At 71.6% G+C, this 54,068-nt stretch carries 57 protein-coding genes and 1 pseudogene (2 of these 58 only partly in view); 29 read left to right on the forward strand and 29 right to left on the reverse strand.

Going from position 1 to position 54,068, the window contains the following annotated elements; genetic code table 11:
• On the reverse strand, positions 1-454 hold the 5' end (the start) of the coding sequence (locus tag ACWCPI_RS09815; RefSeq protein WP_451037624.1) for an FAD-dependent monooxygenase. It extends 770 nt beyond the left edge of the window; the window shows 454 of its 1,224 coding nt (coding positions 1-454); it begins with the start codon at positions 452-454; its stop codon lies beyond the left edge, outside the window.
• 341 nt (positions 455-795) lie between these two features.
• Between ACWCPI_RS09815 and melC1 the strand changes: the two genes are divergently transcribed.
• Together melC1 and melC2 are read left to right on the forward strand one after the other, a co-directional pair.
• Entirely contained in the window at positions 796-1,185 is a 390-nt protein-coding gene (gene melC1 / locus ACWCPI_RS09820; protein ID WP_451037914.1) for an apotyrosinase chaperone MelC1, read from the forward strand.
• A 48-nt stretch (positions 1,186-1,233) separates the two neighbouring features.
• Positions 1,234-2,058, forward strand: a complete 825-nt coding sequence (melC2, locus tag ACWCPI_RS09825) for a tyrosinase MelC2 (RefSeq protein ID WP_451037625.1) — start codon at positions 1,234-1,236, stop codon at positions 2,056-2,058.
• Positions 2,059-2,088: 30 nt separating this feature from the next.
• Here melC2 and ACWCPI_RS09830 read toward each other — a convergent pair whose 3' ends face one another.
• Positions 2,089-2,781: a ribonuclease H family protein gene (locus ACWCPI_RS09830; RefSeq protein ID WP_451037626.1), complete on the reverse strand. Its 693-nt coding sequence runs from the start codon at positions 2,779-2,781 to the stop codon at positions 2,089-2,091.
• Between the two features lie 30 nt (positions 2,782-2,811).
• On the reverse strand, positions 2,812-3,612 hold the full coding sequence (locus tag ACWCPI_RS09835) for a VOC family protein (protein WP_451037627.1): 801 nt from the start codon (positions 3,610-3,612) through the stop codon (positions 2,812-2,814).
• 149 nt (positions 3,613-3,761) lie between these two features.
• Here ACWCPI_RS09835 and ACWCPI_RS09840 point away from each other — a divergent pair, with 149 nt between their 5' ends.
• From ACWCPI_RS09840 to ACWCPI_RS09860, 5 genes are all read left to right on the forward strand, one after another.
• Positions 3,762-4,769: a zinc-binding alcohol dehydrogenase family protein gene (locus ACWCPI_RS09840; protein ID WP_451037915.1), complete on the forward strand. Its 1,008-nt coding sequence runs from the start codon at positions 3,762-3,764 to the stop codon at positions 4,767-4,769.
• A gap of 188 nt (positions 4,770-4,957) precedes the next feature.
• A complete protein-coding gene (locus tag ACWCPI_RS09845) occupies positions 4,958-6,400 on the forward strand; it encodes a family 2B encapsulin nanocompartment shell protein (RefSeq protein ID WP_451037628.1) in 1,443 nt (480 codons plus the stop codon).
• A gap of 16 nt (positions 6,401-6,416) precedes the next feature.
• Positions 6,417-7,463, forward strand: coding sequence for a family 2 encapsulin nanocompartment cargo protein terpene cyclase (locus ACWCPI_RS09850; RefSeq protein WP_451037629.1), 1,047 nt, complete (start codon positions 6,417-6,419; stop codon positions 7,461-7,463).
• Between the two features lie 50 nt (positions 7,464-7,513).
• Positions 7,514-8,392 (forward strand): geranyl diphosphate 2-C-methyltransferase, encoded by an 879-nt coding sequence (locus tag ACWCPI_RS09855; RefSeq protein WP_451037916.1) that lies wholly within the window; start codon positions 7,514-7,516, stop codon positions 8,390-8,392.
• Positions 8,393-8,513: 121 nt separating this feature from the next.
• A complete protein-coding gene (locus ACWCPI_RS09860; RefSeq protein ID WP_451037630.1) occupies positions 8,514-9,422 on the forward strand; it encodes an SGNH hydrolase domain-containing protein in 909 nt (302 codons plus the stop codon).
• A 25-nt stretch (positions 9,423-9,447) separates the two neighbouring features.
• On the opposite strand, the gene ACWCPI_RS09865 is transcribed toward ACWCPI_RS09860, so the two are convergent.
• Positions 9,448-9,930: a VOC family protein gene (locus ACWCPI_RS09865; protein WP_451037631.1), complete on the reverse strand. Its 483-nt coding sequence runs from the start codon at positions 9,928-9,930 to the stop codon at positions 9,448-9,450.
• Positions 9,931-10,053: 123 nt separating this feature from the next.
• On the opposite strand from ACWCPI_RS09865, the gene ACWCPI_RS09870 reads away from it, so the two are divergent.
• The 3 genes from ACWCPI_RS09870 to ACWCPI_RS09880 all read left to right on the forward strand — a co-directional run bounded on the left by ACWCPI_RS09870 (position 10,054) and on the right by ACWCPI_RS09880 (position 12,593).
• Positions 10,054-11,262 carry an epoxide hydrolase family protein gene (locus ACWCPI_RS09870; protein ID WP_451037632.1) on the forward strand — a complete coding sequence of 403 codons (1,209 nt, stop codon included), beginning with the start codon at positions 10,054-10,056 and terminating at the stop codon, positions 11,260-11,262.
• A gap of 87 nt (positions 11,263-11,349) precedes the next feature.
• Positions 11,350-11,991: an ATP-dependent Clp protease proteolytic subunit gene (locus tag ACWCPI_RS09875; protein WP_451037633.1), complete on the forward strand. Its 642-nt coding sequence runs from the start codon at positions 11,350-11,352 to the stop codon at positions 11,989-11,991.
• Positions 11,991-12,593, forward strand: coding sequence for a ClpP family protease (locus ACWCPI_RS09880; RefSeq protein ID WP_451037634.1), 603 nt, complete (start codon positions 11,991-11,993; stop codon positions 12,591-12,593). The genes ACWCPI_RS09875 and ACWCPI_RS09880 overlap by 1 nt, the downstream gene beginning before the upstream one ends.
• Before the next feature lie 14 nt (positions 12,594-12,607).
• Here the strand turns inward: ACWCPI_RS09880 and ACWCPI_RS09885 are convergent, their stop codons facing one another.
• The 3 genes from ACWCPI_RS09885 to ACWCPI_RS09895 all read right to left on the reverse strand — a co-directional run bounded on the left by ACWCPI_RS09885 (position 12,608) and on the right by ACWCPI_RS09895 (position 14,938).
• Entirely contained in the window at positions 12,608-13,090 is a 483-nt protein-coding gene (locus ACWCPI_RS09885; RefSeq protein ID WP_451037635.1) for a helix-turn-helix domain-containing protein, read from the reverse strand.
• Between the two features lie 93 nt (positions 13,091-13,183).
• Complete coding sequence (locus ACWCPI_RS09890; protein WP_451037636.1) at positions 13,184-13,639, reverse strand: ATP-binding protein; 456 nt, start codon at positions 13,637-13,639, stop codon at positions 13,184-13,186.
• A 99-nt stretch (positions 13,640-13,738) separates the two neighbouring features.
• Positions 13,739-14,938 carry a DUF6777 domain-containing protein gene (locus ACWCPI_RS09895; RefSeq protein WP_451037637.1) on the reverse strand — a complete coding sequence of 400 codons (1,200 nt, stop codon included), beginning with the start codon at positions 14,936-14,938 and terminating at the stop codon, positions 13,739-13,741.
• A gap of 232 nt (positions 14,939-15,170) precedes the next feature.
• Between ACWCPI_RS09895 and ACWCPI_RS09900 the strand changes: the two genes are divergently transcribed.
• Positions 15,171-16,451: a streptophobe family protein gene (locus tag ACWCPI_RS09900; RefSeq protein ID WP_451037917.1), complete on the forward strand. Its 1,281-nt coding sequence runs from the start codon at positions 15,171-15,173 to the stop codon at positions 16,449-16,451.
• Positions 16,452-16,462: 11 nt separating this feature from the next.
• Here ACWCPI_RS09900 and ACWCPI_RS09905 read toward each other — a convergent pair whose 3' ends face one another.
• From ACWCPI_RS09905 to ACWCPI_RS09920, 4 genes are all read right to left on the reverse strand, one after another.
• A complete protein-coding gene (locus tag ACWCPI_RS09905; protein ID WP_451037638.1) occupies positions 16,463-17,461 on the reverse strand; it encodes a serine/threonine-protein kinase in 999 nt (332 codons plus the stop codon).
• On the reverse strand, positions 17,451-18,020 hold the full coding sequence (locus tag ACWCPI_RS09910; RefSeq protein ID WP_451037639.1) for a hypothetical protein: 570 nt from the start codon (positions 18,018-18,020) through the stop codon (positions 17,451-17,453). The genes ACWCPI_RS09905 and ACWCPI_RS09910 overlap by 11 nt, the downstream gene beginning before the upstream one ends.
• A 10-nt stretch (positions 18,021-18,030) precedes the next feature.
• Positions 18,031-20,376: an FHA domain-containing protein gene (locus tag ACWCPI_RS09915; RefSeq protein WP_451037640.1), complete on the reverse strand. Its 2,346-nt coding sequence runs from the start codon at positions 20,374-20,376 to the stop codon at positions 18,031-18,033.
• A 71-nt stretch (positions 20,377-20,447) separates the two neighbouring features.
• On the reverse strand, positions 20,448-20,858 hold the full coding sequence (locus ACWCPI_RS09920; protein WP_451037641.1) for a hypothetical protein: 411 nt from the start codon (positions 20,856-20,858) through the stop codon (positions 20,448-20,450).
• 428 nt (positions 20,859-21,286) lie between these two features.
• Between ACWCPI_RS09920 and ACWCPI_RS09925 the strand changes: the two genes are divergently transcribed.
• Positions 21,287-21,574 carry a DUF1905 domain-containing protein gene (locus ACWCPI_RS09925; protein WP_451037642.1) on the forward strand — a complete coding sequence of 96 codons (288 nt, stop codon included), beginning with the start codon at positions 21,287-21,289 and terminating at the stop codon, positions 21,572-21,574.
• Here the strand turns inward: ACWCPI_RS09925 and mgrA are convergent.
• Positions 21,564-22,559 (reverse strand): L-glyceraldehyde 3-phosphate reductase, encoded by a 996-nt coding sequence (mgrA, locus tag ACWCPI_RS09930; RefSeq protein ID WP_451037643.1) that lies wholly within the window; start codon positions 22,557-22,559, stop codon positions 21,564-21,566. The two genes, ACWCPI_RS09925 and mgrA, sit on opposite strands and share 11 nt — an antisense overlap.
• A gap of 140 nt (positions 22,560-22,699) precedes the next feature.
• Here mgrA and ACWCPI_RS09935 point away from each other — a divergent pair, with 140 nt between their 5' ends.
• On the forward strand, positions 22,700-23,608 hold the full coding sequence (locus ACWCPI_RS09935; RefSeq protein WP_451037644.1) for a LysR family transcriptional regulator: 909 nt from the start codon (positions 22,700-22,702) through the stop codon (positions 23,606-23,608).
• A gap of 51 nt (positions 23,609-23,659) precedes the next feature.
• Entirely contained in the window at positions 23,660-24,169 is a 510-nt protein-coding gene (locus tag ACWCPI_RS09940; RefSeq protein ID WP_451037645.1) for a mycothiol transferase, read from the forward strand.
• Here ACWCPI_RS09940 and ACWCPI_RS09945 read toward each other — a convergent pair.
• Both ACWCPI_RS09945 and ACWCPI_RS09950 read right to left on the reverse strand, forming a co-directional pair.
• The gene (locus ACWCPI_RS09945; protein WP_451037646.1) at positions 24,157-25,221 is read right to left on the reverse strand and encodes an adenosine deaminase; all 1,065 of its coding nucleotides are present in this window, start codon (positions 25,219-25,221) and stop codon (positions 24,157-24,159) included. The two genes, ACWCPI_RS09940 and ACWCPI_RS09945, sit on opposite strands and share 13 nt — an antisense overlap.
• 46 nt (positions 25,222-25,267) lie before the next feature.
• On the reverse strand, positions 25,268-25,657 hold the full coding sequence (locus ACWCPI_RS09950; RefSeq protein WP_451037647.1) for a VOC family protein: 390 nt from the start codon (positions 25,655-25,657) through the stop codon (positions 25,268-25,270).
• 174 nt (positions 25,658-25,831) lie between these two features.
• Here ACWCPI_RS09950 and ACWCPI_RS09955 point away from each other — a divergent pair, with 174 nt between their 5' ends.
• Together ACWCPI_RS09955 and ACWCPI_RS09960 are read left to right on the forward strand one after the other, a co-directional pair.
• Entirely contained in the window at positions 25,832-26,290 is a 459-nt protein-coding gene (locus ACWCPI_RS09955; protein WP_451037648.1) for a pyridoxamine 5'-phosphate oxidase family protein, read from the forward strand.
• A 255-nt stretch (positions 26,291-26,545) separates the two neighbouring features.
• Positions 26,546-27,175, forward strand: a complete 630-nt coding sequence (locus tag ACWCPI_RS09960) for a DUF4352 domain-containing protein (protein WP_451037649.1) — start codon at positions 26,546-26,548, stop codon at positions 27,173-27,175.
• Between the two features lie 106 nt (positions 27,176-27,281).
• Here ACWCPI_RS09960 and ACWCPI_RS09965 read toward each other — a convergent pair whose 3' ends face one another.
• Positions 27,282-28,187 carry an aldo/keto reductase gene (locus ACWCPI_RS09965; protein WP_451037650.1) on the reverse strand — a complete coding sequence of 302 codons (906 nt, stop codon included), beginning with the start codon at positions 28,185-28,187 and terminating at the stop codon, positions 27,282-27,284.
• A gap of 123 nt (positions 28,188-28,310) precedes the next feature.
• Here ACWCPI_RS09965 and ACWCPI_RS09970 point away from each other — a divergent pair, with 123 nt between their 5' ends.
• Entirely contained in the window at positions 28,311-29,576 is a 1,266-nt protein-coding gene (locus ACWCPI_RS09970; RefSeq protein ID WP_451037651.1) for a cytochrome P450, read from the forward strand.
• 53 nt (positions 29,577-29,629) lie between these two features.
• Here the strand turns inward: ACWCPI_RS09970 and ACWCPI_RS09975 are convergent, their stop codons facing one another.
• On the reverse strand, positions 29,630-30,340 hold the full coding sequence (locus tag ACWCPI_RS09975) for a chitinase (protein ID WP_451037652.1): 711 nt from the start codon (positions 30,338-30,340) through the stop codon (positions 29,630-29,632).
• A 550-nt stretch (positions 30,341-30,890) separates the two neighbouring features.
• Here ACWCPI_RS09975 and ACWCPI_RS09980 point away from each other — a divergent pair.
• The 4 genes from ACWCPI_RS09980 to ACWCPI_RS09995 all read left to right on the forward strand — a co-directional run bounded on the left by ACWCPI_RS09980 (position 30,891) and on the right by ACWCPI_RS09995 (position 33,505).
• On the forward strand, positions 30,891-31,331 hold the full coding sequence (locus ACWCPI_RS09980) for an SPW repeat protein (protein WP_451037653.1): 441 nt from the start codon (positions 30,891-30,893) through the stop codon (positions 31,329-31,331).
• Positions 31,332-31,674: 343 nt separating this feature from the next.
• A complete protein-coding gene (locus ACWCPI_RS09985) occupies positions 31,675-32,283 on the forward strand; it encodes a hypothetical protein (protein WP_451037654.1) in 609 nt (202 codons plus the stop codon).
• 321 nt (positions 32,284-32,604) lie between these two features.
• Positions 32,605-33,171, forward strand: a complete 567-nt coding sequence (locus ACWCPI_RS09990; RefSeq protein WP_451037655.1) for an AAA family ATPase — start codon at positions 32,605-32,607, stop codon at positions 33,169-33,171.
• A 70-nt stretch (positions 33,172-33,241) separates the two neighbouring features.
• Positions 33,242-33,505, forward strand: coding sequence for a GlsB/YeaQ/YmgE family stress response membrane protein (locus ACWCPI_RS09995; RefSeq protein WP_451037656.1), 264 nt, complete (start codon positions 33,242-33,244; stop codon positions 33,503-33,505).
• Positions 33,506-33,524: 19 nt separating this feature from the next.
• Here the strand turns inward: ACWCPI_RS09995 and ACWCPI_RS10000 are convergent, their stop codons facing one another.
• Positions 33,525-34,463 (reverse strand): NAD-dependent epimerase/dehydratase family protein, encoded by a 939-nt coding sequence (locus ACWCPI_RS10000; protein WP_451037657.1) that lies wholly within the window; start codon positions 34,461-34,463, stop codon positions 33,525-33,527.
• A 72-nt stretch (positions 34,464-34,535) separates the two neighbouring features.
• Positions 34,536-35,312, reverse strand: a complete 777-nt coding sequence (locus ACWCPI_RS10005; protein WP_451037658.1) for a GNAT family N-acetyltransferase — start codon at positions 35,310-35,312, stop codon at positions 34,536-34,538.
• 96 nt (positions 35,313-35,408) lie between these two features.
• On the opposite strand from ACWCPI_RS10005, the gene ACWCPI_RS10010 reads away from it, so the two are divergent.
• On the forward strand, positions 35,409-35,963 hold the full coding sequence (locus tag ACWCPI_RS10010) for a nucleoside deaminase (protein WP_451037659.1): 555 nt from the start codon (positions 35,409-35,411) through the stop codon (positions 35,961-35,963).
• 34 nt (positions 35,964-35,997) lie between these two features.
• The gene (locus tag ACWCPI_RS10015) at positions 35,998-36,438 is read left to right on the forward strand and encodes a VOC family protein (protein WP_451037660.1); all 441 of its coding nucleotides are present in this window, start codon (positions 35,998-36,000) and stop codon (positions 36,436-36,438) included.
• Between the two features lie 38 nt (positions 36,439-36,476).
• Here the strand turns inward: ACWCPI_RS10015 and ACWCPI_RS10020 are convergent.
• The 3 genes and pseudogenes from ACWCPI_RS10020 to ACWCPI_RS10030 form a co-directional block, all read right to left on the reverse strand.
• Positions 36,477-36,637 (reverse strand): annotated as a pseudogene (locus ACWCPI_RS10020) (IS5/IS1182 family transposase); the annotation flags it as partial.
• A gap of 30 nt (positions 36,638-36,667) precedes the next feature.
• The gene (locus tag ACWCPI_RS10025) at positions 36,668-37,522 is read right to left on the reverse strand and encodes a GNAT family N-acetyltransferase (RefSeq protein ID WP_451037661.1); all 855 of its coding nucleotides are present in this window, start codon (positions 37,520-37,522) and stop codon (positions 36,668-36,670) included.
• Between the two features lie 208 nt (positions 37,523-37,730).
• On the reverse strand, positions 37,731-38,387 hold the full coding sequence (locus ACWCPI_RS10030) for a chaplin (protein WP_451037662.1): 657 nt from the start codon (positions 38,385-38,387) through the stop codon (positions 37,731-37,733).
• A 269-nt stretch (positions 38,388-38,656) separates the two neighbouring features.
• Between ACWCPI_RS10030 and ACWCPI_RS10035 the strand changes: the two genes are divergently transcribed.
• Together ACWCPI_RS10035 and ACWCPI_RS10040 are read left to right on the forward strand one after the other, a co-directional pair.
• Complete coding sequence (locus ACWCPI_RS10035) at positions 38,657-40,240, forward strand: alpha/beta hydrolase (RefSeq protein WP_451037663.1); 1,584 nt, start codon at positions 38,657-38,659, stop codon at positions 40,238-40,240.
• Between the two features lie 71 nt (positions 40,241-40,311).
• A complete protein-coding gene (locus ACWCPI_RS10040; RefSeq protein ID WP_451037664.1) occupies positions 40,312-41,409 on the forward strand; it encodes a baeRF3 domain-containing protein in 1,098 nt (365 codons plus the stop codon).
• A 33-nt stretch (positions 41,410-41,442) separates the two neighbouring features.
• Here ACWCPI_RS10040 and ACWCPI_RS10045 read toward each other — a convergent pair whose 3' ends face one another.
• Positions 41,443-41,856: an SsgA family sporulation/cell division regulator gene (locus ACWCPI_RS10045; protein ID WP_451037665.1), complete on the reverse strand. Its 414-nt coding sequence runs from the start codon at positions 41,854-41,856 to the stop codon at positions 41,443-41,445.
• A gap of 434 nt (positions 41,857-42,290) precedes the next feature.
• On the opposite strand from ACWCPI_RS10045, the gene ACWCPI_RS10050 reads away from it, so the two are divergent.
• Positions 42,291-43,721 (forward strand): PP2C family protein-serine/threonine phosphatase, encoded by a 1,431-nt coding sequence (locus tag ACWCPI_RS10050; RefSeq protein WP_451037666.1) that lies wholly within the window; start codon positions 42,291-42,293, stop codon positions 43,719-43,721.
• A gap of 150 nt (positions 43,722-43,871) precedes the next feature.
• On the opposite strand, the gene ACWCPI_RS10055 is transcribed toward ACWCPI_RS10050, so the two are convergent.
• Positions 43,872-45,368 (reverse strand): DNA-binding protein NsdB, encoded by a 1,497-nt coding sequence (locus tag ACWCPI_RS10055; RefSeq protein ID WP_451037667.1) that lies wholly within the window; start codon positions 45,366-45,368, stop codon positions 43,872-43,874.
• A 245-nt stretch (positions 45,369-45,613) separates the two neighbouring features.
• On the opposite strand from ACWCPI_RS10055, the gene ACWCPI_RS10060 reads away from it, so the two are divergent.
• Complete coding sequence (locus ACWCPI_RS10060; RefSeq protein ID WP_451037668.1) at positions 45,614-46,756, forward strand: aminoglycoside phosphotransferase family protein; 1,143 nt, start codon at positions 45,614-45,616, stop codon at positions 46,754-46,756.
• Positions 46,757-47,016: 260 nt separating this feature from the next.
• The gene (locus ACWCPI_RS10065; RefSeq protein WP_451037669.1) at positions 47,017-48,984 is read left to right on the forward strand and encodes an N-acetylmuramoyl-L-alanine amidase; all 1,968 of its coding nucleotides are present in this window, start codon (positions 47,017-47,019) and stop codon (positions 48,982-48,984) included.
• On the opposite strand, the gene ACWCPI_RS10070 is transcribed toward ACWCPI_RS10065, so the two are convergent.
• The gene (locus ACWCPI_RS10070; protein WP_451037918.1) at positions 48,909-49,439 is read right to left on the reverse strand and encodes a glycoside hydrolase N-terminal domain-containing protein; all 531 of its coding nucleotides are present in this window, start codon (positions 49,437-49,439) and stop codon (positions 48,909-48,911) included. The genes ACWCPI_RS10065 and ACWCPI_RS10070 overlap by 76 nt on opposite strands.
• Positions 49,440-49,655: 216 nt before the next feature.
• Positions 49,656-50,153 (reverse strand): hypothetical protein, encoded by a 498-nt coding sequence (locus tag ACWCPI_RS10075; protein WP_451037670.1) that lies wholly within the window; start codon positions 50,151-50,153, stop codon positions 49,656-49,658.
• 160 nt (positions 50,154-50,313) lie between these two features.
• Between ACWCPI_RS10075 and ACWCPI_RS10080 the strand changes: the two genes are divergently transcribed.
• A complete protein-coding gene (locus ACWCPI_RS10080; protein ID WP_451037671.1) occupies positions 50,314-51,237 on the forward strand; it encodes a phosphotransferase in 924 nt (307 codons plus the stop codon).
• Between the two features lie 16 nt (positions 51,238-51,253).
• Here the strand turns inward: ACWCPI_RS10080 and ACWCPI_RS10085 are convergent, their stop codons facing one another.
• The 4 genes from ACWCPI_RS10085 to ACWCPI_RS10100 all read right to left on the reverse strand — a co-directional run.
• Positions 51,254-52,159 carry a universal stress protein gene (locus tag ACWCPI_RS10085; RefSeq protein WP_451037672.1) on the reverse strand — a complete coding sequence of 302 codons (906 nt, stop codon included), beginning with the start codon at positions 52,157-52,159 and terminating at the stop codon, positions 51,254-51,256.
• Positions 52,160-52,337: 178 nt separating this feature from the next.
• Positions 52,338-52,583, reverse strand: coding sequence for a DUF397 domain-containing protein (locus ACWCPI_RS10090; RefSeq protein ID WP_388795861.1), 246 nt, complete (start codon positions 52,581-52,583; stop codon positions 52,338-52,340).
• Between the two features lie 110 nt (positions 52,584-52,693).
• Positions 52,694-53,860: a thiolase domain-containing protein gene (locus tag ACWCPI_RS10095; RefSeq protein ID WP_451037673.1), complete on the reverse strand. Its 1,167-nt coding sequence runs from the start codon at positions 53,858-53,860 to the stop codon at positions 52,694-52,696.
• Positions 53,857-54,068 carry the 3' end of a thiolase domain-containing protein gene (locus tag ACWCPI_RS10100; RefSeq protein ID WP_451037674.1) on the reverse strand. Its footprint extends 838 nt past the window's final position, so 212 of the gene's 1,050 nt are visible here — the last part of the coding sequence; its start codon lies off the right edge, out of view; its stop codon occupies positions 53,857-53,859. The genes ACWCPI_RS10095 and ACWCPI_RS10100 overlap by 4 nt, the downstream gene beginning before the upstream one ends.

The raw sequence follows: 54,068 nt of genomic DNA on the forward strand, positions 1-54,068 counted from the left end.
GGTCGGCGTGGCGGGTGCGCAGGGCGCTGTGCAGACCGTCGGCCGCCACGACGAGGTCGGCGTCGGGCAGGTTCTCCGGTGTGATCGCCTGCTCGTGGACGAGCCGTACACCGAGCGAGCGGGCGCGGGTGGCGAGGATCTCCAGCAGCCGGTGGCGGCCGATACCGTGCCCCTCGTCGCCGGGCCGACGGATCGTCAGGTGCCGTACGTGGGCGACGCCCTCGCGCCAGCGGACCGAGCCGGCGGCGATGGCGCGGGCCGATTCGGGGTCGTGGGCGCCCAGTTCGTCGAGCAGTCCGCGCCAGTAGGTGACGCCCCAGCCGTAGGTGGAGCCCGCCGGGTCGCGCTCGTGGACGGTGACCTCGTGGGACGGGTCCCGCAGTTTCAGCAGGATCGAGAGGTACAGGCCGGCGGGTCCGCCGCCGACGCAGGCGACCTTCACGCATACCCCCATCAATTACATGAAACGGTCATATCGCTTCCGCAGCCTAGCAGGACGGGCACACCCACCTCGTGACGCTCCGGATCGCGTCAGCTTCTGCGAGTGAGGCACACCACCGGCGCGGCACCGGCGCGCGAAGTACCACCCGGAATGCCGCCCGCAGGGGGAGGAATTTCCCGTTCCGGGTAGCCCGGAGCCCACCACAAGCAAGATCACCTTGGTTCAATCCTGCATGACATGTGGGCACTTGTCCGGATCGCGGCCAACCACTCCCGGCCGATTTCTCCGGCTCTCGGCCGGCCCGGTAGGCATGCGGAGTCGTGATCCGCAACAACCCCACCCAGGAGATCCGCATGCCGGTACTCAGCCGTCGTCGTGCACTCACCGCCGCAGCCGCCCTCGCCACCGGAGCCGGTGTCCACGCGGTCGCCGCCCCCACCGCGTCGACCGCGGCCACCCCCGCCGAGACAGGGCACGACCACCACTCCCCCGCCTCCTTCGACGAGGTCTACAAGGGCCGCCGCATACAGGGCCGGCCGGCCTCGGGCGGCGGTCACCAGCATCACGGCGCCGGTTACGCCGTGTTCGTCGACGGGGTGGAGCTGCATGTGATGCGCAACGCGGACGGCAGCTGGATCAGCGTCGTCAGCCACTACGAGCCGGTCCCCACCCCGCGCGCCGCCGCACGCGCCGCCGTCGACGAGCTCCAGGGAGCCAAGCTCCTCCCCTTCCCCGCCAACTGACCTGCCCGGCCCACCCGCACCCACAAGCACTCTGGAGCACCACCGACCATGACCGTCCGCAAGAACCAGGCCCTGCTGACCGCCGACGAGAAGCGGCGCTTCGTCGCCGCCGTGCTGGAGCTGAAGCGCAACGGCCGCTACGACGAGTTCGTCACGACCCACAACGCCTTCATCGTCGGCGACACCGACAACGGCGAGCGCACCGGGCACCGTTCACCGTCCTTCCTGCCCTGGCACCGCAGATTCCTGCTGGAGTTCGAGCGCGCGTTGCAGCAGGTGGACGCCTCGGTCGCGCTGCCGTACTGGGACTGGACCGCCGACCGCTCCATACGGTCCTCGCTCTGGGCGCCCGACTTCCTCGGCGGCACCGGACGCAGCCTGGACGGGCGGGTGATGGACGGGCCGTTCGCCTCGGCGTCCGGCAACTGGCCCGTGAACGTGCGCGTCGACGGCCGGACGTTCCTGCGCCGTTCGCTCGGCACCGCCGTGCGGGAGCTGCCGACCCGGGCGGAGGTGGAGTCGGTGCTCGCGATGCCGACGTACGACATGCCGCCCTGGAACAGCGCCTCGGACGGCTTCCGCAACCACCTCGAAGGCTGGCGCGGGGTCAATCTGCACAACCGGGTCCATGTCTGGGTCGGCGGTCAGATGGCGACCGGCATGTCGCCCAACGACCCGGTGTTCTGGATGCACCACGCCTTCATCGACAAGCTGTGGGCGGACTGGCAGCGGCGCCACCCGGGCTCCGGTTACGTGCCGACGGCCGGGACCCCGAACGTGGTCGACCTCAACGACACGATGAAGCCGTGGAACGACATGACCCCCGCCGACCTGCTGGACCACACGGCGCACTACACCTTCGACGCGGCCTGAGACCGCGTCGCCGTACGCCCCGCCCGCCGCTCATGCCTGCGCGGTGCGGCACTCCGGGTGGCCCCAGCCCTGCGCGTTCTTCGCGATGGACTCGCCGGCGGCGTAGCCGCGGCCGCAGAGGCAGCGGCCGGGGAACTTGGCCTTGATGGTGCGCGAGGAGGTGCCGTTCTTGCGTGCGGGCGCGGACTTGCGGCGCGGGGCCTTGGCCGACGGGGTGTCCGGGGAGGGCGGCGGCTGCGGCGAGCCGAGGCCGCTGCCCGCGGGCTCCTGCAGGGTGGCCGCCTGGCTGGCGGCGCGGTCGGCGAAGTCGTTCAGCGGGTCGCCGTCGACCTGGTGGGCGGGTACGTAGCGGAACTCGACGGTGCGTCCGGTGAGCAGTTCGTCGATGCGCACGACCAGGTCCTGGTTGGCGACCGGCTTGCCGGCCGCCGTCTTCCAGCCGTTGCGCTTCCAGCCGGGCAGCCAGGTGGTGACGGCCTTCATGGCGTACTGGGAGTCCATCCGGATCTCCAGCGGGACGCCGGGGTCGGTCGACGCGAGCAGACGCTCCAACGCGGTGAGTTCCGCGACGTTGTTGGTGGCCCGGCCGAGTGGGCCGGCCTCCCAGCGGTCCGGAGTCTCCCTCTCGTCGGCGACGACCCAGGCCCAGCCGGCCGGCCCCGGGTTGCCCTTCGATGCCCCGTCGCACGCGGCCACCACACGTTCACGCATGGGATCGATCATGCCATGACCGGATGACGGCGCCGAACCGCTTCAGGAGACCTCGGTGCTCTGCGGCATCTCCCCGGCCGTCGTCGTGACGTCGATCACCGAGAAGTTCGCGCCCTGGGGATCGGTGAGCGCCGCGAACCGCCCGAAGGGACTGTCCATCGGGCCGAACCGCAGCTGGGCACCGAGCTTGGTGGCCGCGGCGACCGCGTCGTCACAGTTTGCCACGGTGAAGTACACGTTGATGTAGGAGGGGATCTCGGGCGGGAACTCCTCCGTCATCTTCATCCGCCCCAGCACGGTCCGGTCACCGAGGTCGAACAGTCTGAAGTCGACCGCGTCGTCCTGCATCTGCTTCATCGCGTACGGGAAGAGGGCGGTCAGGAAGGCGTCGGCCTTCTCCGGCTCCCGCGTGAAGACCTCGGCCCAGCAGTACGCTCCGGGCTGCTCCATCGGCGCCTCGAAGCCCTCGTGGGTCCCCGCCTGCCACACGCCGAAGACGGCGCCGCTGGGCTCACGGCCCAGGCACATGGTGCCGAACTCACCGACCTGCATCGGCTCCATCAGCACCTCGCCGCCGTGCTGCCGGATCTTCTCGGCGGTGGCGGCGGCGTCGGACGCGGCGAAGTACAGGCACCACGCGGACTGCCCCTCCTGGCCGGGCATGGGCGGGACGACGGCGGCGACCGCCTTCCCCTCCACATAGGCCTGGGTGTAGTTGCCGAACTCCGACAAAGACTCGCCGAAGGTCCAGCCCAGGACGTCGCCGTAGAAGCTCTTCGCCCCCTCGACGTCGCTGAACATCGCATCGGCCCAACAGGGCGTTCCCTCTGGTTGTACGGCCATGACTGCGGACCTTTCCGAATCGGCGGTTGTCCGGTTCCTCACGGTAGTCACGCCCTCGTCCGACCGCGCGCCGAATGCGCCCCCGCGTCACAGACTGGGAGGACACGGCAGCTCTGCGACGGATGGGGCGCGACATGGCGGACGGGACGATGCGCGCGTGGGCGGTGGTCGAGCCGGGTCCGGTGGCGGAGGGCGGTCTGCGGTTCGTCGAGAGGCCGGTCCCCGCGCCGGGCGACGACGAGCTGCTCGTACGGGTCCGTGCGTGCGGGGTGTGCCGCACCGACCTGCATGTCGCGGAGGGGGACCTGCCGGTGCGCCGGCCCGCGGTCACGCCCGGGCACGAGGTGGTCGGGGTGGTGGCCGGGGTGGGGGCGGCGGTGCGCGGCTTCGAGGACGGGGAGCGGGTCGGGGTGGCCTGGCTGCGGCGCACCGACGGCACCTGCGCCTACTGCGCGCGCGGGTCGGAGAACCTGTGCCCGGCCTCGCGGTACACCGGCTGGGACGCCGACGGCGGTTACGCGCAGTACACGACGGTGCCGGCCGCGTACGCCTACCGGCTGCCCGAGGGCATCGACGACGTGTCGTGCGCTCCGCTGCTGTGCGCCGGGATCATCGGCTTTCGCGCGTTGCGGCGATCGGCGCTGCCGGCGGGCGGGCGGCTCGGGCTGTACGGCTTCGGGGGCAGCGCCCACCTGTGCGCGCAGCTGGCGCTGGCGGAGGGCGCCACCGTGCACGTGCTGACGCGGGGCGCGCACGCGCGCAGGCTGGCGCTCGACCTGGGTGCCGCCTCGGCCCGCGACGCGTACGAGTCGCCGCCGGAGCCGCTGGACAGCGCGATCCTGTTCGCGCCGGTCGGCGATCTCGTCCCGGTGGCGCTGCGGGCCCTGGACCGGGGCGGCACCCTGGCGATCGCGGGCATCCACCTCAGCGACGTCCCGGTGCTGCGCTACGAGAGCGAGCTCTTCTACGAGAAGCAGCTGCGCAGCGTCACCGCCAACACGCGCGAGGACGGCCGTGGGTTCCTGGCGCTGGCGGCCGAGCACGCCGTACGCGCCACGACCCACACCTATCCGCTGTCACGGGCCGACGCGGCGTTGCGGGATCTGAAGGCGGGCCGGTTCGACGGGGCCGCGGTGCTGGTGGACGACCTGTCCTGAGTGCGTCACTCCAGCGTGCGGGGGCACGCAAGGGGAGCGGTGGCACTCACGGTGCACCCACTGCCTCGCACGGCGGGTTTGGCACCTTTGGCGTCCGAAGCCGCCCCCTTCACGCCCTGACCCGGGAGCCCCAGTGGCTGTTTGGCTGGTGCACGCGCTTGGCCAGCCCGCTCATCCCTGGAGGGAATGTGTCCACACCGGACAGCGCCACCGGTCCCGCCATCGACGAACCCGACCCCGAACCCCGGTCCGACGCTCGGCTCACCAGTCTCAGCACCCAGGCCGCCCGGCAACTCGCCACCACCACCAAGTCCGAACCGCAGATGCAGGCCATCAGCTCGCGCTGGCTGCTGCGGATGCTCCCCTGGGTGGACGTGAAGGGCGGCACCTACCGGGTCAACCGCCGGCTTCAGCTCCGGGTGGGCCGGGGCCGGGTGCAGTTCGACCAGAACGGGGCGGACGACATCAAGGTCATCCCCGAGACCCTCACCGAGCTTCCGGTCCTGCGCGGCTACACCGACACCGACGTCCTCAGGGAGATCGCCGGCCGCTTCCGGGTCCGGGAGATCCGCGCCGGCCAGATCCTGGTCGAGGCCGGGCAGCCGGTCACCGAGGCCTACCTCGTCGCGCACGGCCGCTTCACCCGCTTCACCGAGGGCAAGTACGGCGAGGAGGAGATCCTCGGCGTCGTCACCGACGGCGACCAGATCGGCGACGAGGCCATCGGCCGGGACGACCCGCTGTGGCTGAGCTCGGTCCGCGCGGAGACGGCCGGCGTGCTGCTGGTGCTGCCCTGGAGCGTGGTCGAGGAGTTGACCGCCCGGGTGCCGTCCCTCGCGGCGCACCTGGAGGCGTACGCCGCGCGCCAGCGCCTGCCGATGAACCGCAAGGGCGAGGCCGACGTCCCGGTGCAGGCGGGCCATGTCGGCGAGCCGACCATCAACGGCGGCTACGTCGACTACGACCTCGCCCCGCGCGAGTACGAGCTGTCCCTGACGCAGACCGTGCTGCGCGTGCACACCCGGGTGGCCGACCTCTACAACAACCCGATGGACCAGACCGAGCAGCAACTCCGCCTGACCATCGAGGAGATCCGCGAGCGCCAGGAGTGGGAGCTGGTCAACAACCGGGAGTTCGGGCTGCTGCACAACGCCGACTACGGGCAGCGCATCAGCACCTTCACCGGGCCGCCGACTCCGGACGACATGGACGAGCTGCTGTCGATGCGGCGCAAGACCAAGCTGTTCATCGCCCATCCCAAGGCGATCGCGGCCTTCTTCCGGCAGTGCAACCGGCGCGGCCTGGTCCCCGGCACGGCGACCGTCGAGGGGCACGAGATCCCCGCCTGGCGCGGCGTCCCGATCTTCCCGTGCAACAAGATCCCGATCAGCCCGCAGCACACCAGCAGCATCATCGCGCTGCGCACCGGGGAGGGCGACCAGGGCGCGATCGGGCTGTACCAGACCGGGATCCCGGAGGAGTACCAGCCCGGTCTGAACGTGCGGTTCATGGGCATCGACGGCAACTCGATCATCCGCTACCTCGTGACGGCCTACTACTCGCTGGCGATCCTCGTGCCCGACGCCGTCGGGATCCTGGAGAACGCCCAGATCGGCCGGACGGCCGAGTGACCGCGTGGAGCACGCCATGAGCACGTCGACCGGCTTCCGCATGCCGGGCCCCCCGAACCTGGCGAGCACCATGCGCACCCGGCGCTGCGGGGCCGTCCCGGGGCTGCGCCACCGGCAGGTCGCCCCCGCCGACCCCGTGAAGGCCGCGGAGGTCGACCGCAGGCTGGAGGCATGGGCCAGGCGGCTCGACCTGTTCCCCGAGGCGTGGAAGGGGGACTTCTCCGGGTTCCAGTTCGGCCGGGCCGTGGTGCTCCAGCACCCGGAGGCGGTCGACCTGGACCGGCTGACCGTGGCCGGTGAGCTGCTGCTCGCCGAGAACGTCGTCGACTCCTGCTACTGCGAGGAGGACGAGGGCCGGGGCGGAGCGCGCCGGGGTCTCGGGGGCCGGCTGATCATGGCCCAGTCGGCGATCGATCCGTACCACGGCATTCCGGAGTTGGAGGAGGAGTGGCGCGAGGGAGTGCGGGCCGACGGTCCGCTGCGGTCGTACCACTTCGCCCTCACGGACTACGCCGCCTTCGCCACGCCCAGCCAGACCGACCGTTTCGTGCACGACATCGCCCGGCTGCATCTGGGCTACCTGGCCGAGGCCGCCTGGGCGGAGACCCGCCATGTGCCGCGCGTCTGGGAGTACCTGGTGATGCGGCAGTTCAACAACTTCCGTCCCTGTCTGTCGATCGTGGACGCCGTGGACGGCTACGAACTGCCCGAGGCCGTCTACGCCCGGCCGGAGATCCAGCGGATCACGGCGCTGGCATGCAACGCGACCACGATCGTCAACGACCTGTACTCCTTCACCAAGGAGCTGGCGAGCGATCCGACCCACCTCAACCTGCCGCAGGTCATCGCGGCCAACGAGCGGTGCGGACTGAAGGCCGCCTATCTGAAGGCCGTGGAGATCCACAACCGGATCATGGAGGCCTTCGAGGAGGAGTCCGCCCTGCTGTCCGCCGGTTCGCCCCTGGTCGAGCGCTACACCCGGAGCCTGTCCGACTGGGTGGCCGGCAACCACGAGTGGCACGCCACCAACAGCCACCGCTACCACCTGCCCAACTACTGGTAAAGCGCCATCGAATGACTGAGCGTCACCGCAACCAGCACGAGGAGTCACCGTTGACCATCGCCCCCGAAGCCGGCACCACCACCGCCCCGGTGCCGTCCCAGTCCTCGTACCAGACCCGCGTCGCGGACTACTGGAACGCCGAGGAGAACCCGGTCAACCTCGAACTCGGAAAGATCGACGACCTGTACCACCACCACTACGGCATCGGCGACGCCGACCGCTCCGTGCTCGGTGAACCCGACCCCGCCCGCCGCCGGGAACGCGTCACCGCCGAACTGCACCGACTGGAACACGCGCAGGCCGAGCTGCTCGCCGACCGGCTTGGACCGCTCACGCCGAACGACCGGGTGTTCGACGCCGGGTGCGGACGCGGGGGCGGCAGCGTCGTGGCGCATCTGCGCTACGGCTGCGAGGCCGACGGGGTCACCATCTCGGCCAAGCAGGCCGAGTTCGCCACCGAACAGGCCCGCAAGCGCGGCATCGACGACCGCGTGCGCTACCACTGCCGCAACATGCTCGACACCGGTCTGCCGACCGGGGCGTTCGCGGCCTCGTGGAACAACGAGTCCACCATGTACGTCGAACTCGACCTGCAGTTCGCCGAGCACGCCCGGCTGCTGCGCCGCGGCGGCCGCTACGTCACCATCACCGGCTGCTACAACGACACCTACGGGCGGGCCTCCCGCGAGGTGTCCCTGATCAACGCCCACTACATCTGCGACATCCATCCGCGCTCGGCGTACTTCCGGGCCATGGCCCGCAACCGGCTCGTCCCGGTCCATGTGCAGGACCTGACCGAGGCGGCCATCCCCTACTGGGAGTTGCGCCGCGAGGCGGACCACCTGGTGACGGGCATCGAGGACACCTTCCTGAACGCGTACCGCAACGGCAGCTTCCAGTATCTGCTGATCGCGGCGGACCGCGTCTGAGCCCGGCCCCGGGTACGTCGTCGGCCACGGGGCGCTCCGTGGCCGACGCGGGTCTTCCGCCCGCGGTCCGGCTGTGCTTGCCTGGGGAACCGTTTTCGGGGCCCGGGGCGGGAGTTGCCGTATGCGGAAGCCGTGGTGGGTGGGAATGGTGCTGGCCGCCGTGCTGCTCGGCGCCTGCGGGGATCCGGCGTCCGGGCCCGAGACCGCGCCGCCGCCGCAGGCACCTCGGGCGTCGGCCACGACGCAGCAGCGGGCGCCTGCCTCACCGAGCGCCGCGGGGACGGCCCCGAGCGCCCCCGGGGAGGCGCCGACCGTGCTGTATCTGGGCGACTCGCTCGCGATGGAGGCACAGGAGGTCGTGGGCCGGGAACTGCGCCGCGCGGTGCGCGCGCGGTACATCAGTGCCCCGTACTCGGGGACCACGCTGTGCGACTACCTGGAGGGTACGGGCGAGCGGTCGCTCGTGCCGGCCGCGGACAAGGCGGCCGCGCTGGTGCGCCGGCTGCGGCCGGACTTCGTGGTGCTGCAGTTCTGGGGGAACGCCTGGGGCTACACGCCGTGCATGGACGGCATCACCCATGACGCCTCGCCCCGGAGGTACTTCGACCGGTACGCGGCCGACATGAGGCGGCTCGCCGACCAGATCGCGGCGGCGGGGGACGCCCGGATCGTCTGGGTGCTGCAGGGCCCGGACCCCATCACTGCCGACCGGGTCCGGCGCGTCAACGCCCTGTACGACGAGCAGGCCGCCGCGGCGGGCGACCTGGTCGCCGACGCGGGCAAGGCCGTGAGTGCGGCCGGGGCCCGCTACTCCTGGGTCCAGTACCTGCCGTGCACGGCGTACGAACGCGAGCACGCCGGGTACTGCACCCAGCCGGGCCGCGACCGCACGGCCCTGCACCGCGACGACGACTACCTGCACTTCTGTCTGGCGCCCACGACGTCGAAACCGAAGCCCTGCCCGGTCCGCTCCCCCGGGATCCTGCGGATCGCCCAGGAGATCACCCGGGTGGTCCGCCAGAACGTGTAGGGGCACGGGCCGTCGCTGGAGCGGATCACTCGCCCGCGTACGCCTTCTCCAGGGCGGCGATGTCGAACTTGCTCATCGCCATGAACGCCTGCGTCACGCGGGCAGCCTTCGCCGGGTCCGGGTCGGTGACCATCTCGTCGAGCCGGTCCGGGACGACCTGCCAGGACACACCGAACCGGTCCTTGAGCCAGCCGCACGGCCCCGGCTCGCCGCCGTTCTCGGTGAGCTTGGTCCAGTAGTAGTCGATCTCCTCCTGGTCCTCGCAGAAGATCATGAAGGAGACCGCCTCGGTGAACTTGAACTGCGGGCCGCCGTTGAGTGCGAGGAACCTGTGGCCGTTGGCCGTGAACTCGACGGTCATGACACCGCCCGCGGGCTGAAGCGCTCCCTCGGGATAGCGCGCGACCTTGCCGACGCTGGAGTTCTTGAAGACCGAGACGTAGAAATGGGCCGCCTCCTCGGCCTGTCCGTCGAACCAGAGACACGTGGTGAATCCATCGCTTGCCATGAGGGCCTCCTGGAGCGTGGGTGCGCTGTCATCTGTGTCGACCGACGCGCGCGGCGAAACTCATCGCTGAGGCCGCCGACCGATTCAGGTGGCGGATACACCCACTCGAACTACCCTCTCGGCATGACGTCATCGCCCTCGGACAGCATCCGGCCCTTCCGCCTCGACATCCCCCAGCGCGACCTGGACGATCTCCACGACCGCCTCGACCGCGCCCGCTGGCCCGACGAGATCCCGGGTACGGGATGGGCCTACGGCGTGCCCACCGACTATCTGCGCGACCTCGTACGGCACTGGCGGCACACCTACGACTGGCGCGCGGCCGAGGCCCGGCTCAACGAGTGGCCGCAGTTCACCACCACCATCGACGGGGCGAACGTCCACTTCGCCCATGTCCGCTCCCCCGAACCGGACGCCACCGCGCTGATCATCACGCACGGCTGGCCCGGGTCGATCGTGGAGTTCCTCGACGTCGTGGGGCCGCTGACCGACCCGGCCGCGCACGGCGGCGACCCGGCGGACGCCTTCCATGTCGTGGTGCCGAGCATTCCGGGGTTCGGGCTGTCCGGGCCGACGACGGAACCCGGCTGGGAGGCGGGCCGGGTCGCCGACGCGTGGGCCGAGCTGATGCGCCGGCTCGGTTACGCCCGGTTCGGAGCGCAGGGCGGCGACTGGGGCGCGGCGATCTCCCGTGAGCTCGGCCGGGCCCACCCGGACCGGGTGATCGGTGTGCACCTGAACCTGCTGCCGGGTGCCCAGGCGGCGACCGAACCGACACCCGAGGAGCTTGCGGCACTGGGCCCCGAGGAGCGGGAGCGGGCGCTCGCCTCCTGGCGCCGCTGGGCGGCGTGGTCGCGCGACGGCATCGGCTACTACCACGTGCAGGCCACCCGGCCGCAGACCCTGGCCTACGCGCTCACGGACTCGCCGGTCGGTCAACTCGCCTGGATCGTCGAGAAGTTCAGGGAGTGGACGGACTCGAAGGACCTTCCCGAGGAGGCGATCGACCGCGACCGGATGCTGACCAACGTGATGCTCTACTGGCTCACCGGGACCGCCGGTTCCTCCGCCCGCATCTACTACGAACGGGCGCACACCGAAGGCCGGGCCGCCAGGCCCGCCGAGCCGTCCTCCGCGCCGACCGCGCTCGCCCTCTTCCCGGCCGAACTGCAGATCCCGCTGCGGCACAAGGCGGAGCGGACCGAGAACCTCGTGCGGTGGACGGAGTTCGACCGCGGCGGGCACTTCGCGGCGATGGAGGAGCCGGACCTGCTCGTGGGTGATGTGCGTGCCTTCTTCCGGGAGTTGCGCACGGGCTCTGCCCTCAGCTGATCTGCCACGGGCATAGAAAGCGGCCTTCGCGGGCGCCCTCCATCGACAGTGGAGTCGACGGCATCCCCACCACGACGAGGAGATCCGATGACTCCACTTTCCGCGTTCGCGCCCCGGGCCGAGGAGGGCGACGCGCCGCCCACGCGGTTCGACGACCATCTCGCCGCCCAACTGCTCGGTCAGCGCATCATCCTCCTCGGCACCGAGGTCACCGAGGCCTCCGCCAACCGGGTCTGCGCCCAGTTGCTGCTGCTGTCGGCGGAGGACCCGCGCACCGACATCAGCCTGTACATCAACAGCCCGGGCGGTTCCGTGCACGCGGGCCTGGCCATCTACGACACGATGCGGCTGATCCCGAACGACGTCGCGACGCTCGCCATGGGCTTCGCCGCGAGCATGGGCCAGTTCCTGCTGAGCGTCGGCACGCGGGGCAAGCGGTTCGCGCTGCCGAACGCGCGGATCATGATGCACCAGCCGTCGGCGGGCATCGGCGGCACCACCGCGGACATCGAGATCCAGGCGGAGAACCTGGAGTTCACCAAGCGGACGATCGAGCGGATCACGGCGGAGCACACCGGCCAGACCCCGCAGACCATCTCCCGGGACGGTGACCGGGACCGCTGGTTCACGGCCGAGGAGGCCAGGGAGTACGGCATGGTGGACCGGATCGTGGAGTCCTTGACGGACGTCCGCCCGGCCACGTCGCGACGCAGGATGGGGCTGCAGTGATGGGGACGTACACGATTCCGAACGTGGTCGAGCGCACGTCGGGGGGCGAGCGGTCGTACGACGTGTTCAGCCGGCTGCTCAACGAGCAGATCATCTTCCTGGGCACCGAGATCGACGACGGCGTCGCCAACGTCGTCATCGCGCAACTGCTTCATCTGGAGTCGTCGGCCCCGGAGAGCGAGATCTCGATCTACATCAACTCGCCCGGCGGCTCGTTCACTTCACTGATGGCGATCTACGACACGATGTCCTACGTGAAGGCGCCGATCTCGACGTGCTGCGTCGGACAGGCGGCGTCCACGGCGGCCGTGCTGCTGGCCGGCGGGGACCCGGGACGGCGGTTCGTGCTGGAGCACGCGCGCGTGCTGCTCGGCCAGCCCGCCTCCGGTGGCAGCCGGGGCATGATCTCCGACCTCGCCCTGCAGGCCCAGGAGATGGTCCGGATCCGCTCTCAGGTCGAGGAGGTGCTGGCTCGGCACACGCACCACGATGTCGCGACGCTGCGGGCGGACATGGACCGCGACAAGGTGTTCACGGCCGAGGAGGCCGTGGCGTACGGCCTCGCGGACGAGGTGCTGAGCCGGCGCCTCATGGAGGTCTGAGGCGCCGGTCGCGGTCAGGCGGCCAGGCACAGCCCGTCGTACGGCGAACCGGCCCTGCCGCGACTGCCGGTCGCCGCGCGGCGGCCGGCGAGCCGGACCAGTTCGCCCTGCGCCAGCGACAGCAGATCACCGAGGCCGAGACCGAGGGCCTGTGCGGCGGCCGCGAGGACCTCCGAGGAGGCCTCCTTGCGGCCGCGCTCGACCTCCGAGAGGTACGGCATGGAGATGCGGGCGGCGTCGGCCACATCCTTGAGCGTACGCTCCTGCGCGAGGCGCTCGCGGCGCAGGATGTCGCCGATCAGGTCGCGCCACAGGGGCTCTTTGGGGGTGGGGGCCGGGGAACCTGGCCCAGGGCGGGCCGCGGGCATGGCGGTGGGGGGCGCGGCGGCGGGGCGTTCGGACGCCGGGCGGGTCGCTCCCGGGCGCGGGGCCGTCGGGCGGGCGCCCGGTGCGCGCAGGGGAATGACGCGGGCTTCGTTCGTCGCTTGTTCGCTCACCCGACCAGACTAGAAGTCAGGGACGCCGGGGGAAGGGGTCGGGATTGCGCCCTGGGGGAAATCCCGGCTCGGCCTGCGGGACGGCCGGGTCCGTCACCCGGTGCTCAGTCGCAGCACCGCACGCACGCGCTTGCCGACCGGGACCCGCTCCACGGAGACCTCCGCCGCCAGGGCGTGCACGATCTCCAGACCGTGCCGTCCGACCCGTTCGGGGTCCTTGGGGAAGCGACGGGGCAGGGCGGAGCTGCTGTCGTACACGCAGACCGTCACCGCGTCGTCCGTGCCCTCCATGTCCAGGATGTAGGGGCCGTTGCTGTGCCGGTCGGCGTTGGTGACCAGCTCGCTGACCACCAGGAGCACCTTGTCCTGGGTGGTTTCGTCGATCGCGGCGCACCACTCGGTCCTGAGCCTGCCCAGGAAGAGCGCGGCGAAGGACCGCGCCTCGGCGATGCATCCTGGCTCGCCGCTGTAGTGCGCCGCCCGCCGAAGCGGTTCCACGGGCACGTCGAAACCAGTCGGAATCACTGCCCCGCCCACGTGCTCGATCATGCATGTCTCTCTCGGAAGCCGGACCTGGCCGGACGCTGCTGCATCTGTCCTCGTACCCAGCGCACAGCGCCGCAGTCCCCTCGCAGGCAGCGCCGTGCGTCACAGCGCCGGCGACTCCGGCGCGCTCACGGTCGACTCCGATTGTGACGTGGTGGTGGTGTCCGTGTCCGACGGTTCGGAGGGAGACGTCTCGGGCGATTCCGGCACCGTCGTGGACTGCGTCGTCGGGGGCTGTGTGGTCGACGTCTCGGGGCTCGGTGTGGGCGAGGACGGGGCGGTCGGCTTCGACGGGCAGGGCGAAGGGGCACCGTCGGGCAGCGAGACGCAGGTGGACGGAGAGGTGGGCGGCTTCGACGTCGACACGCTCACCGACGGGGAGGGCTTCACCGGCGGGTGGGTCTTCTTGTCCTTGCGGCCGTCGTCTCCGCGCTCGCGGGCGATCCATTCCTTGCGCTCGTGGTCGTAGATGACGAAGACCTTGACGACCGTCGTCGACGGAGAGACCACCACGACGTTCGAGGAGCTGTACGACGGCCAGGAGTCACCTGTCCGCCGCAGCGTGCCCTGCTGGGCGACCGGCGGCGTCAAGGGGTTGCCGCAGGCGCAGCGCACCCGGGGCACGCCCCGGTCGTCGACCATGACCGCCGTGCCGGTCTGCAGGACGGCCTGGTACTCGGTGGCGGCCCCGTCGCGGTAGCCGTGGTTGGTGACGCGGGTGTCCATGCGCAGTTGCACGGGGGTGAGCGAGCGCAGGTAGGAGGGGACGTCGTCGGCGTCGACGCGGGCGACCGACGCGAACGCCCGGTTCTTGTCGGGGGCCGCTTCGAGGTAGTCGATCTGCTTCTCCACGTCGCAGGCGGCGACCTTGCGGCTGCCGCCGTACAGGCCGGGCGCACCGCCGTCGACCCCGCGTACGGCGTTCGAGGGCGCCGACTCATCGGCGGGGGACGGGGTGACGGGCGGAGCGGAGCTGTCCGTCGCGGTGGACTCGGTGTAGGGGTCGGGGCCGGTCTTGCCCGCGGCCTGGAGGAAGACCTCGCCGGCGGCGGCCGTGCTGCCACCGCCGCCGCCGCGCGACAGGACGACGGCGACGATCACCGCGGCCACCACCACCGCGGTGATCGCGACGAGCCGCGGCACGGACCGCCACCAGGGACGGTGGGGCCCGGGACCGTGGGCCCCCGCTCCGCCGCCGCCCGGCGGCTGCGAGGGCGGGCCGGAAGGCGGCTGGGAGGGGCCGGACAGGGGGCCCGAGGGCGGGCCTGTGGGGCGGCCCGACGACGGAGGTTCGACGCTCACGAGGCCTTCTTCCCGACGCGGGGTTCCTGCGACGCTGATCCACGACTGACGACTGACGACTGACGACTGACTGCCGACTTGGCGACTTGGCCACTTGAGGCTTTGTACTTTTGTCGCTTCGAGGCGCTTGATCCCATTCTGTGCCCAGGTTCCGTACCTCCCGCAAGCCGACGCGGACGGACCACCCGGCGGGCGCGCCACCGGGGCGCTGCTTAGCGTGGGCAGGGTGAGCATGCCGCCCCCCTCCCGTCCGGCCGTGGCCCGTCACGGCTGGGTGCAGGCCGTCGGCGCGGTGCTGGCCGCGCTGGTGGTGATGGGGGTGGTGGCCGCGCTCGGGCTGTGGGCGGCGGGTGCCGCGGACCTCCCTGACAACGCCTTTGCGCGGGTCGTCGCGGCGACCGTCGTCACGGCGGTCGGCGGCGCGGTCGAACTCTCGGGCAACGCCGGGGAACTGGCCGAGTCGGACGTCGGGCTGACCGTGATCCCGCTGTCCGTCACGCTCGTCGGTGCCCTCGTCCTGGCCGGCGGCTTCCTGCGGCCGCTGCGGCACCGGGCGGTCGCCGGTGCCGGGGAGCTGGCCGGCTGGGCCGCCCGGATCGCCGTCCTGTGGCTGGTCGCGCTGACGGCGTTGTCCTTCGCCGCCCGCCAGACCTTCTCCCTGTCCCTGAGCGACTTCGGGGAGGACGCCCTCGGCGACCTCGGTGACCTGTTCGGTATCTCACCGCGGGTCGGCTTCACCACCGATGTGCCGGCGACCTTGTTCTTCGGGCTGCTGTGGCTCGCCGGCGTGCTGATGCTGGCGCTGCTGGTCTCTCGTGGGGCCCCGCTGCCGGGTCGGCTGCTGCGCTTCCAGGAGTCGGTGCGGCCCGCCGCGTACGCCATGGTGGCGCTGCTGCTCGCCTGGGTGGTGCTGGGCGTCGTCATCGCGCTGGTGGTCGCGGCGACGCGCGGCCACGCGGCCGAGACCCTCGCGGTGATCCTGCTGGGCCTGCCGAACCTGGTGTGGCTCGCCCTCACGATCGGCCTCGGCGCGACCTGGAACGGACGGGTGGACGGCCCGTTCGGGCTGCCGATGCCGCAGGTGCTCGACGAGGTGCTGCGCGGCCGGGAGGTCGCCGAGCTCAATCTGGGCACGCTCGCCGAGCACGACGGCAGAGTGTGGTGGCTGCTCGTCGTCGACGCGGTCCTGCTGTCGGCCGCCGCGTTCGTGATGGCGCGGCGGTCACCGGCCCGCATCCGCCCCTGGCAGCACGCCGTGCACCTGGCGGTCGCCCTCGCGCTCACGGTGCTGATGATCTGCCTCGTCGGCCGCATCTCGGCTCACTACGGGCTGTCGGTGCTGGGCATCGGCGACCTCGGCGGGGATCTGGGCGGGGAGCTGTTCCTGCGGGCCGAGGTGTGGGGCGCGGTCGGACTGGCGCTGCTGTGGGGGCTGGTGGCCGGGTTTCTCGGCGGGCTCCTGGCGCGACGGGCGCGGCATCGGGGCGAGGTGGCCGCGCGCGGGCCCAGGTGAGTGGTCGGGGATCAGCGCAGGAAGACCGGCTCGGCCCAGCGGGGCGGGGACTTCGGCGCGTCCTTGTCGGACTTAGCCGGCAACCCCACGCCTGCCAGGTCCACCTGCGTCGGCGGGTGCCCGGCGCCCGCACCACCGGCCCCGGCGGCGCGCAGGTCGGCGACGAAGGCCAGGCAGGAGTCGTGGCGGTCCTCGGGGTTCTTGGCCATCGCCCTGGTGAACACGGTGTCGACGGGCGCGGGAAGGTCCGGGCGCGCCTCGGTAAGGAGCGGCGGTTCGGAGTACTGGTGGGCCCACAGCAGAGCCATGTCGTCGTCGCGGCGGAACGGCGGGTGGCCCGCCAGGCACTCGTAGACCACGCACGCGAAGCCGTAGACGTCGCAGCGCGCGTCGACCGGTTTGCCGGAGATCTGCTCGGGGGCCACGTAGTCGAGGGTGCCGACGAACTGGCCGACGGTCGTGAAGCCGGTCAGGGACAGCGACTTCTTCGTCAGGCCGAAGTCGGTGAGGTAGACGTGCTCGGGGTGGTCGCTGTCGGTGCCGCGCGCGACGAGGATGTTGCCGGGTTTCACATCCCGGTGGACCAGCCCGTGCTCATGCGCCGCGTCGAGGGCGGAGGCGACCTGCGCGGCGATGCGCAGGGCCGTCGGGAACGGCAACGGTCCCTGGCGGTCGAGGAGGTGGCGCAGGTCGGCGCCGGAGACGTGGCGCATGGCGATGTACAGGACACCGTCCGTCTCCCCCGCCTCGAAGACCGGCACGATGTGCGGATGGTCGATGGCGGCGGCCGCCCTGGACTCGTGGGTGAAACGGCGGCGGAAGGTGTCGTTGCGGGCGAGTTCGGGGGCGAGGAGCTTGAGCGCGACGCTGCGGTCCAGACGCAGGTCCCGGGCGCGGTAGACGACGGCCATGCCACCCCGGCCGATCTCCTGCTCGATGCGGTAACCGGCGACCTGCCGGCCGATCAGCTCGGAGGGCCGGCCCGAGAAGAGGCTCGTGTCACGGGCCATCGGGCGTGACGACCTGGGTCGGGGCGTGGCCGTGCCCGGCGGTCGGTGCAGGGCCGGACTCGGCGGTGGCGCTGGGCCCGTCGTCCGCGGCGTAGGTGCTCACGCGGGTGCCGTCGGCGTACACCCACCGCGCGCGCTCGGCGTCGTACAGCCACATCGACTCCCCGTCGACGACCACCCCGATCCGCAGGCCCGAGGTGCGCGCCCGGAACGACTCGCCGTCCAGGGCACCGGCCGCCAGGTCCTCGACCGCCAGGCGGTAGCCCGCCAGAACCCGCTCGGCCCCGGCGAGCAGCGGGCGCGGGTCGGCCGTGCGGGCGAGCGGACTGGCGTCGGCGGTGGGCGGGTCCTGGGGTACGGCGACCAGGAAGCGGCCGTCGACCCAGGCCGACCAACCGTTGGCGCACAGGACGAGTCCCCAGTCACCGCGTCGTTCGACGAGCTGGACCGGCAGGAACGCGTCGAGGGGCAGGGTCGGGCGGGCGGGGTCGGGCGCCTCCCAGGCGGGCATGCCGTGCTGGGGGACGACGTGGGTGGGCCGGAAGCCGGGGGAGGTCATGGGCGCGCTCCTACTTCCGCATCACGACGGGTTCGTGCCGGCGCAGCAGCCGGGAGACGACGAAGCCGAAGGCCGCGCAGAGCACCACGAGCATCGCCACGTTGAACAGCCACACACCGGCCGAGTGCTCGAACAGCGGATCACCGGTCAGGTCGCCGGGCACGATCCGGGACAGCTCAAGGGTGCCGGCCATCGCACCGAGCGCCCATCGCGAGGGCACCAGCCAGGACAGCTGTTCCAGGCCGGGGACGCCGTCGAGCTTGAGCAGGGCGCCGCAGAAGACGACCTGGACGATGGCGAGCAGCACCAGCAGCGGCATCGTCACCTCCTCCTTGCTCACCAGGGCGGAGACTACGAGGCCGAGCATCATCGCGGTGAAGGCCAGCAGGGCCACGGCCACGGTGATTTCGACCAGGGGCGGCATCAACACGCCGTCGCCTCCGGGGGCGTTGAGATCGACGCCGAGCAGGGCCACCAGGGTCAGGACGACCGCCTGCAGCACGGTGATCGTCCCCAGCACCACCACCTTGGACAACAGGTACGCCGATCTGGACAGGCCGACGGCGCGTTCGCGCTGGTAGATGACACGCTCCTTGACCAGTTCCCGTACGGCGTTCGCCGCGCCCGTCAGGACGCCGCCGACGCACAGGATCAGCAGGGCGTTCATCGCCGTCTCCTGGGTCAGCCTGCTGCCCGCCAGGGCGCGGGCCATGGCGCCCATCACGAACGGCAGGGCGACCATGATGGCGAGGAACGTGCGGTCGGCGCCGAGCGCACCGGCGTAGCGGCGGATCAGGGTGCCGAGCTGGGCACTGCGGCTGCGTGGCCGGGGCGGCCTGGTGATGACGACCGGGCCGGAGCGCTGCTGCAGGGGCTGGGCGGCGGCGTCGGCGATGTATCGGCGGTGGTGGGGCGAGGCCCGGTAGTCGCCCGCCCAGTCCCGCTCCTGGTCGCGTTCGAAGGCGTCGAAGGCCTCCGGCCAGTGCGCGGACCCGAAGAAGGGCAACGCCTCCTGGGGCGGGCCGTAGTAGGCGATGCGGCCGCCGGGCGCGAGGACCAGGAGCCGGTCGCACATGTCGAGGCTGAGCACGCTGTGCGTGACGACGATGACGGTACGGCCGTCGTCGGCGAGGCCGCGCAGCATCTGCATCACCGAGCGGTCCATGCCGGGGTCGAGGCCGGAGGTCGGCTCGTCCAGGAACAGCAGGGACGGCTTGGTCAGCAGCTCCAGGGCGACGCTGACGCGCTTGCGCTGCCCGCCGGACAGGCTGTGCACCCGCTGCCCGGCGCGCTGCTCCAGGCCCAGCTCGCGGATGACCTCGTCGACCCTGGCCCGGCGTTCGGCCTTGGCGGTGTCCTGGGGGAAGCGCAGCTCGGCTGCGTAGGACAGGGCGTCGCGGACGGTGAGTTGGGCGTGCAGGATGTCGTCCTGCGGGACGAGGCCGATGCGCTGGCGCAGTTCTGCGTAGTCGCGGTAGAGGTCGCGGCCGTCGTAGAGGACCGTGCCGTGGTCCGCGGGACGCTGGCCGGTGAGGGCGTTCAGGAGCGTGGACTTCCCGGCGCCGCTGGGGCCGACCACGGCGAGCAGGCACTTCTCCCCCACCGGGAAGGAGACGTGGTCGAGCAGGGTTCTGCGGCCGTGGTCGACGGCGACCGTGAGGTCCTGCACTTCGAGGGAGATCTCGCCGGTGTCGACGTACTCCTGCAGCTCGTCCCCGACCAGGCAGAACGCGGAGTGGCCGATGCCCACGACGTCGCCGGGACCGACGAGGGCGCGGGTGACGCGGCCGCCGTTGAGATAGGTGCCGTTGTGGCTGCCGAGGTCGGCGATCTCGTACGTCCCGTCGGGCAGGGCCCGCAGCTCGGCGTGGCGGCGAGAGACGACCAGGTCGTCGATGACGAGGTCGTTGTCGGCGGCGCGGCCGATGCGGACGGTCCGGGTGGGCAGGGGGCGGATGTTGGTGGGCTGCCGGAAGGTGCCGGTGCGTCCGGGCAGGGAGACCACCGAGGGGCGTTCCGGTGCGGACGCCGGGTCGGGGCGGTCCAGCAGCACGGCCCGGGGGCCGTCGGAAGGGTTGCCGAAGCGGATCACGGTGCCGGGGCCGACGTCCCACTCGTGGACGCGGTGGCCGTCGGTGTAGGTGCCGTTCGTGCTGTTCTCGTCCTCCAGGGTCCAGTGGTCGGCCCCGGGGCGCAGTACCGCGTGGTGCCAGGAGACCCGGGCGTCGTCGATGACGATGTCGCTGAGCGGGTCGCGTCCCACGCGGTAGTCACGGCCCGGGGTCATCACGGTGGAGCCCGACTCGGTCTCCAGGACCAGTACGGGCGCAGTCGGTGCGACCGGCCGCTCCGCCATGCGAGGATTCTATCGATCTGTCCCTGTATGTGCCTGCCTGTTCCGGGTGCGGGGGCCCCGCAGGAGGCGGCTCAGGCGACCGGCACGACCAGTGCCGGGAGGGTCCTCTGCATGCGCAGTGCGTCCACCGACTCGGCGAGCAGTTCGTACTCGGTGGTGTCGTCGCTCACGGCGATCCGCACCAGCCGTCCGGCCGCCAACTCGTCCGCGACCAGGTCCTGTCGCTCGGGGTCACCGCACCACGCGCGCAGCACCGCCGGAACGTCGGGCACGGTGGCGGTGACCGGGACGAGCGCGCCCGGCGGGAAGTGCTCGGCCTCGGGCCTCGGGTCCAATCGCTCGGCCATCCAGGACGCCCGGTCGCGCAGCCACCACAGGGCGAGGGCCAAGGTGGGCGCTCGGTAGGTCCCCAGGGGCACCCCGATGCGCCGGCCGCCGCAGACTCCGTATGCGGTGACATGACACAGGAATTCGTCGTGCACGCTGCCTCCCCCGTGTTGCCGTTCGCCTTGCCGGCGTGCGCCTCGCTTTCCGTGCGGCTCATGAGCGGTGGGTGAGGGCGCCGTCGCCCCGAGTGAAGCGCCCGCGTAGACGAGTATGTTCAGTACTGAAACACTGTCACCACGACTTTCCGGCCAGTCTCCTGGCATATTCACAGCCGGTGCTGGCCGAAATACGGCGGGTACACATCAAACCCGGTGCGTGACGTGCCGGAGCGGCGACGGGCACCCCGCGGGCAAGAGGCCGCGCCGGTGGCCGGATCCGTCGGGATCATCTGGACCGCCGAGGGACGGATCGCCACCGCCCCACGGCCGCACCGGGCACCCGCCGTGACTTGAGCGATGAGTTCCGGGTCGCGCGGCGGTCCACACCCGTGAAGCCGCAAGGACCGCCGCGACGGGAGGACACCATGACCACCGCCGGGACACTGGACGCGGAATTCACCGCGACCCTGCGTAAGAGCCCGAACAAAGGCGGCTGGACCTATGTGGTCTGGCCGGAGTCCGTCGACTTCTTCGGCACCCGCGGTCTGGTCAGGATCCGCGGGACGATCGACGGACATCCGTTCCGGAGTTCGTTCATGGCCCTCGGGGACGGCACCCACAAGCTCCCCGTCAGGGCCGAGGTCCGCAAGGCCATCGGGAAGCAGGAGGGCGACCGGGTCACCGTCCGCCTCACGGAACGGATCAGCCCTTGATCACCGCGTCGATGCGGGTCAGCTCCTCCTCGTCGAAGTCCAGGTTGCCGATCGCGGCAACACTGTCCTCGATCTGCCGCGCGCTGCTCGCGCCGACCAGCGCCGAGGTCACCCGGCCGCCGCGCAGCACCCAGGCGAGGGCCAGCTGGGCCAGGGACTGCCCCCGGGACTTGGCGATGTCGTCGAGCGCGCGCAGCTTGGCCACCAGGTCCTCGGTCAGCGCGTCCGAGTTCAGGAACGGGCTGTCGCTCGCGGCCCGCGAGTCCTCCGGGATGCCGTCGAGGTAGCGGCCGGTGAGCAGGCCCTGCTCCAGCGGGGAGAACACGATGGAACCGACCTGCAGCTCGTCCAGGGCGTCCAGCAGACCCTCGTCCTCGGGGCGGCGGTCGAGCATCGAGTAGCGCGGCTGGTGGATCAGCAGCGGGGTGCCCAGCTCGCCGAGGATGCGGGCGGCCTCGCGGGTCTGCTCGGCCGAGTAGTTGGAGACACCGACGTACAGCGCCTTGCCCTGCTGCACCGCCGAGTGCAGGGCGCCCATCGTCTCCTCCAGCGGAGTGTCGGGGTCCGGGCGGTGCGAGTAGAAGATGTCGACGTAGTCCAGGCCCATCCGCTGCAGGCTCTGGTCCAGCGAGGACAGCAGGTACTTGCGCGAGCCCCACTCGCCGTACGGACCGGGCCACATCAGGTAGCCGGCCTTGGTGGAGATGACCAGCTCGTCGCGGTACGCGGCGAAGTCCGACTGCAGGAACCGCCCGAGGGCGGACTCTGCGGCCCCGGGCGGCGGGCCGTAGTTGTTGGCCAGGTCGAAGTGGGTCACACCGAGATCGAAGGCGCGGCGCAGGATGGCTCGCTGGTGCTCGACCGAGCGGTCCGCGGGGCCGAAGTTGTGCCACAGTCCGAGGGACAGCGCGGGGAGCTTGAGGCCGCTGCGTCCGGTGCGCCGGTAGGGCATCTCCGCGTAGCGGTCGGGGTGTGCGGTGTACAACGCGACTCCAGAGGGGTTGGCAGGTACACGAGTGACGGTTCCGCGGAACCGGCGGTACGGTCGCCTCCACTCTGTCGTGACCTGCGGGCAGTGGTCCAACAGGTAAATCAGATGAGATTGAGCGACTACGCTGCTAAATCATGGAACTGCGCCATCTGCAGCACTTCGTGGCGGTCGCCGAGGACCAGCACTTCACCCGGGCGGCAGAACGCCTGATGGTGTCCCAGTCGGGTCTGTCGGCCTCGATCCGGGCGCTGGAGCGCGAGTTGCAGACCCCGCTGTTCGTACGGACGACGCGCCGGGTGACCCTCACTCCGGCCGGGCGGGCCCTGCTGGGCGAGGCGGAGCGCATCCTGGCACAGGTCAGGGCGGCCCATGAAGCGGTGGCCGCGGTGCAGGGCGTACTGCGCGGGATGCTGGCGCTCGGGTCCGAGCAGTGCATCGCCGGTGTGCATGTGGCGGGGCTGCTTGCGGCCTTCCGGCGGCAGCATCCGGACGTGGAGATCTGCCTGCGCCAGGCGGGCGCGGGCGCGCTCACGCAGGAGGTCGCGGCCGGGCGCCTGGACCTGGCCTTCGTGGTGCGCACGGCCGAGGAGGACACCGACCAGCTGCGGGCCGTACCACTGGCCGGTGAGCCGATGACCGTCCTGTGCCACCCGAGCCACCGGCTCGCCGCCGCCGGCGCCGCCGTCACCCCCGAGGAGCTGGGCAACGAGGTCTTCGTCGACTTCCACCCGGACTGGGGGCCGCGCCGCACGACCGACGCCGCGTTCGCCGCCGCGGGGGTCCGCAGGTCGGTCGCCCTGGAGGTGAACGACGTGCACAGCCTCCTGGACCTGGTGGACGAGAACCTCGGCATCGCGGTCGTCCCGCGCCACTTCCGGCACAAGCGGCGGTCACTGACCGCGCTGCCCGTGAAGGGCACCGGCGAGACCGTCTACGAGACGGTGGCGCTGCTGCCCCCGGCACCGGCGACGAGCCCGGCGGCCCGGGCCCTGATGGCCCTGCTGGCCCCGGGGCGGGAGGCGGACCGTTCAGAGGGCGTGTGACGTGCGGGCCCAGCAGGCGCGTGGCGGACGGCTTTGCGCGATGGTGGAGGCATGCATGCCAAGGACATCCTCATCGACGGGTACAACCGCATCCAGGAAGAAGTCCAGGCCGCCGTCGAGGGCCTCGGCCCGGACGACCTCATCGCCCGCCCCTCCCCCGACGCCAACTCCATCGCCTGGCTGGTCTGGCACCTCACCCGCATCCAGGACGACCACATCGCCGACGCCTTCGAACTCGACCAGGTGTGGCTGACGCAGGACTTCCAGAAGACCTTCGGACTGGACCTGCCGCGCCACGACACCGGCTACGGCCACACCGCCGCGAAGGTCGCCAAGGTGCGGGTCGACTCCGGCGACCTGCTGACCGGCTACTACGACGCCGTGCACGCCCAGACCCTCGGCGCCCTGCGCGAGCTGGCCGCCAAGGATCTGGAGCGCATCGTGGACGAGCGCTGGGACCCGCCGGTCACCCTGGGCGTCCGGCTCGTCAGCGTCCTGTCCGACGATCTCCAGCACGTCGGACAGGCCGCTTACGTGCGCGGGCTGCTTCAGAGCGCGTAGCCCGGGAGCACGACCTCCTCGATGAGGGCCTTGCGCTCGTCGAAGGGGATGAACGCGCTCTTCAGGGCGTTCACGGTGACCGTACGCAGGTCCTCGACGGTCCAGCCCGCCTGCTCGACCAGCAGCGCCATCTCCCGGGTCATCGTGGTACCCGACACCAGGCGGTTGTCGGTGTTGAGGGTGACGCGGAAGCCGAGGTCCTTCAGCGCGGTGATCGGGTGCTCGGCGATCGAGGTGGCGGCGCCGGTCTGGAGGTTGGACGTGGGGCACATCTCCAGCGCGACACGGCGGTCGCGCACCCAGCCGGCCAGGCGGCCGAGCTTGCCGTCCACGATGTCCTCGGTGATCCGCACGCCGTGGCCTATGCGCTGGGCGCCGCACACCTGCAGGGCCTGGTGGATGCTGGGCAGGCCGTGCGCCTCACCGGCGTGGATGGTGAACGGCACGCTCTCGCGGCGCAGGTGCTCGAAGGCGTCGAGGTGGTCGGCGGGCGGGAAGCCGTCCTCGGCGCCGGCGATGTCGAAGCCGACGACGCCGGCGTCCCGGAAGGCGACGGCCAGGTCGGCGGCCTCGCGCACCCGGTCGAACATCCGCATGCCGCACAGCAGGGTGCCGACGCGCACGGGCGTCCCGGCTGCGGCCGCCTTGGCCATCCCCGCGGCGAGGCCCTCCTGGACGGTCTCCACGACCTCGCTCATCGTCAGCCCGCCCCTGGTGTTCAGCTCGGGGGCGTAACGCACCTCGCCGTAGACGACACCGTCGGCCGCGAGGTCCAGGACGTACTCCTCGGCGGTGCGCAGCAGGCCCTCGCGGGTCTGCATCACGGCGAGGGTGTGCTCGAACGTGGCGATGTAGCGGACCAGGTCACCCGAGTTCGCGGCCTCGAAGTACCAGGCGGCGAGCTCGTCCGGGTCGGTGGTGGGCAGGGTGTGGCCGACCGCTTCCGCGAGTTCCACGACGGTGGCGGGGCGCAGGCCACCGTCGAGGTGGTCGTGCAGGACGGCCTTGGGGAGGCGGCGGATCAGCTCTTCGTCTACGCGCGTAGCAGTCATGGTGTGTTCTTTCGTCGAGCGGGGCGGTTCGAAGCGGCGGAGAAGGTCAGCCGGCGGGCTGGAGCAGGTCCCAGCGGTTGCCGTACAGGTCCTGGAAGACGGCGACCGAGCCGTACGGCTCGTGGCGGGGCTCCTCCAGGAAGGTCACACCCGCGGCGACCATGCGGGCGCGGTCGCGGGCGAAGTCGTCGGTGTGCAGGAAGAACCCGACCCGCCCGCCGGTCTGGTCGCCGACCCGGGTGCGCTGCTCGTCACCCTTGGCCCGGGCCAGCAGCAGCGCGCTGCCCTGGTGGTCGTCGGCGGCCACGACGACCCAGCGGGAGCCGTCCGGGCGCGGGGTGTCCTCGATGAGCCGGAAGCCGAGGGCTTCGGTGTAAAAGCGGATCGCCTCGTCGTAGTCGTCGACGACGAGGGTGACCAGGGCGATGCGTCTCATCGGAGCCTTCCGGGAGGTGCGATTGACGGGAGAGGTTATACGTAAAACCTCGCAGGCGCCAGTCACCAGGAGAGAAGACCTCCGTCCGATGCCGGGGGCGTAGGACCGAGGCCCGACCCGAGCCGGGACCCGAGCCCGATCCGCGCCTCCCCCTCCCCCGGTACCGTCCCGGCCATGAAGATCACCGAGCCGCCCCGGGCCCCCGCACAGCGCAAGCACGACCTCCTTGCCCGGCTGGAGAAGGAGATGGACGTCTGGGTGGCCACGGCGGGCGCCGACGGAGTGCCGTGCCTGGTCCCGCTCTGGTTCCTGTGGGACGGCGAGTGTGTGTGGCTGGCGACCCGGCCGGGCACCCCGACCGGCCGCAACCTGAGTGCCGGAGGACGGGCCCGGCTCGCGCTCGGGGACACCCTGGACGTCGTGCTCGTCGACGGGGCCGCGCGGATGTACACCGCCGACGAGGTACCGCCGGCGGCCGCGGAGGCGTTCCTGGCCAAGACGGGATGGGATCCCCGGGCGGACGCCGCCCGGTACGTGTACTTCCAGGTGCGACCGCGCACGGTGCAGGCCCGGAACGGGGAGCACGAGATGCCCGGCCGGTTCCTCATGCGGGACGGGGCCTGGGTGGTCTGAGGCGGGCGTGCACCGTTCGGCACCGAGGTGCCGGACAGCCGCCTGATGTGCGGGAGTTGCGAGGGGAACCACCGGCGGACGCCGCCACATGCCCGTGCTGCGGCCGTGCACCGTTCGGCACCGAGGTGCCGGACAGCCGCCTCTCGTACGGGAGTTGCGAGGGGAACCACCGCCCCGTGCCGTGCTGCGGCCGTGCCTTACGCTTGCACCTCCAGGTGGCCAGGGAGGGCCACCGAGTCATGGGGGGATTGCGCCATGCGCGCCTGTGTTCGCCGTGCCGTCGTGCCGGCCGTCGCCATGTCCGCCGTTCTGCTGGCGGGGTGTTCGTCGCAGAGCGACTCCGGGGAGTCCGCCTCGACGCGGGAACCGACGGCTGAAGCGCCGGGCAGGGCGACCGTCGAGCCGTCCGGGTCGGCGTCCTCGCCGCGTCCTGGCCCCGTCCTGGAGGTCGGGGAGACAGGCGAGTTCGCAACCGGCGTGACGGACGAGGACGGCACGACGTACAAGGTCACGTCGAAGATGTCCGTCGAGGTCGTCGACGCGCGGTACCTGACGGCGGAAGAGGCCGGCACGCCGAAGGAGCCGGAGAACGGTCAGTACGTCAAGCTGACCCTGACGCTCAAGAACATCGGCGACGCTCCTGCGGAGATCAGGACGTACGGCCGGATGGAGTGGGAGGACACCGGCACGGCCGCTCAGGCCGCCTCGACGCCGGACGGCGAAGGCGACGGGCGCCGACTCGACACGACGTACAAGCCGGGTCAGTCCCGCACGGGGTTCCTGCTCCTCGACGTCGGCGACGAGGGCGGGACCGTGAGCTACAACGGGTCGGAGGATCCGGACGCGGAGGGACCGGTGTTCTCGGTGAACCTGCCGGAGTCCTGAACGCCGCCGGACTCGCTCCCGCCTTCGCGTCCGCTGGGCGTGGAGCGAGCCCGCCGGCCTCCGAACGGCTCCCCGTCCGTCGATGGTCGGGCTCTGAGCCCTCCCCTCAGCCGGCGCGCCGACGTGCCGCGTCGAGCCGGGACAGCTCCTCGCCGGTGAGGCGCAGAGCACCCGCGGCCACGTTCTCGACCAGGTGACCGGCGTTACCGGTGCCGGGTATGGCGAGGACGTGCGGGCCCTGGTGCAGCGTCCAGGCGATCCGCACCTGGGTGGGGCTCGCGCCGTGCGCCCGCGCGACCGCGAGGACCTCCTCGTCGTGCGCGGTGGTCGCGCCCTCCGCGCCGGCCGCGCCGGCCACGGCGTAGAAGGGGACGAACGCGATGCCCTGCTCCGCGCAGATGCGCAGGACCTCGTCGTCCAGGGGGTCGGGACGGTCGACCGCGTACCGGTTCTGTACGCAGACCACGGGAGCGATGGCCTGTGCCTCCGCCAGATGCCGGGGTTCCACGGCGGAGATCCCGAGGTGCCGGATCAGGCCGGCCTCGCGGAGTTCGGCGAGCGCGCCGAAGTGCTCGGCGATCGAGTCCTGGCGCATGCGGCGCAGATAGACGACGTCGAGGTGGTCGCGGCCGAGCTGGCGCAGGTTCTCCTCGACGTGTCCGCGCAGTTCGTCGGGCCGGGCCGAGGTGCCCCACTCGCCGGAGTAGTCGCGGTACGGGCCGACCTTCGTGGCGATGACCAGGTCGTCCGGGTAGGGCGCCAGCACGCTGTTGATGAGTTCGTTGGCGGAACGGAGGGCGGAGAAGTAGAAGGCCGCCGTGTCGATGTGGTCGACGCCGAGCTCGATCGCCTTGCGCAGCACGGCCGTCGAGCGCTCCCGGTCGCTCGGAGTGCCGTGGTGGAAGGCTGCACTGCCCGTCAGGCGCATCGCGCCGAGGCCGAGGCGGCGGACGGAGAGGTCGCCCAGGTTCCAGGTGCCCGCGGCGTCCGCGGTGATCGTTTCGGTGGTCATCGCCGGAGTCTGACACGGCGCGGGAAAGAGGCCGCGCCCACGGTGTGCAGCTGCGGGGGGCCCGCGCGTGATGCCGCGCACTTACCGGAGGTAGCCGAAGGGTCACGTGTTAGCGTCCGGCGCGTGACTTCCCCAGCTCAGAGGGCATCCGCGGGCGATCCGCTCGGGCTGCTCGACCTGTTCGGCGACGGCTTCGTGCGTGATCCGTACCCCTGGCTGGCCGCGCTGCGGGCCGAGGCGCCGGTCCATCACGATCCCGGTACCGGGCTGTGGTTGATCAGCCGGTACGAGGACATCCGCCGGGTGCTGCTCGACCCGGACGCCTTCCATCCGGACAACGCCCAGCACGCCGTCACTCCGCTGCCGGTCGGCGTGCTGCGGGTGCTCGCCCGTGCGGGCTTCAGGATGCCACCGGCGCTGGCCGACAACGGCACTCCCAGCCATCCCGGACTGCGCCGGCTGGTCACCCGGTTCTTCAACGCCCGGCGGGTCGCCGCCGCCGTACCGGTCATCGAGCGCATCGCCGACGAGTTGCTGACCTCCGCGGCACAGCGGATCGACACCGAGGGCGGCCACGACCTCTTCCCGTCCTTCGCCCAGGTCCTGCCGTGCCGGGTGCTGATGGAGCTGCTGGGCATCGACGGCGTCTCCTGCGCCACCCTGATCCGCTGGAGCGACGCCTCGCTGGAGCTGTTCTGGGGCCGGCCCTCGCCGTCGCGTCAGCTGGAGCTGGCAGAACTGGTGGGCGAGTTCCACCAGTGGCTGACCCGTACGGTGACCGGCGGCACCGCCTCGCGCGACTCCTTCCTCGGCGCCCTGGCCGAGCACCGCCTGCCCGACGGCAGGCCACTCGATGTGCCCACCGCGGTGGGCGTGTGCTTCTTCGTCTTCATCGCCGGGCAGTCCACCACCGGCCAGCTCATCGCCACCGTCCTCAGCCGGGCACTGGCCGAGCCCGGCCTGTGGCCGCGTGTCTCGCGGGACGAGGGCCTGGCCGAGGCATGGGTGGAGGAGGTACTGCGGCGGGAGCCTCCGGTGACCTCGTGGCGACGAGTCGCCGCGCGCCCGGTGGAGCTGGGCGGGGTGGACCTGCCGGCGGGCGCGCAACTGCTCCTGATGCTGTTGGGCAGCGGCTCGGACCCGGACGTGTTCGCCTCCCCGGAGCGCCTGTGCCCGCAGCGGGCCAACGTACGGCAGCACCTGTCGTTCGGCGTCGGCCGGCACCGTTGCCCGGGCGCTTCGCTGGCGCGGACGGAGGCGGCGGTGGCGCTCCGGGTCGCGGCCCGCCGCCTGCCGCGGATACAGCCGGGGCCGAAGGCTGCGGGCACTCCGATGCTGGGCCTGCTGTCCTTCCGCGCGCCTTTGCGGGTCGCGGTGGAGCAGGCGTAGGACCAGCCCGGCCCGCGGCGGCGCGGGCCGCCGCCGGGGTGCTGCGCGGGGCGTCAGCAGTACAGGTTGCCGCCCGGAGTGACGCCCAGGATCTGTGTGAAGCGCTGGTAGGCGCCGACACGGCTCTGCACCTGCGCCGGGTTCTTGCCGTCGCACTCCAGGGCGCCGTTGATGCTGCGGATGGTCTGGCCGAAGCCGGCCTGGTGGACCATGGCGTTGTGGGGGGTCATGGTGCCGGGGCCGGTCTGGGTGTTCCAGTACCACAGTCCGGTCTTCCAGGCGACGGCCGACTCGTTCTGCACCCGCCAGGGGTTGTTCAGCAGGTCGATGCCCAAAGCGTCGCCCGCGGCCTTGTAGTTGAAGTTCCAGCTGAGCTGGATCGGACCGCGACCGTAGTAGGCGGCCTGCCCGGCCGGGCAGCCGTAGGGCCGGCTCCGGTCGCAGTAGTGCGGGTAGTTGGCCTGGTTCTGCTCGACTATGTGGACCAGGCCGCCGGTCTCGTGGTTGACGTTGGCGAGGAACGCCGCCGCTTCCTGCTTCTTCACCGTGTCGCTGCCGGTGTTGGCGAAGGCGGGGTAGGCGCTGAGGGCGGCGGTGAGGCCGCTGTACGTGTAGAACGGATTCCGGTTCGGGAACATCTGGTTGAACTGCGCTTCGCTGACGACGAAGCCGGCGGCGGACGAGCTCGGGGCCGACTGGAGCACCAGCGCGGCGCTCGCCAGGGCGAGTGAGGACAGGACTGCGGCTGTGCGGTGCCTCGACAAGGGACCAACTCCTCTGCGGAGCACGGCCGCACCCGTACAAGGGCAGGGGTGGGCAGAGCCTTGTGCGCTCGCGCCGACCAGGTCGGCCACGGCGTGGGGGCGGCCGTGGTGGGGGGTGTGGGACACACTCAACCGCTTTGGTCTGTACCAGTCAAGGGTGTAGACCAGTCAACCGGCCCGTGACGTACGCGACTTGGGTCGCGCGGGACGCTCGGCGGGCGCGATGGCCGCCCCTTGTGCCCGCCGCCGGGCCCCGGGGGCCCACACCTGCCGTGCGCCCCAGCCCCTCGCGCCCCCGTTCGCCGGGGGGCGGGAGGGCCGCGCGGGGCCGGGCTCGACGATCACACCCGCCCCGCCGGCCAGGGACGGGCCCCCGTCAGGCATCGGCCCGCAGAGAACGGTCCGCCCCGACCCGGCACGGCGCTCGGATCGTCATGAACCCGCCGATCCCTACACATAAAGAAGAAATAAGAGCACAATGCCTTCTAGGCGGCGCTTACCGCATACCGCGTCAGACGCGGTCAGGCCTGCGAGTCAAAGGAGACGAGTCATGGCCAATGTGCAGCCCACCAGAGGCGACATAACCGCCCACCCCGACGTACCCGAGATGCGGGAACGCTACGACCGCATGCTGGGCGGTCGAGACGTGGTTCTCGTCGACGGACCGGTGTTCCTGCTCGGTCTGTACTGTGCGGTGTCCCCCTGGATACTCCACTACACGACCAGTCAGCCCCCGCTCGTGACCCACAACCTGATCGTGGGCATCGCGATCGGCCTCCTGGCCCTCGGTTTCACCCGGGCACCGGAGCGCATGTACGGCCTCAGCTGGGCCTTCTGCGCGATAGGGGCCTGGATGATCATCGCGCCGTGGATCGTCGGCGACAGCCCGGACGCGGGTGTCGTCGTCAACAACATCATCATCGGAGCGCTGGCCCTGATCCTCGGGGCGATGTGCGCCGCCTCGGTCGCGAAGAGCAGCCCGAGGGCATAGGAGCACTCAAGGGGCAAGGCAATGCCGGCCGGTCCGCTTCCGCGGGCCGGCCTTCGCGCGCCCCGGTCCCCGGCAGCGCGTCGCCGGACGCTCACTCTCCGCGACGACACCGAGCCCGCCGGCGAGGCCCGAGCCGCCCGAGCCGCCCGAGCCGCCCGCACGGATGTGTCCACCTCGCATACGCGAAGTCATGCCGGTGAATACCGGTATGTCACCCTCGAAGCCTTGCTCGTTCCGAGGCCCATACGCCGAACAGCTGTTACATGACCTTCGGGTTTCCTTGATGGACGGTCCCTACCTTCGAGAGCGTCGGAACGAACCCCATCGAAGGAACACCTCTCCGATGCGCTCTCCCTGCACCCTGCGCACCGCCCTCCTCGCCACCGGCGTGGCCGCCGCGCTGGGCGGTTCGGTCGCCGCCGCCTTCGCGGCCGGTGCGTCCGCTCGGACCGTCACGTCAGCGACCCGTCCCTCTCGGGCCGGACGCGTCCACGTGAAGACGGTGAAGCTCGCGGACAGGGTCAGCCGGGCGAAGGTCTTCCGGAGCGGCAGGAACCACCACGAGGCGGAGATATGGGCCGACGGCTCGCGGTGCGGGACCCTCTACGCGCACGGCGGACCCGCGTACGCCCAGAACAACGGGCTGCACGTCACGCTCCGCCCGAACGGCAAGGTCACGTCGCGGTTCGAGGGGGCCAGGCCGAAGCCGCGGCCGGTCGGCGTACGCGTCCTGGTCGCCACACCGACGCTCGCGGACGGAGTGACCACGGCGGAGGTCCACAGACTCACGGCCGACCACCACGAGGCCGACATCCTCACCGACGGCGCGCGGATCACCACCCTCGTCGCGGAAGGCCGCGCCGCGTACGGCGAGAACGACGGTCTGCACATCACCCTTCAGCCGGACGGGCGGTTGACCTCGTGGATGGAGGACGGTTCAGCCTCCCCTTGAGGTGAGGCCCCGCGTCATCGCAGGAAGAACCCGAGCTCTCGCCGGTGTTCGGACGCCCGGCTCGGCCAGCCCCGCGCCCCTCCCGATGCCGTGCACCCGATGTGCGGCGGGCCCCCTCCCATCCGCGGCTCTCGAAGGAGGTGAGCAACTCCCGTACGTGTCCCGCACGTCGGGAGGGTGAACGCCGCACGGTCGTCCCGACCCGCACGACCTCGCTGACGGCTCGGCCACCGAGCACCGCTCCTCCGTCCGTGCCTCCGTCGATCGGTCACTCGGCTCGAACCCCTCGTCCGGCATGCCCTCATCAGGCACCCTGCCCCTATGGATCAAGCGGAAGTACTGCTCATCGGAGGACGGGCCGGGGTCGGCAAGACCACGGTGGGCTGGGAGGTCTCGGCCCGGCTGAGGGCCGCGCACGTCCCGCACGCCGTGATCGACGGCGACTTCATGGGAGCCGTCCATCCGGCACCGGCCGACGACCCGCGCCGCGCCGCCGTCACCGAGCGGAATCTGACCGCCGTGTGGCGGAACTACGCCGAGCTGGGGCACCGGCGTCTCGTCTACACGAACACCGTCAGCGTGCTCGACGAGGCCACGCCTATGTTCCGCCGGGCCATGGGACCGGACGTACGGCTCGTACGGGTCCTGCTCACCGCCACGGACGCGACGGCCGAGCAGCGGCTGACCGGCCGCGAGCTCGGCTCGGAGCTGGAGCACGAGATGCACAGCAGCGCCCGCAAGGCACGGCTCCTGGACGAGCACGCCCCGGCGGACGTGCTGCGGGTGGTGACCGACGGCCGCACGGTGATCGAGATCGCCACCGAGCTGGTGGCCGCCACCGGTTGGGCCGGAACCGGGGTACCGAGCCCGGCCCCGGCCACTGGTTGAGCCGGAACCGACTGTCAGCCCCTCCTCGGGGAACCCGAGTAGATGCGGGGACAGGAGGAAGAGGGGCGAAATGGAGATCTCGGGCATCATCAGTGCCATTGTCATCGGCATCATCATCGGTGTGCTGGGGCGCCTGGTGGTTCCGGGCCGTCAGCGCATCGGAGTTCTGTGGACGATCCTCGTCGGCATCGTGGCCGCGCTGATCGGTTCGGCCATCGCGGCCGGCCTCGACGTGGGCGACACCGACGGCGTCGACTGGGTCGAGTGGCTCATCCAGATCGGCCTCGCCGCGCTGGGTGTGGCGGCACTCGACCGGGCGAAGGCGCGCCGCTGACACCGTCCGCGAGCGCCGCTCACACACGCCCCGCGACGGCCCGCATCGCGGCGAGGCCGTCGCGGGCCGAGGGGTGCACGGGCGCCCAGCCGAGTTCTCGCTCCGCCTTCGCCGTGGAGACCCGCAGCGTCGTCGACATCACCGTGTGCGCGTACGACATGGGCCTCATCAGCCAGAGCGGTACGGTCATCGGTTTCGGCAGCCCGAACTCCTCGGCCACGCACCGGACATGGGAGCCGAAACCCATGGGAGTGCGGTCCGCGATGTTGTAGGCCTGGCCGGGGCGACCGTGTTCGACGGCGGCGACCACCGCCCGCGCCGCGTCGGTGAGTTCGATCCAGGGCAGCACCCTGCCGTGGTCGGCGGGGACGGGCAACTGCCTCCTGCGCAGCATCCGCACGAGGGCATCGGTGCCGCCCGGGCCGTAGAACAGGCCGAAGCGCAGCGCGACACCCTGGAGGCCGGGGGTGTCGAGGGTGAGTCGCTCCTTGGTGCGCATGGCCGCGATGTGACGTTCCAGCTCCCGATCACGGCCGCTCGGGCCGAAGGTGTCGTCCTCGGTGATCTCGTGGTCGCCGTGGTCGCCGTAGCCGTATCCGAAGACCATGGACTCCGTCACGAAGCGCCGGGCACCGGTGGCCCGCGCGGCCTCGATGAGGTGGGCGGTTCCGTCGGTGCGCAGCGCGTTGGTGGCGTGCATGTCGCGGTGGCGCATGGGCGGCTTGCGCAGCGCGGTCGCGGCGTGGATCACCGTGTCGAAGCGGTGGCCGTCGACGGCACGCAGCAGCGCGTCGCGGTCGGTCAGGTCGGCCTGGATGTCGTTGCGCGGGCCGCGGCCGAGACCGATGACCCTGTGGCCCGCCGTCCGCAGGGCACGGGTGAGGTGTACGCCGAGGACGCCACCGGCTCCCGCCAGGAGGATGCGCCGGCTGTCCTGGTTCGGTTGGTTGGTCGTCATGCCCCTGCGACGGATCGGGCGGCGACGGATGTGACATCCGGGGCCTGACGATCGTCCACGCGCCGCTCACGGTTACGGCGTGTACACGTACGGTGTGGTCGTGGTCAGCGGCGCGAACCCGATGCGTTCCAGTACGGGGCGGCTCGTGCTCATAGCGTCGACCTGGAGGTACCGGTAGCCGCGGTCCATGGCGGCGCGGGCCCGGTGGGCGACGAGGGCACGGTAGATGCCGCGACCGCGCCATCCCTCGACGGTGCCCCCGCCCCACAGCCCGGCGAAGCGGGTGCCGGGCACCAGTTCCATACGAGCCGCGCTCACCGGCGTGTCCCCGGCCAGTGCCACCACGGCGACCACGGTGTCCGGAGCGGCCTCGATACGCGCCAGCAACTGGTGACGCATGCGGGAACTGTCGGTGCCGAACGCCTTCTCATGCACCTCAGCGACGAGTCCGACGCCCTCCGCGTCGGTGACGGGCAGGACGCGGATGCCTTCCGGCGGCTCGGCGTCCAGGCGCAGCGCGGCCACCTCGCCGATCATCAGCGTCTCCTCGGGCCGGGCCGTGAAGCCCGCGCTCCTGAGCCGTCGGCCGAGGTCGACCGGCAGGTCGTGCCCGTAGAGCTTCCACTCGAACTCGCGGCCGAGGCCGGTGAAGCGGGTGATCTGCTCGGCGATGGCCGCGTCGGCGTTCGCCCCGTCCAGGTCGGACCACACCACGCCGTTCCATCCGCCCGCGGACGACACCTGGCGGACCACGCGCCCGGTCCGCTCCACCCGGGCGTCCGGACTGTCCGGCTGCGCGCCTCGGCGCATGTCCCGGTCGTACAGGGCGAGAATCGCGGCATGATCCATGGGTTCACTCCAGCACCGGGCCGGATCCGCGGCAACGGCTTTACTCGGCCATAGGGTGGGGCAGGGACGATCGCGCCACGAGGAGGCCCGTACGCCATGGTCGTGAAGGATGCCGAACTGCCGTATCTGCGCCGCTGCGTCGAGCTCGCGGCCGAGGCGCTGGAGGCCGGGGACGAGCCGTTCGGTTCGGTTCTGGTGGGGGCGGACGGCGCGGTGCTGGCCGAGGACCACAACCGGGTGGCCTCGGGCGACCGCACCCGCCACCCCGAGTTCGAACTGGCCCGCTGGTCCGCCGCCCGGATGACACCCGAGGAGCGGGCCGCCGCCACCGTCTACACCTCCGGCGAGCACTGCCCGATGTGCGCGGCCGCCCATGCGTGGGTGGGCCTCGGGCGCATCGTGTACGTGGCCTCGTCGGAGCAACTGGCAGGATGGCTGGCGGAGTTGGGGGCGCCCGCCCCGCCGGTGCGGACGCTGCCGGTGCGGGAGGTCGCGCCCGCCGTGACCGTGGACGGTCCGGTGCCCGAGCTCACGGACGAGATCCGCGCGCTGCACGTGCGCTTTCACCGCCGCACGGGCGGGGCCGGTCAGGCTGCGACACGTCCGGGTGTCGAGGATGCGGCATCGGATCCGTCCCAGGGTGACCAGTAGCCGGATCCGACTGCGCGACGAACAGGGAGCCCCCGTGACGATTCAGCGGATGGACAACGTAGGCATCGTCGTCGACGACCTGGAGGCTGCCGTCGCCTTCTTCACCGACCTCGGCATGGAGCTGGAGGGCGAAGCGCGGATCGAGGGGATCGCGGCGGACCAGATGCTCGGCCTCGACGGCGTCCGCAGCGCCATCGCGATGATGCGCACCCCGGACGGCCACGGCAAGCTGGAGCTGACGAAGTTCCACAGCCCCGCGGCGATCAGTGCCGGACCGCTCGACCCGCCGCCCCACACTCTGGGCCTGCACCGTGTCATGTTCGCAGTCGACGACATCGACGACACGATCACCCGCCTGCGCCGCCATGGCGCCGAGCTCCTCGGCGAGGTGGCGCGGTACGAGAACGCCTACCGGCTCTGCAACCTCCGCGGCCCCTCGGGGATCATCGTCGCTCTGGCCGAACGGATCGGCTAGGTTCCGGCTCTTCGCCACAGCGGCGGGGTGTCGGGTCCGGGCCCGCCGTGACCGGTGAGGGTCGCGCGGATGCGAGCCTCACCGTTTCAAAGGCCGGTGCGTCACCTGCCGGGCCGCGGTGAGGGTGACGGCCCGGGGCCAGGTGGTACTCGGTGCCCGCCCCGCCGCGGGAGCGTCCGAGGCCGTGGTCGGCGGGCTCGTCCGCCCGTCACCGGGGCACGCACCACCGCTAGCCGAGCTCCAGCGTGGTGACACCGAAGACGCGCTCCCCGGCGTACGGCCGCACCGGTCCGGTGTACATGCGGGCCGTCTCGAAGGAGGGCGAGAAACCGGCCTCTGCGGCGAGAGCGACGCCCGCCGGGTTGTTCTGCGGCACGTCGATGGCGACCTGCCTGCCCGCCACCTGTGTGGTCAGGGCGGCGAACAGGGCGCGCGCGTCCTCGGTGGTGTCGGCGAAGAGCGGGCCGATCCTGGGGCAGTCGTGGCCGGGGCGGATCACGCCGTAGCCGGTGACGCGGTCGCCGGCGCGACGGACGACGGCGTGGTGTCCGGGGCCGGCGAGCCACTGAGTGAGGAAGCGGGGACGGTCGGCCGGGGTGCAGCCGGCGTCGTACGCGATGACGTCCGCGACGTCCTCGGGCCGTACGGCACGGACGTCCGCCGGGAGGTCGCAGGCGGGGGCGGTGCCGGTGAAGCGGGCGGTGCGGTAGGCGAGTTCGAAGCCCGAGCGGCGGTAGTTGTCCTGCTGGGCGACGACCCCGTCCAGTCCGATCGTGCGGTTCCCGGCGTGGGCGAGCGCGGTCTTCCACGTGGTGAGGCCATGGCCGCGGCCGCGCATGTCGGGGCGGACCAGGTAGTGGCCGAGGAAGGCGTACTCGGTGCCGTAGTTCACGACCGAGATCGCCGAGACGGGCTCACCGTCGATCCGGCCGATGAAGAACCCGTCGGGATCCTGCGCGAAGAACGCCGGCGCGTCGGCGAGCCCGGGATTCCAGCTCTCGTCCGCCGCCCAGCCCTTGATCACCGACCAGTCGTCGAGGCCGGCGCGAGCGATGTCGAGGTCTTCGGAGGCCGGAGAGGCCATGGATGCGCTCCATTCCGTGGTGGGGGGTGGCGTACGCGCGATGGTCGACCGCGCCCCAGCATCCTTGCCGATCATCCGCAACGGCGTCAGGCGCGATCAAGCCGTTGCGGCCCGTCGAGAGGGAACCGGTGAACGCGTGTGCGCACCGGAAGGGCCCCACCGCCCGCCGCCCGGTGGGGCCCCCTTCGTGCCGCGCGGAGCGCGGGGGTCAGCGCACCGCCTGCGGGCGGAAACGCCGGTACAGGATGGCGCCGCCCAGGACGAGCCCCGTGCCGCCCACCGCGGCGGCGAGCGTGTGGTCCGCTCCCGTCCGGGCGAGGCTGCCCTCGGGTCCGTGCGGGACGTGCACCGGCGGCACCTCCTTCGGCCTCGGGGGGTGGGCCCGGGGCACGGACGGCTTCGGCACGGGCTTCGTCGTCGCGGGAGGGCGCTCGCCCGGCGTGTTCACGGACTCGTTGCCGGTCGCGGGGTTGCCGACGCCGACCACGTTGACCGAGTTGCCGCTGACGTTCACCGGCAGGTGGACCGGCAGCTCGATCGTGTTCCCGGAGACGACCCCCGGCGAATCCTTTCCGCTTCCCTCGGCCGAGGCCCCGCCCTTCGCGGCGGGCTTCCGCTTGGCCGCACCGTCCTCGTTCGCGCAGCTGTTGCCCGCGGCGGGGTTGAGGAGCCCCACGACGTTCACGGTGTTCCCGCACACGTTCACCGGGGCGTGCACGGGAAGCTGGATCGTGTTCCCGGAGAGCACCCCCGGCGAGTCGGTCGCGGCACCCTCCGCCGCGGAGTCGGCGAACGCGGGGATCGTCATAGCCATCGCGCCCGAGGCGGCGACGGCGATCACACCGTATCGGGTAACCCGTCTCATAGGTCCCTGCCTTCCAGACATGGTCGCGGGCACTCACCCGCACCGGATAAAACGCAGGCGAACCATCCGAGTTATGGCTTATCGGCCATTCACCCCATCGAGCGTCAGGGTTGTCGAACTAGCGGTAAAAACATCCGAGCGGAATGCGGCGCGCACAGTACGTCGATCGAGGCGGTCCCGCATCTCGGGAGGCAGGGCACCCCAAGGCGTGCTTATCGTGAGCGAGGACGCCGCATCCCGGTCCGCGACGGGCGTCCTTGGAGGCATCGATGCTGGCCAAGCTGTCAACGCGGCCCGCGCTGCGGCGCTGCGCGGTCACCGGTGCGGTCGGACTGGCCGTGCTCGGCACCGGGCTGCCGGCCGCCAGGGACGACGCCGAGTCCGACCTCAGCCGCTTCTACGAGCAGAAGATCAGCTGGGCGAAGTGCCCGGGTGAGGGCCTGCCCGAGGATCTGCAGTGCGGCAAGATCACCGTCCCCCTCGACTACGCCCACCCGCGCGAGGGGACCCTGGATCTGGCGCTCGCCCGCTACCGGGCCACGGGCGAGAAGCGGGGATCGGTGCTGCTGAACTTCGGCGGGCCGGGCGGCGCGGGCGTACCCGAGTTCATGTCGGGCGGCAAGGAGTTCATGGAGCTGACGGACGGCTACGACATCGTGACCTTCGATCCGCGCGGTGTCGGCCGATCCTCGCCGGTCAGCTGCGGGGACATCGAGGAGAACGTCGACCTCCCGGACGACGGCACACAACTCGACCGCGATCCGCGCCACGTCCTCGACCAGCTGCAGCAGGCGGCCGACGCCTGCGCCCGGCACTCCGGGCCGGTGCTCCGGCACATCGGTACGGTCGACGCCTCCCGCGACATGGACGTGATGCGCGCGGCCCTGGGCGACGAGAAGCTCAACTACCTCGGTTTCTCCTACGGCACGCGGCTCGGCGCGGTGTACGCCGCGCAATTCCCGGACAAGGTGGGCCGGTTGGTGCTCGACGGCGTGGACACGCTGACCGAACCGCTCACCGAGCAGGGGGTCGCGGGCGCGAAGGGGCAGCAGCAGGCGCTGGACGACTTCATCGACTGGTGCGTGAAGGACATCGCCTGCCCGTTCGGAACGGACGCGCGCGAGGCCAGGAAGGAGGTCGTACGGCTGGTCGACTCGCTGGACGAGGACCCGGTGCCGTCGGCCTTCGGTGAGCCGTTCACCGGACAGGACCTCGTGGGCGCGATCGGACAGGGGCTCTACAGCGAGGAGTTGTGGCCCTCCCTGGAGCGCGCCCTCGCCTCGCTGGTCGAGGACGGAGACACACACGCCATCGAGTCCTTCGCCTCCGGCGGGGCCGCGCCGGTGCGCCGGGAGGAGACCGAGGACCCCGACGGGAGTCTGGTCGACGAGGAGGACATCCCCCTCGACAACCTTCCCGCGGCGCTGATGGCGATCAACTGCGCGGACGATCCCGACCGCCCCACCGCCGACCAGATCATCCGCAATCTGGACCGGCTGCGCGCCGAGTACGAGCAGGCGTCACCGGTCTTCGGCCCGTACCGGCTGACCGGGGTGCTGATGTGCTACGGCCGCCCCAGGGGCACGGACTTCATCCGCGACGAGGTCAAGGACGTCGACACGCCGAAGATGCTCCTCGTCGGCACCCGCGGCGACCCGGCGACGCCGTACCGCTGGACCGTGCAGACGGCGGACCGGCTCGGTTCCTCCGCCGTGGTCCTGGACAACAGAAGCAGTGGTCACACGGGATACGGCTCCTCCAAGTGCGTGCACCGCAAGGTCGACGCCTTCCTGCTGTACGGCACCCTTCCGGCCGACGGCAGCTCGTGCGGCCCGCAGGGCGACCGGGAGTAGGTGCGGGCCGGTTCAGGGGGTGCCGGATTGCCCCTAATGCCCGATCGGTGAATCGGTCCTATCGTGCTGTTATGGAGCACGCACTCAGTCCCACGACCCTCTCCGAGCTGCGGCGCCCGCGCCCCTATCCGGCGGTGTCCGTGCTGACGCCGACGCATCGCCGGGAGCCCTATCGAGCCCAGGACCAGGTCCGGCTGCGCAATGTCGTGGCCGAGGCCAAGAAGCAACTGGAGGCTGATCCGTCGGTCACCCGGGAGCGGCGGGTGGACGTCGAGCGACAGCTCGACCAGGCCCTGGCCGAGGTCGATCTCACATACGCCGAGGACGGCCTGGCGATCTTCGCCGCCCCGGGTGAGCACCAGGTGTGGTCGCTCGCCCGCACGGTGCCCGAGCGTGTGGTGCTCTCGGACACCTTCCTGACCCGCAACCTCGTCTCCGCACACGCCGCCGAGCGACCGTTCTGGGTACTGTCGGTCTCCGCCGACCGCGTCACGCTGTGGAACGGCAGCCCGGACCGCGTCACGGAGGCCAGGGTCGGCGGCTTCCCGCGGACCAGACGCATCGAGAACTTCGACGCCGAGCGCCAGGAGCGGATCGGCAACATCCCGAGCACCTTCAACGACGAGGACACCCGGCACTTCCTGCGCGACGCCGACCTCGCACTGCGCGAACTCATGCGCGACGACCCACGGCCGCTGTACCTCACCGGTGCACCGGAGGCGCTGGCCGTGCTGGACGAGCTGGGCAGCGTCACCAAGGACGCGCCGCGCGTCCCGCACGGCGGGCTCGCGCACGGCGCGGCGGCCTCGGTGTGGCAGGCGGTGCTGCCGCAGGTCGCCGACCAGGACCGGCGCAACACCGCCGCGGTGACGCGGGAACTCGAATCCGCGCGCGGCCGCAAGGCGTTCGCCGCCGGGGTCGACGAGGTGTGGCGCAGCGCCCGCGAGGGCCGGATCCGGCTGCTGGCGGTCGAGGAGAACTATCGGGCGACCGTGCGGGGCGAGGACGGCGATCATCTGATCCCCGCCGAGAGCGGCGATCTCGACGCCCGCGAGGACATCGTGGACGAGATCGTCGAACAGTGCCTGGAGACCGGCGCGGAGGTCCGCTTCGTACCGGACGGCACGCTGGGCGACGCTCAGGGCATCGCGGGCGTGCTGCGGTACTGACGCCACGGCGGCGAGGAGGCGCGGGCCTTCACCTCACACACCGTCGAAGAGCGCATTGAGGCCGCGCTCGACGACCTCACCGAGGTCCTCCTCGCCGGACGCGACCACGGCGTAGGTCCGCAGCAGGAAACGGTCGAGGGCGGGGGTGTCGAACTGGAGCAGGGCCATGCCGTGGGGCGAGTGCAGCTCCATGGCCGTGCGCCCCGGTCCGCACGGCCGGATGTGCACGTCCCCGGCCCCGGCCGGCCCGCACAACCCCGTCTCCAGCAGACTGCGGGCGAAGGTCCACGTGGCACCGCAACCGTCGAGGGAGACCTCGCCCGGGAAGTCGATGTGCACCGCCAGCGGGTCCGTGGAGGCGTACCGCAGCCGGGCGGGAACGGGGAGTTCGCGCTCCTCGGCGGTGATCAGACGGGCACGGGCGGGCTGCTCGAGGGCGATGTCCATGGGCGTCTCCCCTGCGGTTCGTCGGACGGTTTTGCCGCTGTGCCTTTTACGACCCCGCAGCAGCCGTTTGCATTACACCCGAGCGCCATCCAATTGTGTGAGGTACATCACTCCTCGGCGGTGCAACCGTTCCGTCAGCGACGGGCAGCGGTGATCACCGCGAGCTTTTAGAACACGCAGCCGTCGAACACTCGAATGAGCGCGAGGCGATCGACCCGATCTGGCGCCAAATCACGTACGCCGCCTACGACTTGAGCCTTGGGCGACATACCGCATCGGCGCGAGGCAGACCCTCCGTGAAGACTCTGGCATATGCCAGACGCACCACCGAATCGGGTGTTGCCAAATCCCTTACAGGGCGTCGCGGGCTGTGCAAGAGTCGTAACGGTCCTTCCGTCAGCCTTGGTCGTACCGTCCCCGCATCGGAGTGCGTCATGCCGCCCCATCTCTCTGCGGACCGCCCCGCCGCACAGCCACCCGGACGCGGCTCGGTCGACGCGCTCATATCGCAGACGCGACGACTCAAGGGCGAGGTCGACGCCGTACGCAGGGACACGCACATCGACGACACGGACCCGCGGGAGCGTTGGCAGCGGGCGGTGTACGACCTCGCGCTGCACCAGCTCGACGACCTCGACGAGCACCTGGCCCAGCTGCGGGACGGCCCCGTCCTCGCCGCCCAGGAAGCCGCGGCCCCGCCGGTGAAGTCGGCCGTCCCACCCGCCGCCCGGCGCGGCTCGCTGCTCAGCCGGGTCGGCAGCGCGGAGTGGAACCTGCTGACGGACGAGGCCAGTTGGTCCGGGGAGCTCTACCAGATCCTGGGGCGGGACCCGACCGCCGCGCCACTCACCCTCGACGAGCTGCCGTCCCTGGTGCTTGACGAGGACCGGTCGACGCTGACGGCGATGGTCACCGGCTGTCTGATCGACGCCAAGCCCATCGACGGGGAGTTCCGCATCGTGCGGCCGGACGGCGAGGTCCGGACCGTGCACATGATGGGCGAGCCCGTGCTCGACACTGACGGCAGCACCGCCTCGATGTGGGCCGTCCTGCGGGACGTCAGCGAACTGCGCCGATGCCGGCGCGCGGTGAGCGAGACCCGTGACTCGCTGCGGCGCCACCGGCACGAGGAGCAGACCGAGCACCGGCTCGCGGTCGAGTTGCAGGAGGCCGTGCTGCCGCCGTGGCGCGGCTCCCTGCGGCTCCCGCATCGAGGCCCCGAGACGCTGGACCTGGCAGCCCGCTATCTGCCCTCCGCAACGAGCGCGCTGATCGGCGGCGACTGGTACGACGCGCTCGAACTGGTCGACGGGGACACCCTGTTGAGCGTGGGTGACCTCACCGGGCACGGCGTCGCCGTGACCTCGGGCATGGCGACCCTGCTGGGTGCCGTACGGGGCATGGCGATGGCGGGCACCCAGCCGGGCCAACTCATGTCCTGGCTCAACCAGTTGCTCGACGCCACCGTCCAGCCCGCCCTGGGCAGCGCCGTCTGCTGCCGCTACCGCCCCGCGTCCCGCACCCTGACCTGGGCGCAGGCCGGACACCCCGCCCCACTGCTGTTCCGCGGCGGGACGGGGCGCAGGCTGAGCGCACCGGACGGCGTCCTGCTCGGCGCCACCCCGGGAGCCGTCTACGCACAGGCCGAGGAGGCCCTTGAGGTGGACGACCTGCTGCTGCTGCACACCGACGGACTGGTGCCGGAGCACAGCGGCGCGGACTCCGTGAACCGCCTCCTGGACCTCGCCCCGCGCTTCGGCGAGGCGGACACCGCACAGGACTGCGTACGGCTGATCATCGAGGCGTTCGGTGAGAGCGAGCGCGAGAACGACGCCTGCGTGCTCGTCGCCAGGGTGACGTCCTAGGCCTGGTAGTCACCAGGCCGGGTGCAGTCGTCCCTCAGTCCTGGCGGTCAAGGGAACCGGTTACTCACAACGGTCGGGCGGGGCGCACATTTCCCCTGTTCCTGCACATGCTTCCGTTCCTGTAGGTGCTCCTGTTCCTGTGCAGTCGCCCTATGCCTGTGCCCTGTTGCCGCCGCCCGGCTTCTTCGCCCTGGGCAGCGCCGACTCGATCTCCTCCCGCAGTTCCTGGATCTTCGGGTAGCTGGAGTACTCGGCGGTGAGCCGGTACATCTGGCGCAGCCGGTCCCAGGTACGACCGGAGGAGTTCGCGCCCATCGACATCAGGGCCAGCCGTGCGTACCGGTCCGCCTGTTCGGGGTCGTCCGCGATGAAGCAGGCGGACGCCATGGACAGATGGTCGAAGATCTTCGACCGCTCCCTGCCGTCGTTGCGCAGGGCCAGGGCCTTCTCCGCGTAGTGCTGGGCGTGCGCGGCCGCTCCCGGCTCGAACTCGGCCAGCGTGCGGTAGGCCAGGGCCTGCATGCCGTACAGATCCTCGTCCTTGAAGGTCTGCATCCAGCTCGGCGACGGCACGTCGCTCTTGTCGGAGACGAAGAGGTCCTCCGCCTGGCCGAGGGTGCGGCGCATGGCCTGGCCCTTGCCCATCGACGCCTGCGCCCATGCCTCGATGGTGTGGAACATGGCCTTGGTACGCGGCAGCAGCTGGTCGCCGGAGCCGGACTGGGCCAGTTTCATCAGGTCGAGTGCGTCGTCAGGCCGGCCGAGGTGCACCATCTGGCGAGCCGCTCTGGAGAGCGCCTCCCCGGCGCGGGGCCGGTCGCCACCCTCTCGGGCCGCGTGGGCGGCGATGACGAAGTACTTCTGCGCCGTGGGCTCCAGGCCGACGTCGTGCGACATCCAGCCCGCGAGGACGGCGAGGTTGGCGGCGACGCCCCACAGGCGCCGCTGGAGATGTTCGGGGTGACGGTAGGCGAGCATGCCGCCCACTTCGTTGAGCTGTCCTACGACTGCCTTGCGCTGCAGCCCGCCGCCGCGGGCCGCGTCCCAGGCCCGGAACACCTCGACCGAGCGCTCCAGTTCCTCGATCTCCTGCGACCCGATGGGGGCGGCCTCGTAGCGGTCGAACCCGGCGGGGTCGGCGTGCAGAGGGTCGTCGAAGTGGGGGGCGTCGGCCTTGAGGGCCGGGTCGGTGCGCAGCCAGTCGTGCATGGCGCTGCTGAGTGCGGATCCCGCGGCGAGCGCGGCACCCGCGCCCACCAAGCCGCGTCGGTTGAGCATGAGGTCCATTCCCGTGAATTCGGTGAGGACCGCGGCGGTCCGTTCGGGCGCCCACGGCACACCGTCGGGATGCTCCACATTCCCGGCGTCCTGCCGTTTCCCCGCACGCCCGTGCCGGACCAGACCGAGGTCCTCGATGGTCACGACACGGCCGAGACGCTCGGTGAACAGGGCTGCCAGCACCCTCGGCACCGGATCGCGCGGGATCTCTCCCATGTCGATCCACCGCCGCACCCGCGAGGTGTCGGTCGCCAGCTGGGGGTGGCCCATGGCCGCCGCCTGCCGGTTGACCAGCCTCGCGAGCTCGCCCTTGGACCAGCCGGCCAGGCCGAACAGGTCCGCCAGGCGGGTGTTGGGTTCTCCGCTCACGTCAAGCCCCCAGGTTCTCGGCTGAGTTGACAGTAGCCCGGTGAGAGTTGCCCCGGGACTATTCGCCAGGGTTCGCCAGGGTGCGCCAGATGGTGTGCCACTGGGCATCGGGTGTCAGGTAGGAACGCGCCACCCCGACCCGGTCGCCCTCCAGCTACGGCTGGTGCATTCCCCAGGGTGCACCTGGGCGGCCGGATCGGGCAGCGCTTTGACGTCGCAGGCACACGAAGGGATCTGTCTCTCCCATGTACGCAGCATCGTCCTCCGTGTCCGCCCCGCCCCGGTCGCTGCACCCCCGCCCGACGGGCGGCGGCCCCTACCTCGCCCCCGCGCGTACGGCGGGCACGCCCGTGCTCGGTGCGGGCCGGACGCCGCGTCCCGCGGGGCTCGGCACCCAACCGCTCAGCGGGAGACTCGACTTGTCCGGCCCCCAGGGCGCCCAGCTGCGTACGGCGATCGCGTCGGTGCACCGGATCTGCCCGGAGTTCGCCCCGGTGCAGGTACTGCGCCGCAGCGGGCGGTCCGTGCTCCTGGTCGGCACGACCGGGCGCAGCACGGCCGTCGCCAAGTGTTTACTCGACCACTCCCCCGTGTGGGCCGAGCGGACCCGCCACGAGATAGCGGCATACCGCTCGTTCGTCCGGCACCGCCCTCCGGTGCGCGTGCCGAGACTGATCGCAGCGGATCCGGACAACTGCACACTGGTCATCGAGCGGATGCCGGGACGGGTGGCGGCACTTCAACGGCATCCGTTGGAGACCCCGCCGCGTGCGGACATCAGGGCGGCGCTCGGCGCGATCTGCCGGCTCAACACCTGGCGTCCGCCGGCGGGCACCTTCGACGCACCGCTCGACTACGCCGCCCGGATCTCCCGGTACCACGAGCTGGGGTTGCTCACCGACCGGGACATGGGCGATCTGCAGAAGCTGCTGCACGGCATCGCGGCGAGCGCGGGCCGCCAGGGCATGGGCCAGTTCTGCCACGGCGACGCACTGCTGTCGAACATCCTGCTCTCACCGGCCGGTCCAGTGCTGGTGGACTGGGAGCACGCGGGCTGGTACCTGCCGGGCTACGACCTGGCGACGCTGTGGTCGGTGCTCGGGGACGCACCGGTCGCGCGGCGGCAGATCAGTCAGATCGCCCAGTCGGCGGGCCCCGCCTCGCGGGACGCCTTCCTGGTGAACCTGATGCTCGTGCTGACCCGTGAGATCCGTACGTACGAGACGGCCGTGCAGCGTTCGATGCACGACACGACCCCGGCGGCACCGGGTCAGGCCCACCCGGGTGCTGCGCCGTCCGGCGAGGAACAGCGGCTGCTGCTGCGGCGGCTGCACGACGACTGCCAGCTGGCCCGCCGGGCCGTGCGCGCGGCGGTCGGCACTCGCTGACGGGGACGGTGGCCCGCGGTGCGCCAGGACAACGGCGCACCGCGGGCCTTCGTATGTCCGCCCGCGGAACGTCCACCGGGGTACGCCACTGATGCCCCGCGGGCCCGGGCGGCGTCACCGCGAAACTCCCGGGAGACCCCACTTGACGAGGGATCACCCCGGCCTCTTGCATGATTGACGGATCGTCGGACAGCCGGTAGCACTGACGCACGCCCGGCCACCGCACGGCTCATCGCTACCGACCGTCCCAGGAGGCTGCCATGCGAGGATCCGTCACCGGCCCCGGCAGAGCGGTCGGGCGCACCCACGGCCGGGGCGCCGTCCGCGCGGTGGCCTCGGTGGCGCTGCTGCTGCCGCTGCTGGGTGCGGCCCCGCCCGGCTCCGACACGTCGGCGGACCGCCTGCAGTCGGCCTTCTCCTCCGCCGCCACCCGGTACCACGTGCCCGAGAGCGTCCTGCTCGGCGTCTCCTATCTGCAGTCCCGCTGGGACGCGCACGGCGGGGCGCCCAGCGTGACCGGCGGCTACGGCCCGATGCACCTCACCGACGCCCGCACGGCCCTCGCGCGCGCCACGCCGCACCACAGCGAGGGCTCGGAGGACCCGCGCGGCGACAGTGCCCGCTCGCCCCTGCTCCCGCGGGGGCGGCTGCCGGAGCCCTCCCGGCTCCCGGCCCGCCTCAGGACCCTGCCGAGGGCGGCCGAACTGACCGGGCTGAGTCCGCGGAAGCTGCGTACGGACCCGGCCGCCAACGTGGCCGGCGGCGCCGCCCTGCTCGCCGCCATGCAAAAGGAGCTGGGCCGGCCGCTGAGCGACGACCCGGCGGACTGGTACGGCGCGGTGGCCCGCTTCTCCGGCGCCGACGACACCGCGACGGCGGCGGCGTACGCGAACGACGTCTACGACGTGCTGCGCACCGGCCACAAGCGGCTGACCGACGCGGGCCAGCGAGTCGCCCTGGCTGCCCGGCCCGGCCTCGCCCCCGACACCGGGCAGTTGCGGCGGGCCGGACTGCGCAACGCCGACGCCGCCGGGACCGAATGCCCGCCGACGGTGTCCTGCGAGTGGATCCCGGCGCCGTACGAGCAGTTCGGGGACGGTGACTACGGCAACCACGACCTCGCCGACCGCCCCGCCTCCCAGAGCATCGAGTACATCGTGGTCCATGACACGGAGGGCGCCTGGGAGGGGGTCCTGAAGATGGTCCAGGACCCGGCCTATGTGTCGTGGCAGTACTCGCTGCGTTCCACGGACGGTCACATCGCCCAGCACGTGAAGGCCAAGGACGTGGCGTGGCACGCGGGCAACTGGTACGTCAACGCCAAGTCGATCGGCCTGGAGCACGAGGGTTTCCTGGCGCAGCCGGACGCCTGGTACACGGAGGCGATGTACCGGTCCTCGGCACGCCTGGTGACCTACCTCGCCGAGAAGTACGACATCCCGCTGGACCGGCAGCACATCCTCGGTCATGACACCGTGCCCGGCCCGACCGCCTCGACGGTCCGCGGGATGCACACCGACCCGGGCCCGTACTGGGACTGGCGGCACTACTTCGAGTTGCTCGGCCGTCCCCTCGTCCCCACGGCGGGACCGGACGGCGGTCTGGTGACGATCCGCCCCGACTACGCCGCCAACCGGCCCGGGTACACGGGCTGCGTCACCGCCGGCCGGCCCTGCCCGGCCCACGGTTCGAGCGCGGTGCGGCTGTACTCCGGGCCGGGCGAGTCCTACCCGCTGATCAAGGACATCGCTCTGGGCAGCACCCCGTCCACGGGCGTGAACGACCTGTCGTCGCGGGTCTCGACGGGTCAGCAGTACGCGGTCGCGGGCCGGGACGGCGACTGGACGGCTATCTGGTACCTCGGCCAGAAGGCGTGGTTCAGGAACCCGCAGAAGAACCCGACCGCGGTCGACGCGAAGGGCCTCGTGGTGACGCCCAAGGAGGGGCTCACGTCCGTCCCGGTGTACGGGCGCGCCTACCCGGAGGCAGCGGCGTATCCGGCCGACGTCCCCGTCCAGGCGGTGTCGCCGCTGCCGTACACCGTGCCCGCGGGCCAGAGGTACGCGGTGGGCGACAAGCGGCCGGGCGAGTACTACTACGCCGTGACGTTCGACGCGGACGCGCACCGGGTCGTGGTCGGCGAGGACGAGTACTACCAGATCCAGTTCGGGCACCGGGTGGCGTTCGTGCGGGCGGCGGACGTGCGGGTGGTGCCGTCGGGATCGTGACGGCACCACCGCGAGACGTCAGTCCTGCCTCTGCCGGATGTGACGCCGCCCGGACACGTCAGGGTGCCGTCGTCCGCGGTGGCGGTGTGGTCGGAGCGCGGCGAGGTGTAGCGCAGGGTGAAGGTGACGCTGCCGGGCCGGTCGGCGGCGAGCCGGCCCACGATCACGCCGTCGGGGGCGGAGGCGAAGAAGTCCCGTTGGTGGCGGACGCCTTGGTGGGTGTGGACGACCGAGGCGACGGCGTTGTCGAGGTCGAGTTCGCGGCGGTAGTCAGGCGGGGTCGTCGTCGGCGCGCCGGGCAGGTCGAGACGGAGGTCGCCGAAGGTCTGGTGGGCGCCGTAGCCGATCCTCGGCCGGCCGGGCCTGGCGGCCACGGACTCGGGGTCCAGGGAGGACCGCGCGTCGAGTTCGTCCTGTACCGCTGGGACCGCGTCCTCCGCCGTGACACATCGGATGAATCAGCGATGGCTTCTTCCATCGTCCCGGTGCTCAGCGCAAGCCCTCCGGCTCCTCCGGCTCCTCCGGCCGCTGCTTTTAACGTCGCTCTCCGAGTGATCCCATGAGGCTCATACGACATGACCCCCGACGCTAGAGATCCGATGACTCTGCGGCGAGGGTCATGACGACACGAACATCGCCCTCGTCCGGTCGAGGGCGCCCGCGTGACGGGTTCAGCCCTGCTGGAAGAGCTCCGCCGGGAGCGGCTTGAGGAGGGCGTACAGGTCGTCGGTGATGGGGCGGTCCCAGGCTGCGATGGTGACCAGGACATTGTCGCTGCGGTCGAACTGCACGCAGGAGATCCGGCTCTCGGAGAGCTTCAGCCGACGCACGATCAGCAGGTTGTCGCCCTGCATCACCGGTACGTCCTCGCTGCCGACGACCGTGACCTCCTCGTCGTTCTCCAGGGCCAGCAGCAGCTGCGCGACCTCGAACGGGATCTCGCCGTCAGCGACCTCACGGGCCGGTGAGCCCTCGGGCAGGTTGCCGATGATCATCGCGGGGCCGCGGCCGCCGAAGAGGTCGTAACGCAGGAAGACGCCCTGGCAGCTGCCGTCGGGGGCGGGCAGCAGCCCGGCACCCAGGTTGCCGGGCCAGTCGCCCGGGTCCATGGCCAGAACGTCGAAGTCGGGCCCGGCGGGCGTGGCACTGCGGCGGCGGAGGAACGACATGTCGCCATGGTACGTGGCCGGGGGTGTTCCGTGACGTGCGGGCATCGGCCGGAGGACCGCTCCCGGGCCCGGGGAACGGGCACTCGGCTGCCCCCGTCGGGCCGCCGGGCGCCGGGAAACTCCCTTGCCGGCGGCAGCCTGCCGTCCTACGGTCCCGATCATGCTGCCTCCGGTGGAAACAGACGAGGAATGGGACGCTGTCGTCCCCGACGAGACGGTGATGCGCCCCGGAGCGGAGGACCTGTGCGCCCGCCTCGGTCTGGGCGGCCTCCCGCTGGCGCGCTTCCCGGAGGGCTCGCAACCGGTCTACGCCGTGGGCGACGAACACGTCCTCAAGCTGTTCCCTTCGGCGGCCGCACGGGACGGCGAGGCCGAGGGGCGCGTCCTGACGCACGTCCAGGGGCTGCTGCCGGTACCGACTCCGCACGTGCGCGACGCCGGCACGTACGAGAACGGCTGGCGGTACGTGCTGATGTCCCGGCTGCGCGGTGAGAACCTGGCCGGCGCCTGGGACCGCGTCCCGTCCGCCGACCGTGAGCGGCTGGTCACCGAGATCGGTGAGGCCCTCGCCGTGCTGCACGGGCTCGACGCCACGCCGCTCGACGACGTCCTGGGCCCCGGGGACTGGGGCGCCTTCGTGGACCGGCAGCGGGCCGGGGCCGTGGCGCAGCAGCACGGACACGGGTTGTCCGCCGCCTGGCTGGAGCAGATCCCCGACTTCCTCGCCTCGGTGCCGCTGCCCCGGGCTCCGCAGGGTTCGCTGTTGCACACCGAGGTCATGCGGCAGCACTTCCTGGTCGATCCCGACGGCTGGCGGCTGACCGGCCTGTTCGACTTCGAGCCCGCCATGATCGGGGACCGGGCGTACGACTTCGTCGGGGTGGGCCTGTTCGTCACCCGCGGCGACCCACGGCTGCTGGCCCGTCTCACCGGGTCGTACGGCAAGCCCTTCGACCCGGCCGAGGTGCTCGCGTACACCTTGCTGCACGTGTACAGCAATCTCCCGTGGTACTTGAGGGAGCTGGGGGAACCTGCCGACGGCACGCTGCCGTCCCTGGCCGAGGCTTGGTTCGGTATCGCCTGATCTGCTCGGGCGGCCGTCACTCCTGCGGCGGCGCGGGCGGCACCACCGCCACCGGGCTCGCGGCGTGCAGCAGGACCGCCTGCGCCACCGTGCCCATCATGCGGGCGGGGGCCAGCAGGCGACGCCGGTGACGGCCCACCACGACCAGGTGTGCGTCCTTCGACGCGGCGACCAGATGGCCGGCGGCGTCGCCGGGGGCGATGTACGGCTCGGCGTGGACCTCCGGGTGCCGTGCCCGGTGCGGGGCGAGGAAGCCCTCGGCGAGGGCGCGGGTGTCCTGCTCGACGGCGTCCTGGTCCACGGCCGGCGGCATGATCTGGGCGGGGGCCGCCGTCCAGATGTGCGCGGGCCACGAGTAGGCGGCGACGACCTGGAGCCAGGCGCCGCGCAGGGCGGCCTGGGTGAAGGCGAAGGCCAGCGTGGCCTCGTCGGGGCTGTCGACCTGAAGCCCGACCACGACGCGCGGCCCCGGCTCGACCGGCATGTCCTCGGGTACCTGACGTCCCGGTTTGGGCACCACGACGACCGGGCACTGCGCGTCGCGTGCGGCGGCCATGCCGGTCGAGCCGAGCAGCAGGCCGGCGAAGCCGCCGCGCCCCCGGGATCCGAGCACCAACAGCTCGGCTTCGGTGCCCAGTTCGGACAACACCGCGCCGGGCGCGCCCTCAAGGGCGACGTACCGCAGCTCCGGCCGCTCGGCCCGTCCCGCCAGGTACCGGCCCACGTGGTCGAGCACCGGGTCGTCCTCCGGTACGGGGCGTCCCGCGGGCAGCACGTCGGGCCTGGCCCAGGCGGGGAACTGCTGCACATGGACCACTCGCAGCGGCGCCCCGAGCACCAGGGCGGTGTCGAAGGCCCAGTCCAGGGCGACCAGGCTGTCGTCGGAGCCATCGACCGCCACGATGACCGGCAGGGTGCTCATGGGTTCCTCACCTCCGGAGTACGACCTTGCCCCTCCCGTCGCCAGCCTCGCTCAGGCGTCGGCCCCAGGGGGGTTCTGCGGTCGCGTGTCCGGAAAAACGGGCGGAACACACCCGGATCGGCCGGGCGGTGGCGGCCGGCGCGCGGGCCCTGCCCGCCGGCCCACCTGTGGCCGCGTCTCACGTCAGGTCGAACTCGCCCTCCCGTGCATTCGACACGAAGGCACCCCATTCGGCGGGTGTGAAGATCAGGGACGGGCTCTGTGGGCGGTCGCTGTTGCGCATCGCGATGAATCCCTCGACAAAGGCGATCTGGACATCGCCCAGGCCGCGACTGCTCGAGTGCCAGTCGGCGTTGCTGAGGTCCAGTTCCGGCTTGTCCCAGCCCGTGAGCGGCTGCTGCTGGATGGTGGTGCTCTCGGCCACGTCCGTGCTCCTCCCGGTTCGTCGTCCGCGGCCAGCCTAGCGATCGGTTCCGGGTGCCGACAGGCCACGCGAGGGGGACCTTTGCGCAAGTGGTCCCCACCGCGGCCGGCTCAGGTGTCCGGGGGCTCGGAGCCCACGAGCCACATGGAGAAGAACTGCGAACCGCCGCCGTAGGCGTGCCCGAGCACCTTGCGGGCCCGCTCCATCTGGTGCTCCCCGGCGCGTCGGCGCACCTGCAGGGCGGCCTCGGCGAAGCGGATCATCCCGGAGGCTCCGATGGGGTTGGTGGACAGCACGCCGCCCGACATGTTGACGGGCAGGTCGCCGTCGAGTTCGGTGACCCCGGACTCGGTGAGCTTCCAGCCCTCGCCCTCCGCGGCGAAGCCGAGGTTCTCCAGCCACATGGGCTCGTACCAGGAGAACGGCACATAGATCTCGGCGCCGTCGATCTCACGGCGCGGGTCGGCGATCTGGGCCTGCCGGTACACGTCGGCCGCGCAGTCCTTGCCGGCCTGGGGAGAGACGAAGTCCTTGCCGGCGAACATGGTGGGCTCGCTGCGCATGGCGCCGCCGAGCACCCAGGCGGGCGGGCCGGGCGCACGGGCGGCTCCGGCACGGTCGGTGAGGACCATCGCGCAGGCGCCGTCGGAGGACGGGCAGGTCTCGGAGTAGCGGATGGGGTCCCAGAGCATGGGCGAGGCCTGCACCTTCTCCAGGGTGATGTCGTGCTCGTGGAGGTGGGCGTAGGGGTTCTTCAGGGCGTTGCGCCGGTCCTTGTACGCCACCAGGGAGCCGACCGTGTCGGGTGCGCCGCTGCGCCGCATGTAGGCCCGTACGTGCGGGGCGAAGAAGCCTCCCGCGCCGGCCAGCAGGGGCTGCTGGAACGGGACGGGCAGGGACAGCCCCCACATGGCGTTGGACTCCGACTGCTTCTCGAAGGCGAGCGTCAGCACGGTGCCGTGGACGCGGGCGGCGACCAGGTTGGCGGCGACGAGGGCGGTGGATCCGCCGACGGAGCCGGCCGTGTGCACCCGCAGCATGGGCTTGCCCACGGCGCCCAGCGCGTCGGCGAGGTACAGCTCCGGCATCATCACGCCCTCGAAGAAGTCGGGCGCCTTGCCGATGACGACGGCGTCGATGTCGGGCCAGCTCAACTCGGCGTCGTTCAGGGCCCGTTGTGCCGCCTCGCGGACGAGCCCGGCGATCGACACGTCCCGGCGTGCCGCGACGTGCTTGGTCTGGCCGACGCCTACGACGGCCACGGGTTCCTTGCTCATCGCGGATCCCCTTCCAGTACGGCGACCAGGTTCTGCTGCAGACACGGGCCGGAGGTGGCGTGCGCGAGCGCCCGGTCGGACTCGCCCCGGTGGATACGTGCGGCCGCCTCCCCGAGACGGATGAGTCCGGCAGCCATCATCGGGTTGGCGGCGAGGGCCCCGCCCGAAGGGTTGACGCGCACGCTGTCGTCGAGTGCGAGCGCCTTGC

Source organism: Streptomyces sp. NPDC001920, assembly GCF_053594495.1.

Bases quoted from the DNA above. Each gene is read 5' to 3' on its own strand.
- ACWCPI_RS09865 (WP_451037631.1), bottom strand. From the start codon at position 9,930: ATGGCAAGCGATGGATTCACCACGTGTCTCTGGTTCGACGGACAGGCC.
- ACWCPI_RS10045 (WP_451037665.1), bottom strand. From the start codon at position 41,856: ATGGACATCGCCCTCGAGCAGCCCGCCCGTGCCCGTCTGATCACCGCC.
- ACWCPI_RS10050 (WP_451037666.1), top strand. From the start codon at position 42,291: ATGCCGCCCCATCTCTCTGCGGACCGCCCCGCCGCACAGCCACCCGGA.
- melC1 (WP_451037914.1), top strand. From the start codon at position 796: ATGCCGGTACTCAGCCGTCGTCGTGCACTCACCGCCGCAGCCGCCCTC.
- melC2 (WP_451037625.1), top strand. From the start codon at position 1,234: ATGACCGTCCGCAAGAACCAGGCCCTGCTGACCGCCGACGAGAAGCGG.
- ACWCPI_RS09985 (WP_451037654.1), top strand. From the start codon at position 31,675: ATGCGCTCTCCCTGCACCCTGCGCACCGCCCTCCTCGCCACCGGCGTG.
- ACWCPI_RS09960 (WP_451037649.1), top strand. From the start codon at position 26,546: ATGCGCGCCTGTGTTCGCCGTGCCGTCGTGCCGGCCGTCGCCATGTCC.
- ACWCPI_RS10085 (WP_451037672.1), bottom strand. From the start codon at position 52,159: ATGAGCACCCTGCCGGTCATCGTGGCGGTCGATGGCTCCGACGACAGC.
- ACWCPI_RS09880 (WP_451037634.1), top strand. From the start codon at position 11,991: ATGGGGACGTACACGATTCCGAACGTGGTCGAGCGCACGTCGGGGGGC.
- ACWCPI_RS10000 (WP_451037657.1), bottom strand. From the start codon at position 34,463: ATGACGACCAACCAACCGAACCAGGACAGCCGGCGCATCCTCCTGGCG.
- ACWCPI_RS10095 (WP_451037673.1), bottom strand. From the start codon at position 53,860: ATGAGCAAGGAACCCGTGGCCGTCGTAGGCGTCGGCCAGACCAAGCAC.
- ACWCPI_RS09980 (WP_451037653.1), top strand. From the start codon at position 30,891: ATGGCCAATGTGCAGCCCACCAGAGGCGACATAACCGCCCACCCCGAC.
- ACWCPI_RS09905 (WP_451037638.1), bottom strand. From the start codon at position 17,461: ATGGCCCGTGACACGAGCCTCTTCTCGGGCCGGCCCTCCGAGCTGATC.
- ACWCPI_RS09915 (WP_451037640.1), bottom strand. From the start codon at position 20,376: ATGGCGGAGCGGCCGGTCGCACCGACTGCGCCCGTACTGGTCCTGGAG.
- ACWCPI_RS10025 (WP_451037661.1), bottom strand. From the start codon at position 37,522: ATGGCCTCTCCGGCCTCCGAAGACCTCGACATCGCTCGCGCCGGCCTC.
- ACWCPI_RS09965 (WP_451037650.1), bottom strand. From the start codon at position 28,187: ATGACCACCGAAACGATCACCGCGGACGCCGCGGGCACCTGGAACCTG.
- ACWCPI_RS10080 (WP_451037671.1), top strand. From the start codon at position 50,314: ATGCTGCCTCCGGTGGAAACAGACGAGGAATGGGACGCTGTCGTCCCC.
- ACWCPI_RS09860 (WP_451037630.1), top strand. From the start codon at position 8,514: ATGCGGAAGCCGTGGTGGGTGGGAATGGTGCTGGCCGCCGTGCTGCTC.
- ACWCPI_RS09840 (WP_451037915.1), top strand. From the start codon at position 3,762: ATGCGCGCGTGGGCGGTGGTCGAGCCGGGTCCGGTGGCGGAGGGCGGT.
- ACWCPI_RS10030 (WP_451037662.1), bottom strand. From the start codon at position 38,387: ATGAGACGGGTTACCCGATACGGTGTGATCGCCGTCGCCGCCTCGGGC.
- ACWCPI_RS10005 (WP_451037658.1), bottom strand. From the start codon at position 35,312: ATGGATCATGCCGCGATTCTCGCCCTGTACGACCGGGACATGCGCCGA.
- ACWCPI_RS10075 (WP_451037670.1), bottom strand. From the start codon at position 50,153: ATGTCGTTCCTCCGCCGCCGCAGTGCCACGCCCGCCGGGCCCGACTTC.
- ACWCPI_RS10040 (WP_451037664.1), top strand. From the start codon at position 40,312: ATGGAGCACGCACTCAGTCCCACGACCCTCTCCGAGCTGCGGCGCCCG.
- ACWCPI_RS09900 (WP_451037917.1), top strand. From the start codon at position 15,171: ATGCCGCCCCCCTCCCGTCCGGCCGTGGCCCGTCACGGCTGGGTGCAG.
- ACWCPI_RS10010 (WP_451037659.1), top strand. From the start codon at position 35,409: ATGGTCGTGAAGGATGCCGAACTGCCGTATCTGCGCCGCTGCGTCGAG.
- ACWCPI_RS09875 (WP_451037633.1), top strand. From the start codon at position 11,350: ATGACTCCACTTTCCGCGTTCGCGCCCCGGGCCGAGGAGGGCGACGCG.
- ACWCPI_RS09835 (WP_451037627.1), bottom strand. From the start codon at position 3,612: ATGGCCGTACAACCAGAGGGAACGCCCTGTTGGGCCGATGCGATGTTC.
- ACWCPI_RS09990 (WP_451037655.1), top strand. From the start codon at position 32,605: ATGGATCAAGCGGAAGTACTGCTCATCGGAGGACGGGCCGGGGTCGGC.
- ACWCPI_RS09850 (WP_451037629.1), top strand. From the start codon at position 6,417: ATGAGCACGTCGACCGGCTTCCGCATGCCGGGCCCCCCGAACCTGGCG.
- ACWCPI_RS09955 (WP_451037648.1), top strand. From the start codon at position 25,832: ATGAAGATCACCGAGCCGCCCCGGGCCCCCGCACAGCGCAAGCACGAC.
- ACWCPI_RS10065 (WP_451037669.1), top strand. From the start codon at position 47,017: ATGCGAGGATCCGTCACCGGCCCCGGCAGAGCGGTCGGGCGCACCCAC.
- ACWCPI_RS09935 (WP_451037644.1), top strand. From the start codon at position 22,700: ATGGAACTGCGCCATCTGCAGCACTTCGTGGCGGTCGCCGAGGACCAG.
- ACWCPI_RS09950 (WP_451037647.1), bottom strand. From the start codon at position 25,657: ATGAGACGCATCGCCCTGGTCACCCTCGTCGTCGACGACTACGACGAG.
- ACWCPI_RS10060 (WP_451037668.1), top strand. From the start codon at position 45,614: ATGTACGCAGCATCGTCCTCCGTGTCCGCCCCGCCCCGGTCGCTGCAC.
- ACWCPI_RS10035 (WP_451037663.1), top strand. From the start codon at position 38,657: ATGCTGGCCAAGCTGTCAACGCGGCCCGCGCTGCGGCGCTGCGCGGTC.
- ACWCPI_RS09910 (WP_451037639.1), bottom strand. From the start codon at position 18,020: ATGACCTCCCCCGGCTTCCGGCCCACCCACGTCGTCCCCCAGCACGGC.
- ACWCPI_RS09995 (WP_451037656.1), top strand. From the start codon at position 33,242: ATGGAGATCTCGGGCATCATCAGTGCCATTGTCATCGGCATCATCATC.
- ACWCPI_RS09945 (WP_451037646.1), bottom strand. From the start codon at position 25,221: ATGACTGCTACGCGCGTAGACGAAGAGCTGATCCGCCGCCTCCCCAAG.
- ACWCPI_RS09830 (WP_451037626.1), bottom strand. From the start codon at position 2,781: ATGATCGATCCCATGCGTGAACGTGTGGTGGCCGCGTGCGACGGGGCA.
- ACWCPI_RS09940 (WP_451037645.1), top strand. From the start codon at position 23,660: ATGCATGCCAAGGACATCCTCATCGACGGGTACAACCGCATCCAGGAA.
- ACWCPI_RS09890 (WP_451037636.1), bottom strand. From the start codon at position 13,639: ATGATCGAGCACGTGGGCGGGGCAGTGATTCCGACTGGTTTCGACGTG.
- ACWCPI_RS09870 (WP_451037632.1), top strand. From the start codon at position 10,054: ATGACGTCATCGCCCTCGGACAGCATCCGGCCCTTCCGCCTCGACATC.
- ACWCPI_RS09925 (WP_451037642.1), top strand. From the start codon at position 21,287: ATGACCACCGCCGGGACACTGGACGCGGAATTCACCGCGACCCTGCGT.